This window comes from Streptomyces sp. NPDC001728, assembly GCF_040297565.1.
Taxonomy (GTDB): Bacteria; Actinomycetota; Actinomycetes; order Streptomycetales; family Streptomycetaceae; genus Streptomyces.
Map to the genome: position 1 here is coordinate 473,471 of NZ_JBEOZK010000002.1, position 55,219 is coordinate 528,689.

Sequence of the window (55,219 nt, forward strand, 5' to 3'; positions counted from 1 at the left end):
CAGGGTCGCGTGCCCGGCGCACAGCGCGGCGAAGGCCGCCCGGCACCCGGCGTGGTCGTCGTAGCAGCCCCCCGACCGCGCGACGACCCTTCCGTTCTGGGCGACGAGTCGCCACCCGTACCGTCCGTCGGCCCCCATGTCGACCAGACAGCGCGTTCCGGACACACCGGTGCCCTTGGTCATCGCCCCACCCCCACAGTCTCGGCAAGCGCAATCTATGGAGACGGGGGTGACTGTTGGGTGCTAAACCATTGTGCGGTGGCACGCTTCACCGGGCCGTTGCCCCTAGGACACCGGCCCCCGGCGGACACCGTCGAGAACCGGTCAGCCTGTCGCGATCAGGATGATCAGGAGCAGCAGTCCGGCCACGGCGGGACCGACGATCTCGTACGCCCAGCGCATCCGCACCTCGCCCTGCGCCCCCGGGTTCCCGGCGTGCAGCTCGGCCAGCTCGCGCAGATCGGCGACGGTCTGGTCGGTGGGCGCCGTCCGGGAGGCGCTGTCCCGTACGTCGGCGGCGGTGGACGTACGGCCGTGCGGATCGTCATGGGCGGCGCGGGCGGCCCGGCGGGCCGCCTTCTTGCGCTGGCGCAGCGAGACGGGGACCGCCCACAGCTGGTACTTGGCGCCCTCCTGGGTGAAGACCTCGCTGGAGTAGCCGGCCCGGATGTCCGCGACGGTCGCCCAGGGCAGGGTGATCGACCGGAACGGGTTGCGGATCCGGAGCCGGTGGTCGTTGGCGTACACGGCCGGCCGGATCGTGAACGCCACGATCAGCGGTACGGCGAGGAGCAGACCCGCGAGCGCGATCCAGGGCGACCGGCCCTCGCCCCTGACCATCGCGTCACCGGCGAAGAGCGCCGCGAGGAGCAGCAGGAACACCCCGCTCGCGATCCCGAGGGGCGACCGGAAGACCCGGTCGGCGAACTCGGCGGACGGCTGCTCGGGGGTCGACTCGCGACCCGGCTCGTGGCTGGGCTCGGGGGTCGGCTCGGGGGTCGTCATGCCGCCGATTGTGCCTCAGGGGGGCGGCGGAGGCTCAGGCGGCCCGCGTGGCCACGAGGTCCGCGTACAGAATGATGTTGTCGGGGCGGTGGCCGTTCACCAGTTCGCCGCCGCAGGTGACGAGCCGCAGCTCGGGCCCCCGGGTGTCGCCGTACACCTTGGCGGTCGGGAAGGCGTCCTTGTCGACCTGCTCCAGTTCCCTGACGCGGAAGACCGCGGTGATGCCGTCGGCCCGGGTCACGGCGATCTCGTCGCCCACCGCGGCCTTGGAGACGTTCTTCAGTGCGGGGCCGCGGGCGGTGTCGAAGTGCCCGATGAGCACGGCGGGGCCGGTCTGCCCGGGCGTGACGCCCTTGTCGTACCAGCCGATCCGGTCGGCGTCCGCGACCGAGGGCACCTCGACGGTGCCGTCGGCGGTCAGCCCGAGCTCCAGGACGGGCCCGCCGGGGCCGGTGTCGACCCCGGCGGCGGGGACCCGGACCCGCACGGGCAGGGAGCGGGCGAGCGGCCGGACGGGAGCGGAACTCGCGGTCGGCGTGGGGGCGGCGGTGGCCGCGGATATCGTCGGCCTCCAGCGTGCCGACGCGCTGGCCCTCCTTGGTGATCTCGGCGCGGTAGTGACCCTCGCCGATCTTGACGATCCTGGCGATGTCGCCGTTCGGCAGGATCTGGTTCCGGACGAAGGTGCCGTCCTCCTCACCCTTCGCGCCGGCGCCCTTCACGCCGGCGCCCTTCACGCCGGTGCCCTTCGCGCCGGCGCCCTTCGCGCCGGCGGACTCGGCGCCCGTGGACGTCACGCCCGTCGGCTTCGCATCGGCCGCGGTGACGGCCACCGGGCCGTCGGCCGCGAAGGCGGCTCCGGCGGTGAGCGCCGGGGCGGTGATCGCGACGCCCGCGAGGAGGGCGACGGCGGTGGCGGTGCGAAGGGCGGTGCGCATGACGACTCCTGGAGTTCAGGCAGGTGGATGGGAGAGTCGCATGCCGCTTTTTCTCGGTCCGACGTGTGTCCGGTGACGTCTGGCCGGCTGCAGGAAGAAATCCATTGATCTTGCATTCAGGACTTGTCCGCTCCATGTCACGGGGCTGTGACGGAGGTCACCGCGCCGCCGGACGGGGCCCCGGCGCGGCTCACCGCGCCGACCCCCGCCTGTGACCTCGGGCTCTGTGGAGCCGTTCCCCTGTACAGGTCGCTACGCGCGTAGATATGCTCGACTGGTGACCATGCCCACCACTGCACCCGCAGCATCCGCATTCGCCGACGTGACCGCGTCCGACGGTGCGCTGCGCCGCTTCCTCCACGGGCTGCCCGGCGTCGACGCCGTCGGCCTGGAGGCGCGCGCCGCGTCCCTCGGCACCCGCTCGATCAAGACCACGTCCAAGGCGTACGCCATCGACCTGGCCATTTCCATGATCGACCTGACGACGCTCGAAGGCGCGGACACCCCGGGCAAGGTCCGGGCGCTCGCCGCCAAGGCCGTCCGTCCCGATCCGACCGACCGTACGACCCCGACGACCGCCGCCGTCTGCGTCTACCCCGACATGGTGGCCACCGCCAAGGCCGCCCTCGCGGGCTCCGGCGTCAAGGTCGCCTCCGTCGCCACCGCCTTCCCGGCCGGCCGCGCCGCCCTCCCGGTGAAGCTCGCCGACACGGCCGACGCCATCGCCGCCGGCGCAGACGAGATCGACATGGTCATCGACCGCGGCGCCTTCCTCGCCGGCCACTACCTCCAGGTCTTCGAGCAGATCGCCGCGATCAAGGCGGAGTGCGGTGACCGCGCCCGCCTCAAGGTGATCTTCGAGACCGGCGAGCTGTCCACGTACGACAACATCCGCCGTGCCTCCTGGCTCGGCATGATGGCCGGCGCGGACTTCATCAAGACCTCGACCGGCAAGGTCGCGGTCAACGCCACCCCGGCCAACACGCTCCTGATGCTGGAGGCCGTGCGCGACTTCCGCGCCCAGACCGGCGTCCAGATCGGCGTGAAGCCGGCCGGCGGCATCCGGAACACCAAGGAAGCCATCAAGTTCCTGGTTCTCGTCAACGAGACCGTGGGCGAGGACTGGCTGGACAACCACTGGTTCCGCTTCGGCGCTTCCAGCCTGCTCAACGACCTGCTGATGCAGCGCCAGAAGCTGGCGACCGGCCGTTACTCCGGCCCCGATTACGTGACGGTGGACTGATCAACATGGCATCTGCATTCGAGTACGCACCGGCGCCCGAGTCCCGGTCCGTCGTCGACATCGCGCCGAACTACGGCCTGTTCATCGACGGCGAGTTCGTCGAGGCCGCCGACGGCAAGGTCTTCAAGACCGTCTCCCCGGCCACCGAGGAGGTCCTGTCCGAGGTCGCCCAGGCGGGCACCGAGGACGTCGACCGCGCGGTCAAGGCGGCGCGGAAGGCCTTCGAGAAGTGGTCGGCGCTGCCCGGCTCCGAGCGCGCCAAGTACCTCTTCCGCATCGCCCGGATCATCCAGGAGCGCAGCCGTGAGCTGGCCGTCCTGGAGACCCTGGACAACGGCAAGCCGATCAGGGAGACGCGCGACGCGGACCTCCCGCTGGTCGCCGCGCACTTCTTCTACTACGCGGGCTGGGCCGACAAGCTCGACCACGCCGGCTACGGGGCGAACCCGAGGCCGCTGGGCGTGGCCGGCCAGGTCATCCCGTGGAACTTCCCGCTGCTGATGCTCGCGTGGAAGATCGCCCCGGCGCTCGCGACCGGTAACACGGTCGTCCTGAAGCCGGCCGAGACCACCCCGCTGACCGCCCTGTTCTTCGCGGACATCTGCCGCCAGGCCGGGCTGCCGAAGGGCGTCGTCAACATCCTCCCCGGGTACGGGGAGACGGGCGCCGCGCTGGTCGCGCACCCCGACGTGAACAAGGTCGCCTTCACCGGTTCGACCGCCGTCGGCAAGGCCATCGCGCGCTCGATCGCGGGCACCGACAAGAAGGTCACCCTGGAGCTGGGCGGCAAGGGCGCGAACATCGTCTTCGACGACGCCCCCATCGACCAGGCCGTCGAGGGCATCGTCAACGGCATCTTCTTCAACCAGGGCCAGGTCTGCTGCGCGGGCTCCCGCCTGCTGGTCCAGGAGTCGATCCAGGACGAGCTGCTCGACTCGCTCAAGCGCCGGCTGAGCACCCTGCGGCTCGGCGACCCGCTGGACAAGAACACCGACATCGGCGCCATCAACTCCTCGGAGCAGCTGGCCCGGATCACCTCCCTCGTGGAGCGGGGCGAGGCGGAGGGCGCCGAGCGCTGGACCGCCGCGTGCGAGATCCCGTCGGCCGGTTACTGGTTCGCCCCGACGCTCTTCACGAACGTCACGCAGGCGCACACGGTGGCCCGTGACGAGATCTTCGGCCCGGTCCTGTCGGTGCTGACCTTCCGTACGCCCGACGAGGCCGTCGCGAAGGCCAACAACAGCCAGTACGGCCTGTCGGCCGGCATCTGGTCCGAGAAGGGCTCCCGCATCCTCGCGGTGGCGGGCAAGCTCCGGGCCGGTGTCGTCTGGGCCAACACGTTCAACAAGTTCGACCCGACCTCGCCGTTCGGCGGATACAAGGAGTCGGGCTTCGGCCGCGAGGGCGGCCGTCACGGTCTGGAGGCCTACCTCGATGTCTGAGAAGTCCGAGCAGCGTCTGAGCGTCTTCAAGACCTACAAGCTGTACGTCGGGGGCAAGTTCCCCCGCTCCGAGAGCGGCCGGGTGTACGAGGTGAGCGACTCCAAGGGCAACTGGCTGGCGAACGCGCCGCTCTCCTCCCGCAAGGACGCCCGTGACGCGGTCGTCGCCGCCCGCAAGGCCTTCGGCGGCTGGTCGGGCGCGACCGCGTACAACCGCGGCCAGGTCCTCTACCGCGTCGCCGAGATGCTGGAGGGCCGCCGGGACCAGTTCGTCCGCGAGGTCGCGGAGGCCGAGGGCCTGTCGAAGTCGAAGGCGGCCGTCGTCGTCGACGCGGCGATCGACCGCTGGGTCTGGTACGCGGGCTGGACGGACAAGATCGCCCAGGTCGTGGGCGGCGCCAACCCGGTCGCGGGCCCGTACTTCAACCTGTCGACCCCCGAGCCGACCGGTGTCGTCACGGTCGTGGCCCCGCGGGACTCGTCCTTCCTGGGCCTGGTCTCGGTGATCGCCCCGGTGATCGCGACGGGCAACACCGCCGTGGTGATCGCGAGCGAGAAGTCCCCGCTCCCGGCGCTCTCGCTCGGCGAGGTCCTGGCCACCTCCGACCTCCCCGGCGGTGTGGTCAACATCCTGTCCGGCAAGGCCTCCGAGATGGCCCCGCACCTGGCGGCCCACCAGGACGTCAACGCGATCGACCTGACGGGCGCGACCGAGGGCGACCTCGCGCGCGACCTGGAGATCGCGGCGGCGGACAACCTCAAGCGCGTCCTGCGCCCGCGCACCGAGGACTTCGCGGAGCCCCCGGGCACGGACCGCATGACGGCGTTCCTGGAGACGAAGACGGTCTGGCACCCGACGGGCAGCCTGGGCGCGGGCGGCTCCTCGTACTAGCACCGTGAGAGACGGCCCCCGGGTGATCCCGGGGGCCGTCTCCCATGCCCGCCCGGGGCCGTCTCCCATGCCCGCCCGGGGCCGTTCCTCATGCCCGTCCGGGGGTGCCCCGCTCCACCAGCCCGGCGACGCCGTCGAGCACGCAGTCGAGCCCCGTCACGAACTGCCATTCCGCGTCGTCCTTGCGCGCCGCGCCCTGTGTGTAGCGCCGGTAGGTCGGGTAGCGCCCGGTCTCCATCAGGTACGCCATCTGCGGGGCGAGCCCCCGCCGCGACTCGTCGCCGCTCTGCCAGCCCTGTTCCGCCATGTACTGACGCAGCGCCGCCTCCGACTGCGTGGCGCCGTGCACATAGGCGTTGACCGCCCGGAACGCGGCCATCATCGTGTCGACGTCGAGGCCGAGGCCGTCGAGGGCGGCCAGCTGGCGTTCGGCCGCCGCCATCCGGTTCGGGGTGAGCGCGAAGAGCGGCGCCGGCATGTGGGACAGCCAGGGGTGGCGCAGCATCGTGTCGCGGGTGCGCAGCGCGTGGGCGCGGAGCGTCTCGCGCCAGCCGGACACCTCGTCCGCGGGCTCCAGCTCGCCGGAGACGCGGTCGATCATGAGCGCCCACAGCTCGTCCTTGCCGTCGACGTGCCGGTAGGCGGCCATGGGTGCGACGCCCAGTTCGGCGGCGACCTTCCGCATGGTCACGGCGGCGAAGCCCTCGCGGTCCGCGATGCCGATCGCGGCGTCGGCGATCCTGCCGGGGGTGAGGGACGCCCGCGGTGCCGCCGCGGGCCGCTCCAGGCGCTCCCACAGCGAGACGCCGACCGTCTCTTCCTTCTCTTCCCTCTTCGCCACTGCGGCCTCCCTCTCTCGCGTACAGCGTATGCCCTGTGGACGCTGTACACACTGACGTGTACGTTGTACACCACTCGGCATACGCCGTATACATCACTGTTTCCAGGGGGAACCATGCCCACACCGCTGCGCCTCGCCGTGATCCAGGGCTCGACCCGCGACGGCCGCCTCGGGCCCACCGTCGCGAACTGGCTGCTCACCCACGCCGCCACCCGGCCGGAGTTCACCACCGACCTGATCGACCTCGCCGAGACCCCGCTGCCGACCGTCTTCCCCCAGCTCGGCCAGGCCCCTGAGCGCGCCGAGGACCGCGCCCTGCTCGCCGCCGTGTCACCGCGCCTGGCCGCCGCCGACGCGTTCGTCGTGGTGACACCCGAGTACAACCACAGCTACCCGGCACCCCTGAAGAACGCGATCGACTGGCACAACCGCGAATGGCACGCCAAGCCCGTCGGCTTCGTCGCCTACGGCGGCTTCTCCGCCGGCCTGCGCGCCGTCGAGCACCTGCGCGGCGTCTTCGCCGAGGTGCACGCCGTCACCATCCGGGAGGCGGTCGGACTCCAGGGCGTCTGGGGGCAGTTCGACACGGAGGGCCGGGCCGTCGACCCGGCGGCCGACGCCGCCGCCAAGGCCATGCTCGACCGGCTCACCTGGTGGGCCGAGGCACTCCGCGGCGCCCGCGCCGACAAGCCCTACGCGGCCTGAGTCATGACGACACCTCAGGACACGCGCCTCCCCTACCTGGGCGTCACCGGCCTCATGCACGGCATCGTCCTCGCCACCCTCGACGGCACGTCGTCGGCACGGCCCTGCCCACCATCGCGGGTGAACTCGGCGGCCTCGACCGGCTCTCCCGGGCCGTCACCGCCTATCCGCTCACCGCACTGGCCTTCGCCGTGGCCCGGCTCGTACGGGAGGTGCCGCTGTGGACCGCGGCGGACGGGACCACGGAAGCGACCCCCGCACCGGCGGACCCCGTTACGGAAGCAGCCCCTGGGTCAGTGGCCCCGCCACCGGCAGGTCGGCCACTGCCCCGCCCTTCGTGAGGTGGTCGGTCACCAGGGCGGTGCCGACCGGCTTGAAGTCGGCGACCTGGGTGCCCAGACCGTTGTCCAGGGGGTCGACGCCCGTGTTGGCCAGCGGGTCGAGCTGGAGCCGGGTCAGCGGGCCGAGGCCCTGACCGACACCGGACAGCGCTCCCGCACCGGCCGCGCCGGCGTCCGTGCGGGTCAGCGAGTCGACGGGCAGCGGCACCGGAGCCGCGGCCTGGGCCGCCGCACCCGCGCCGAACATCGCCGCACCCGCCGCCGTGACGGTCAGCCCCGCCTTGAGCAGGGCACTGCGGCGGGAGGTACGGGGTTCTGCGTGACGCGCCATGATGATCCTTCCGAGGGGTGACCGGGCGGACACCGACAGTAGTTGAGGTGTGATGCTCGATACCAACGGCCTTCCTCGGGGGTCCCCTGCACGGGGGAATGGTTCACACTGGTGTCCCGTGAGTTCCCAACCGATCCCGACCCGTGTCGTCCTGCTCGCGGGCCCCTCCGGCTCCGGCAAGTCGTCCCTCGCCGCCGTCACCGGCCTTCCGGTGCTGCGCCTCGACGACTTCTACAAGGAGGCCGACGACCCGTCGCTGCCACTCGTCGACGGCAGCCCGGACATCGACTGGGACTCCCCACGGTCCTGGGACGCGGACGCCGCCGTCTCCGCCATCGTCGAACTGTGCCGTACGGGGCGGACCGACGTCCCGGTGTACGACATCTCCACCAGCTCCCGGGTGGGCCGCGAGCGGCTCGACATCGAGCGGACGCCGCTCTTCGTGGCCGAGGGCATCTTCGCCGCCGAGATCGTGACCCGCTGCCGTGAGCTCGACGTCCTCGCCGACGCGATCTGCCTGCGCGGCCGCCCCTCGACGACCTTCCGGCGCCGGCTCGCCCGCGACCTCAAGGAGGGCCGCAAGTCGGTGCCGTTCCTGCTGCGCCGCGGCTGGCGGCTGATGCGCACCGAGCGCGCGATCGTCGCCCGCCAGACGGAGCTGGGCGCCCACCCCTGCGCCAAGCCGGAGGCCCTGGGCCGCCTGGCGGCAGCGGCGGCGGGCCGCCACCGCACCCCGGCGGCCGGCTGACCGACCCGGCCGGCCCGCACGGAGCGGGCCACACGCCGGACCCCGGACACGAAAACGCGACGCGGGTCGTACAAGCCCCCCGGCTTGTGCGACCCGCGCCGTTCCCCCGTACCCCCGTACGGTTCCCCCGTGCTCCCCCGACGGCCTCGTTCCCCCGTGGCCCCCTGGGTCCTTCCCCCGTTCCCCCCGACCTTCAGGCCACCAGCTCGCCGAAGGACTCCTCCTCGTCACGGCCGAAGCTGAGCACCTCGTCCTCACGCAGCCGCCGCAGCGACCGCCAGATGCTCGACTTCACCGTGCCGACACTGATGTCCAGGATCTCCGCGATCTCCGGATCGGTCCGGCCCTCGTAGTAGCGCAGCACCAGCATGGTCCGCTGGAGCTCGGGCAGCCGGGCGAGGGCCTGCCACAGCACCGCGCGCAGCTCCGTGCCGCGCATCGCGTCCGTCTCGCCGACCGTCTCCGGCAGCTCCTCGGTCGGGTACTCGTTCAGCTTGCGCCGGCGCCAGGCGCTGATGTGCAGGTTCGTCATGGTACGGCGGAGGTATCCGCCGACCGCGGCCTTGTCACTGATCCGTTCCCAGGCGCGGTACGTCGAGAACAGCGCGCTCTGGAGCAGGTCCTCGGCCTCGAACCGGTCACCGGTGAGGTGGTAGGCGGTGGCGTACAGGGAGGCACGACGCTCCTGGACGTAGGCCGTGAACTCGGCCTCCGAACAGTTGACGCGTTCCCCCGTGACCTCCCCGTACGCCGCTCCCCCGTCAGCGACGGCCGCCATGTACGGCGCCTTGCGCTGACGCCCGACGCCGCGAACGCACCCCCGCCCTCCCCCAAGCTCTCGGCTTCGCTCGAGCAGGGAGGTGCCCCCGACACCGCCGGACTTCTCCGTGCTCCGTACGACGTCGTGGAGACGCGTGACTACTGCGCTTGAGGTGCTGCTGTGCAGTGCGTTCATCTCGCGCCCCCCGTCGGTTGGAGTGTGTTCGGTCCGTGTGCAATGAAGCTTGCCCAGCGGACTTCATGGCGTTGTCCGCCGACTGTCACAGGCGTGTCACAGGGCCCGGAACAGAAGCGCGCCTCCCCGCGGTCGAACTCGGACGGCCGCATGCGACAGAATGCGTCCGTGCCTTTTCTGTTGCTGATCGAGGACGACGACGCCATCCGCACGGCCCTCGAACTCTCCCTGTCACGGCAGGGCCACCGGGTGGCCGCTGCCGCGACCGGAGAGGACGGCCTCCAGCTGCTGCGCGAGCAGCGCCCCGACCTGGTCGTGCTCGACGTCATGCTGCCGGGCATCGACGGCTTCGAGGTCTGCCGGCGCATCCGCCGCACCGACCAGTTGCCGATCATCCTGCTGACCGCCCGCAGCGACGACATCGACGTGGTCGTGGGCCTGGAGTCCGGCGCCGACGACTACGTCGTGAAGCCGGTCCAGGGCCGGGTCCTCGACGCGCGCATCCGGGCCGTACTGCGGCGCGGCGAGCGGGAGTCGACCGATTCGGCGACGTACGGCTCGCTGGTGATCGACCGCTCCGCGATGACGGTCACCAAGAACGGCGAGGACCTCCAGCTCACCCCGACCGAGCTGCGCCTCCTCCTCGAACTGAGCCGCCGGCCCGGACAGGCGCTCTCCCGGCAGCAGTTGCTGCGGCTCGTGTGGGAGCACGACTACCTGGGCGACTCCCGGCTCGTCGACGCCTGTGTGCAGCGGCTGCGCGCCAAGGTGGAGGACGTGCCGTCCTCGCCGACGCTCATCCGGACCGTGCGCGGGGTCGGCTACCGGCTGGACGTTCCTGCGTGAGCAAGGGAATCATGACGTGGCTGCGGCTCTCCAGCCTGCGGCTGCGTCTCGTGGTCGTCTTCGCGCTCGTCGCCCTCACCGCCGCCGTCGCCGCCTCCGGCATCGCGTACTGGCTGAACCGGGAGGCGGTGCTCACCCGCACCCAGGACGGGGCGCTCAACGACTTCCGGCAGGAGATGCAGAACCGGGTGGCGACGCTGCCGCTCCGGCCCACCCAGGACGACCTGCGGCGGACCGCCGAGCAGATGGCGAGCGGCAGCGCCAACTACCAGGTGCTGCTGCTGGGCGAGCGGGACGCGGGCAAGCCGATCGTCGGGGCCTCGGACCCGGACGACTTCACGCTGGCCGACGTGCCGCGCACGCTGCGGGACGCGGTGGACACCGAGCGCCCCGTGACGGAGGCCAACCCGTACCCGTACCACCTGTTCTGGCAGCGTACGGAGCGGAACGGGACCCCGTACCTGGTCGGCGGCACCCGCATCGACGGCGGCGGACCCGCCGGATACATGTTCAAGTCGCTGGCCGCGGAGAAGGCCGACCTGAACTCGCTCGCCTGGTCCCTCGGGATCGCCACCGCGCTCGCGGTGGCCGGCTCCGTACTCCTCGCGCAGGTCGCGGCGACGACCGTGCTGCGCCCGGTGCACCGGCTCGGCGACGCGGCCCGGCAGCTCGGCGAGGGCAAGCTCGACACCCGGCTCCGGGTCACCGGCGCGGACGAACTGGCCGATCTCACCCGTACGTTCAACAGCGCGGCCGAGTCCCTGCAGAAGAAGGTCGCGGACATGAGCGCCCGGGAGGAGTCCTCCCGGCGCTTCGTCGCCGACATGTCGCACGAGCTGCGCACCCCGCTGACCGCCCTGACGGCCGTCACGGAGGTCCTGGAGGACGAGCAGGACTCCCTCGACCCGATGATCGCCCCCGCGGTGGCGCTCGTGGTGAGCGAGACCCGGCGCCTCAACGTCCTGGTGGAGAACCTGATGGAGGTGACCCGCTTCGACGCGGGCACCGCCCGGCTCGTCCTCGACGAGGTGGACATCGCCGACCAGATCACCGCGTGCATCGACGCGCGCGCCTGGCTGGACGCGGTCGACCTGGACGCCGAGCGCGGGATCGTGGCACCGCTCGACCCACGCCGACTCGACGTGATCCTGGCGAACCTCATCGGGAACGCGCTGAAGCACGGCGGTTCGCCGGTGCGGGTGTCGGTGCGCACCGAGGACGACGAGCTGGTCATCGCGGTGCGCGACCACGGCCCCGGCATCCCCGAGGAGGTGCTGCCGCACGTCTTCGACCGCTTCTACAAGGCGAGCGCCTCCCGGCCGAAGTCGGACGGCAGCGGGCTCGGTCTGTCGATCGCCATGGAGAACGCGCTGATCCACGGCGGTTCGATCACCGCGTCCAACTCGGTGGGCGAGGACGGGACGGTGGACGGCGCGGTGTTCGTGCTGCGGCTGCCGCTGGACGCCTCGGGGATCACGCGCGAGGTGCAGACCCGCAGCAGTCAGGGCGAGGTGGAGGAAGAGTGAGACGCCGCACCTACGGGCGGACGGCCCTGGCGGCCGGGCTCCTCGCGCTGGGCGCGCTGGTGACCGGCTGCGGGATCAGGACCACCTCGGTCCCGGTCGACGCGGGCGCCGCCCCGTCCCGGGTCCCCTGCCGGACGACCGACGAGGCCACGACGGGGGCACCGCTCCAGGGCGTGCCGGTCCGGGTGTACCTGCTCTGCGGCTCCCAGCTGGAGGCGGTGGACCGGCGGTCGCCGCTGCCGGAGGAGAAGGCGGGCGGCGACCCGGTGCGCACGGCGCGGGGCCTGCTGGCGCAGCTGCTCGCCGAGCCCTCGGACACCGAGCGGCAGGCCGGGTTCACGACGGCGGTGCGCGGTCCGCTGACGGTGGGCGGCGGTCACCGGGGCGACCCGGCGGGCACGCTGCGGCTGAGCCGTCAGCCGGAGGACCTGGCGCCCATGGCGTTCTCGCAGCTCGTCTGCTCCTTCGCGGAGAGTTCGGCGGGCGCGGGCGGCCACTCGGTGCTGCTCGGCGGCCCGGGGGCGTACCCGCCGAAGCGCCACCGCTGTACGGCGGAGCTGCGCGAGCGCCCGGAGTCGGCCCCGCCGACGGCGGCCGTGACCGCCCCGGCGGCGACCGCGACGGGCTGATCGACGGGCGGTCCGGCGGCGGCCGTCACGGGCTGCGCCACGGCCGGTCCGGGGCGACCCCCACGGGCTGGGCCACGGCCGCTCCGGGCGCGAGCGTCACCGGCTGAGCGGCGGCCGGTCCGGGGGCGAGCGTCACCGGCTGAGCGGCGGCCGGTCCGGGGGCGGTGGAACCGATTCCGCCCCGGCGGGCGTCTTGGGGGGCGTGCAGCGTCAAGGTTCGGGCGGCAGTGCCGCCGTGGTCGTCCGCGTCGCGGGGTTCGCCCTGGTCGTCGCGCATCTGCTGCTCGTCGCCTGGCTCAGCCTGCGGCCACGGGACGTGGCCTGGGTGACCCCGCCGAACACGATCCCGCTGGCGGGCCTCCGGGCCGATCTGGCGCTCGGCGTCCCCGAGGCGGCCCGGCTGATCGCCGAGGGACTGCTGCTGCTGGCCCCGCTGGGCGTCCTGCTCCCCATGGCCGACGGACGGCTCCGTGTCTCCGGGTGGGCCTCCCTGGTCCGTACGACGGCGGCGGGCGCGCTGGTGTCGCTGGCCGTGGAGCTGCTGCAGACCGCCGTGCCGGGGCAGGTCGTGGACGTGGACTCGGTCCTCCTGAACACCACGGGCGTGGCGCTCGCGCATCTGCTGCTCGTGCCGGTCGGGCGGAGCTGGCTGCGCCGCAGGTCGGAGGCGGGCCAGCCGGTCTCCTCCCCCGGTACCGGGCCGGGTCGGGGTTCGGCCCTGCTGCGGGACGAGGGTTCTCAGGGTGCGACCCCGAAGATTTCCAGGGTCCCGGTCGCCCGGTAGACCGACGCCGCCGGACCCCGTCCGGCGGCACCATGGAGTCATCGGGAGCCCGGAAGAGCGGCTCCCGGACAACGACTCCGAAGGAGCCCACCATGGCCGCACTTGCCCGCCCCCGTGACGGACGCATGATCGGCGGAGTGTGCGCGGCGCTGGCCCGGCGCTTCGGCATCTCGGCGAACACGATGCGCCTGATCTTCCTGGTCTCGTGCCTGCTGCCCGGTCCGCAGTTCCTGATCTACCTGGGCCTGTGGATCTTTCTGCCGGCCGAGAAGGACGCGTCGTCGGCCTGGTAGCCGTCGGCGTCGTACATCGCACGTACGCCGAAGGGGCGCGTGCCCGGGAGACCGGGTGCGCGCCCCTTCGGCGTACGTGCGGTGCCGTGCGGCGGGGTCAGCCGATCGGCAGGCCGCCCAGCGGGAGAGCACCCAGCGGCAGGCCGCCGAGGAGGCCGCCGAGCGGGGTGGCGCCGAGGCCACCGGCGGCGGCGTCGAGCGGAAGGTTCTGGGTGGCCTGGCCGGCGGCGGCCGGGAGGGTCTTCACACCCTGGTCGAGGCCCTGGCCGAGGGCACCCTGGCCGGCACCGAGGGACTCGGAGGCGCCGTCGGGGAGCGCGGTGAGGCCGTCACCCACCGGGACGGCCTGGGACACCGTGCCCAGCGCGTCGGCGTCGAGCGGCAGGGACGGCGCGGCGGAGGCCGTGCCGGCGGCGGCAGCGGCGAAAGCGGCACCGAGAGCGGCGACACCGAGCTTCTTGGCGGCAGACTGCTTCATCTGAAAATCTTCCTTGTGGAATCCGGGGGCTTCGGACAGAGAAGCCGGGAGGGGAAATCCTGTGGAATGCAGAGGGCTCTGCAACCTAACCAGTGAACGACTCCTCCGCAAACACCGGAAAGCGGCCGGGTGTCGCCTCCACCCGGCCGCTCGAATACCCGTTTCGGGGCGATTTTCAGCCAGCAGAGCGGGAAGACTCGCTGGTCGCGGCGGTCTGCTGGAACAGCCATTCGGACTTCAGCTCGGCATATCCGGGCTTGATGACCTCGTTGATCATGGCGAGGCGTTCATCGAAAGGAATGAACGCTGATTTCATCGCATTGACCGTGAACCACAGCATGTCGTCGAGCGTGTAATCGAATGCCTCGGTCAGAAGCTCGAATTCACGGCTCATGCTCGTGCCGCTCATGAGCCGGTTGTCGGTGTTGACCGTGGCCCGGAAGTGGAGCTTGCGGAGCAGACCGATGGGGTGCTCGGCGAACGACGCGGCGGCGCCGGTCTGGAGGTTGGAGGACGGGCACAGCTCCAGCGGGATGCGCTTGTCCCTGACGTACGCGGCGAGCCGCCCGAGGCTCACCGAGCCGTCCTCGGCGACCTCGATGTCGTCGATGATCCGGACGCCGTGCCCGAGGCGGTCGGCGCCGCACCACTGGAGCGCCTGCCAGATCGAGGGCAGCCCGAAGGCCTCGCCCGCGTGGATCGTGAAGTGGTTGTTCTCCCTCTTGAGGTACTCGAAGGCGTCGAGGTGGCGGGTGGGCGGGTAGCCGGCCTCGGCGCCCGCGATGTCGAAGCCGACGACGCCGGAGTCGCGGTAGCGGTTGGCGAGCTCCGCGATCTCCAGGGAGCGGGCCGCGTGCCGCATGGCGGTCAGCAGGGCGCCGACCCTGATGCGGTGCCCGTTCGCCCTGGCCTGCCGCTCGCCCTCGCGGAAGCCCTCGTTGACGGCCTCCACGACCTCTTCGAGGGTGAGGCCGGACTCCAGGTGCTGTTCGGGGGCGTAGCGCACCTCCGCGTAGACGACGCCGTCCTCGGCGAGGTCGACGGCGCACTCGGCGGCGACGCGGAAGAGCGCGTCGCGGGTCTGCATGACGGCGCAGGTGTGCGCGAAGGTCTCCAGGTACCGCTCCAGGGAGCCGGAGTCGGCGGCTTCGCGGAACCAGATGCCGAGCTTGTCGGGCTCCGTCTCGGGGAGCTGCCGATAGCCCTGCTCCCGGGCGAGTTCGATGATCGTGCCGGGGCGCAGTCCGCCGTCGAGGTGGTCGTGGAGGAGCACCTTCGGGGCGCGGCGGATCTGGTCCGCGGTGGGGACGGTGGGGGTCTGGCTCGTCATTTCCGCACTGTAGCGCCTACGCGCGTAGAGCGCGCCTCGTGGCACCAGGTCCGTCCCGCCTTTATCCGTCGCCCCGCCCGGACCCGAACACCTAGCCTGCGCCCATGACTTCCAGTGTTCCCGGCACCGAACTGCGCCGCATCCACGGCTTCCTGTCCGCCTTCCACCGCCGCCAGGCGGTCCGTACCGTCGACTTCCCCGGCGGGTTCGCCGTGTTCGACGAGGAGTACGCGCTGTCGCGGGGGAACAACCACCTCCTGGTCGACGGCGAGACCGACCCCGGGGCGCTGCCCGCACGGGCCGAGGAGCTGATGACCCATCTCCCTTACCGCTTCGCCTATGTGCTCGACGAGCGGACCGCGCTGGCCTGCGCGGGGCCGATGGTCCGCGCCGGGTACCGGCACTCGCAGTCGCTGATCATGCGGTACGACGGCCCCGTACCCGCCCACGGCGGGGCCCGGGAAGTGGACCTGGAGGCACTGCGCGGGCCGGCCGTCGCGTCCTGGCGCCGTTTCGCCCCGGACGCCGGGGAGGAGCTGGTCCGCGCCCTGGTGGAGCGGCGGGCGGCCCGGCGGCGGGGCGCCGAGGCCGTCAGGTTCCTCGCCTCGTACGGCGCCGGGGGCGAGGTCGCCGGCTGGGCCGACCTCTATCTGGACCCGGCGACCGGGGTCGCGCAGATCGAGGACCTGGTCACGGACGAGAACCATCTCGGGCAGGGGCACGCCGGCGTCGTCCTGGACACGGCGCTGCACCTGGCCGCCGACGCGGGCTGCACCACCGTCTTCCTGACCGCCCGCCCGGACGACTGGCCGCACCGCTGGTACGCGCGGAAGGGCTTCGCGGCGGTGGGCAGCGTGTCCCGTTTCGAACGGGCTTAGGAGTTAAGGGCGTTCGCTGAGCGGACGATACGTAACAGAGACCGCGCGTACGACTGGCGTACACCTCCGCTTCTGAGACTGTTCTGTCATGGCCCACTTCGCACTCGTGGGGCCGTCCGAAGCGCGGAGACCCCGGCTCGGACGGCCTGTTGGAGGTTCCCGGACGTCGGCGGTGGGGGGCGTGGTGCTGCTCCTGCCGGACGGCGAGCCGGTGTCGGGGCGTCGCGCCTCCGCGCGGGCCCACGCCGCGATGCTGCCGCTGGCGCGCGGCCTCGTCCGCGCGGGCCGGGCCGAGGGCCTCGTCGCGCACGTGGTGCGCTACCGGGGGCGCGGCTGGAACGGGACGGACGCCGGCCTCGCGGCGGACGCCTCCTGGGCCGTGGCCGAGACGGTACGGCGCTACGGCGACGTCCCCGTCTGCCTCGTCGGCCACGGGCTGGGGGCGCGGGCGGCGCTGCGGACCGCCGGGCACGACGCGGTCGGCTCGGTGCTCGCGCTGGCCCCCTGGCTGCCGGAGGACGACATGGCGGCGGAGCCGGAGCCGGTACGCCAGCTGGTCGGGCGCCGGGTGCTGCTCGTGCACGGCACCAACGACGTCAGGACCGACCCGGAGCTGTCGTTCCGCTTCGCCGAGCGGGCGAAGAAGACGAACCGGGAGACCTGCCGGTTCGAGGTGCACTCCGACGGCCACGCGCTGCGCCAGTACGCGGCGGAGGTCCGGGCCCTCGCCGCCGACTTCGTCCTCGGCGCCCTCTTCGCCCGCCCGGTCGCCCGCCCGGTGACCGACGCGATGGCCGCTCCCCCGCCGCTGGGCCTGCGGATGCCGCTCGCGGCGGGCTTCGGCGGCACGCTGCGACGGTGAGCGGGCCCCGGTTCGCTCACCGAGTGGGGCCTCCCCCCGGCCGCGCACCCGCCCCCGCTCACTGCGGCTGTGCGGGCTCCTTCGGCAGCAGGTGGCCCCTGCGGCTCAGCAGGAACTTCTTGAAGGCGGCCACCGGTGCCGTGTCCGGGTGGCCGTCGAGCCAGGCGACCCCGATCTCGCGGACCGCGCGCGGGGCGGTGACGGTGAGTTCGACGACGCCGGGGCGCGGAACGGCCGGCGGGGGCAGCAGCGCCACGCCGAGACCGGCGGCGACAAGCCCGCGCAGTGTCTCCGCCTCCTCGCCCTCGAAGGCGATCCGGGGCTTGAAACCGGCCTCAGCGCAGAGGTCGTCGGTGATGCGGCGGAGCCCGTACCCCGGTTCCAGGGTCACGAAGGTCTCGTCGGCGGCCTCGGCGAGACGGACCCGCTTGCGGCCCGCGAGCCGGTGGTCGTCGGGGACGACGAGCCGGAGCCGCTGTTCGTCGAGGCGCCGGGCGACCAGGTCGGGGGCGTCCGGCACCGGGGAGGTCAGACAGAGGTCGAGGTCGCCGGCCCGGAGCCGTTCGATCATGGCCTCGCCGTAGTTCTGCACCAGGGTGAAGCGGATCCGCGGGTGGTCGACGCGGAAGGCGCGGATGAGCCCGGGGACGGTCTCGGAGCCCATGGTGTGGAGGAAGCCGAAGGCGACCCGGCCGGCGGTGGCGTCGGCGTCGGCCCGTACGGTGTCGGCGGCCCGCTCCACCTCGGCGAGCGCCCGCTCGGCGGCGGTCAGGAAGCGGCGGCCCGCGGGGGTGAGCGAGACCGTCCGGCCGCGACGGGCGAAGAGGGTGACGCCGAGGTCCTGTTCGAGCCGGACCATCGCCCGGGAGAGCGTGGACTGCGGGACTCCCATCTCGGCGGCGGCCCGGGTCACGTGCTCGTGCCGGGCGACGGCGGCGAAGTACGCGAGCCGGGGCGCGAGCACCGGTCCCATGTCTTCTTCGTTACTGTTCGGTGACAGGCGAGGCTGTGACCTGTACTCATGCACCATGGGAACGATTACAGCAGTTCCGCGCATTGGACGCATGAAACGGTCCGTCCTACGTTCGTGACATGCCTTCCGCCAGTACCGAGGCGGCCGCCGTCACCGCGTCCGCCGAAACCCGCCCCGCCCCCGCCGACACCCGCCTCGCGCCCGGCACCCCCGCCTTCCGCCGGACGAGCCTGGCGCTCTTCGCCGCGGGCCTCGCGACCTTCGCGCTCCTCTACTCCACGCAGGCCCTCCTCCCGGCCATCTCCGCCGAGTTCGGCGCCACCGCCTCCGCCGCCTCCTGGACGGTCTCGGCCGCGACCGGCGCCCTCGCCCTCTGCGTCCTGCCGCTCAGCGCCCTCTCGGAGCGCCACGGCCGGCGCGCGATGATGACCGCCTCCCTGACGGTCGCGGTCGCCCTCGCGCTCCTGGTGCCGCTCGCCCCGAACCTGGAGTCCCTGATCGCGCTGCGCGCCCTCCAGGGCGCCGCGCTCGCCGGGCTCCCCGCCTCCGCGATGGCCTTCCTCGCCGAGGAGGTGCGGCCCCGGGCGCTGATCGCCGCGATCGGCCTGTTCGTGGCGGGCAACTCGATCGGCGGGATGAGCGGCCGCCTGGTGACGGGCTGGGTGGCGCAGATGTGGGGCTGGCGCGCGGGTCTGGCCGCCGTCGGCCTGACCTCGCTGCTCTGCGCGGTGGCCTTCCGGGCGCTGCTGCCGAAGGCACGGCACTTCACGCCCGGCACGCTCAGCCCGAAGGCGCTGGCCCGGACCGTGCGGACGCATCTCGCGGACCCGCTGCTGATGCGGCTCTATGTGATCGGCGCCCTGTTCATGACGGTGTTCGGCGCGGTGTACACCGTGATCGGCTACCGCCTGGTGGAGGCCCCGTTCTCGCTGCCGCAGGGCGTGATCGGCTCCATCTTCCTGGTCTACCTGGTCGGCACGGTCTCCTCGGCGGCCTCCGGCCGGCTCGTCGGACGGCTCGGCCGGCGCGGCGCGCTCTACCTGGCGGTCTCCACCACCGCCGCGGGCCTGCTGCTCTCGCTCGCCGACTCGCTGCCCGCGGTCCTGGCGGGCCTGGTCCTGATCACGGCCGGATTCTTCGCGGGCCACGCCGTCGCCTCCTCCTCGGTGAGCCGTACGGCGAAGACGGGCCGCGCGCAGGCCTCGGCGCTCTACCAGTCCGCGTACTACCTGGGCAGCAGCGCGGGCGGCACGCTCGGCGCCGTCGCCTTCCACTCCGGCGGGTGGGCGGGCACGGTCGTCATCGGTCTCGTCGCGGTCCTCGGCGTCGTGACGGTCACCCTCTACGGAAGCCTCAGCGCCCGCACCGAGGCGCGCCGGATCCAGCTCGCCGCGTCCTGCTGATTCCGGCCGCTTCCGCTGCAACTGTCCGGCTCCCCCGGACGTCCTGATTCACAGGACTCTAGGGGGAGTTGACAGACATGAAGAGAATCGCGGGTCACATACGGAAGAGGGCCGGCATCGCGGTCGGCCTCACCTCGCTGGTGGTGCCGATGACGATCGCGCTCGGTACGGCTCCGGCGCAGGCGGCGTCCTGCAACGTGACGACGGGCCCGTACCAGAAGCAGGTGGAGAAGTTCCTCGGCCGGCCGGTCGACGGGCGCCAGTCGCTCGCCGACTGCAAGGCCATCCAGACGTTCCAGGGGAAGCACGGCATCACCCCGACCGTCGGCTACGCGGGCACGATCACCTGGCGCACCATGAACACGATGCTCCAGCAGAAGGCGGCGGGCACCAACCCCAACCGGGCGGGCTCCTGTCCGACCAACCGGGGCCGGATCGCCTGCGTCGACCTGACCCGGCAGCTCAGCTGGATCCAGGACGGCGCACGCCTCAAGTACGGTCCCGTGCCGGTTCGTACGGGCAAGGACGGCACCGAGACGCGGACCGGATCGAAGAACGTCTACTGGCGGAACATCAACCACTGGTCGACGATCTACCACGTCTCCATGCCGTACTCGCAGTTCTTCGACGGCGGCCAGGCCTTCCACTCGACCACCAAGTCCATGTGGAACCCGCCGGGTTCGGGCGGCTGTGTCAACATGCGGCCGGCCGACGCGAAGGCGTACTGGAACCTGCTCAGGAACGGCGACGACGTCTTCGTCTACGGGCGCAAGCCGGGAACCTGACCCCGGCTGTCAGTCCCCTGCGGTAGCTTCCCTCTCACCGGCACCGAACGGGTGCCGGTGAGGGGTGAGTGGGGTGTGGACCCGATGAGTGACGCCGCGACCGCGACGACCGACGAACTCGACAAGTACCGCAGGGAGCTGACCGGTTACTGCTACCGGATGCTCGGATCCTCCTTCGAGGCGGAGGACGCGGTGCAGGACACCATGGTGCGGGCCTGGAAGGCCATCGAATCCTTCGAGGGCCGCTCCTCGCTGCGGTCCTGGCTCTACCGCATCGCCACCAACGTCTGCCTGGACGCGCTGAACGCCGGCAACCGGAGGGCGCGGCCGATGGACCTGACCTCACCGACCCCGGTCGCGCAGGCGCGGCTCGTCAAGCAGCCGGAGATCACCTGGCTGGAGCCGATCCCCGACGGGCGCGTGCTGCCCTCGGTCGCGGACCCGGCGGAGACGGCCGTCTCCCGGGAGACCGTGCGGCTCGCCTTCGTGGCCGCGCTCCAGCACCTGCCGCCCAAGCAGCGGGCCGTCCTCATCCTGCGCGAGGTGCTCGCCTGGAAGGCGAGCGAGGTCGCGGAGCTCCTCGACACCACCGTCGCCTCGGTCAACAGCGCCCTCCAGCGGGCCCGCGCGACCCTCGCCGAGCAGGCGCCCACCGCCTGCGACACGACGAACCCGCTGGACGAGGAGCAGAAGGCACTCCTGGAGCGTTACGTCGCGGCCTTCGAGGGCTACGACATGAAGGCGCTGACCGCGCTCCTCCACGAGGACGCGACCATGTCCATGCCGCCGTACGACCTCTGGCTCCAGGGGCACGACGACATCGTGGGCTGGATGCTGGGCGTCGGCGACGTGTGCCGGGGCTCGAAGCTGGTCGCCACCGTGGCCAACGGCTCGCCGGCCTTCGCGCACTACCACCCGACCCCGGACGGCGGTTTCAGCCCCTGGGCACTCATCGTCCTGGAACTCCGCGAGGGCAAGGTCGCCGGGATGGACTTCTTCCTGGACACCGAGCGCTGGTTCCCGCTCTTCGACCTGCCGGCACGGCTGGAGGCCTAGGCCTGTCGTCACGACAGGCCTCAGAGCTCCAGGGTGCCGTCGAGTCCGGCGAGCAGGAGCAGGGCCCGCAGCTCGGGGCCCGCTCCGTGGAAGCGGATGCGGTGGCCCCGGCGGGTCGCGGCGAGTTTCAGCCGGGCCAGGGCGTCGACGGCGGCGAGATCGGCGCACACGAGTGCGCCGATCTCGCAGATGACGTCGCCGGGCGGGACCGCGCCCAGCTCGGCGCAGAGAAGGGCCACCTCGTCGCGGCCGGGACGGGCGGGCAGGGTCAGGACGAACGGTCGGCTGGGGTCCACATCCGGTACGACCGTCCGGGCCCCCGGAACTCATCGTTAGGCTCGCGATCATGACTCACGAGCCTGTCGAACTGGTGATCTTCGACTGTGACGGCGTCCTGGTGGACAGCGAGCGGATCTACTGCCGAGTGGACCGGGAGGTGTTCGCTTCCCTCGGGGCGGAGTTCACCGAGACGGAGATGGCCGACTACTTCATCGGCTCCTCGCACGAGATGCTCACGGCGATCGTGGCGGAGCGCCGGGGCCGCCCTCTCGAATCCGGCTGGCAGGCCCCGTTCGAGCAGCGGTACGAGGACGCGCTGGACGCCGAACTGGCGGCTGTGGAGGGCGTCGTGGGGGTCCTGGACACCCTGGCCGTCCCGTACTGCCTCGCCTCCAACGGCGGCCACGCCGACATCCGCAGGAACCTGGGCCGCACCGGACTGCTCGAACGCTTCGAGGGCCGGATGTTCAGCGCCCGCGACGTCGGGCGCGGCAAGCCCGCCCCGGACCTCTTCCTGCACGCGGCGGCCACGATGGGCGTCCCGCCCGAGCGCTGCGCGGTCGTCGAGGACAGCCCGTACGGCGTCCAAGCCGCCCGCTCGGCGGGAATGCGGGCGTACGGCTACTGCGGGGGCCTCACCCGCGCGGACCGCCTGACGGGCGAGCGGACGGTCGTCTTCGACGACATGCGGGAGCTGCCGGGGCTGCTGGGCGCGACGCTCAAGAGCGCCGCGCCAGGCGTTGTGAGGCGGGCGGGAGTGTGACGACAGGCCCCGGCCGAACGGGACCGGTGGGGCTCCACCGGTCCCGTTCGGCCGAAGGTGTCAGCGGTGCACGGCCCCGCTCAGGCGATGCGGTCCAGGACGATCGGGTTCGGGGTGAAGGTCGTGCCCTCCGCCGCGATGTCCCAGGCCGAGCCCAGCGACTTCAGGGCGTAGTCGAACTTCTCCGGGGTGTCCGTGTGCAGGGTCAGCAGCGGCTGGCCCGCCGTCACCGTGTCACCGGGCTTCGCGTGGAGCTCGACGCCCGCGCCCGCCTGCACCGGGTCCTCCTTGCGGGCACGGCCCGCGCCGAGGCGCCAGGCGGCGATGCCGATGTCGTAGGCGTCGAGGCGGGTGAGGACACCGGTCGACGGGGCCGTGACGACGTGCTGCTCGCGGGCGACCGGGAGGGCCGCGTCCGGGTCGCCGCCCTGGGCCGCGATCATCCGGCGCCAGTGGTCCATCGCCGAGCCGTCGGCGAGCGCCTTCGCCGGGTCCGCGTCCTTGATGCCGGCCGCCGCGAGCATCTCGCGGGCGAGCGCGATCGTCAGCTCGACGACGTCCGCCGGGCCGCCGCCCGCCAGGACCTCGACCGACTCGCGGACCTCGAGGGCGTTGCCCGCGGTGAGGCCGAGCGGGGTCGACATGTCGGTGAGCAGGGCGACCGTCTTCACGCCGCTGTCGGTGCCGAGGCCGACCATGGTGGAGGCCAGCTCACGGGCGTCCTCGATGTTCTTCATGAAGGCGCCGGTGCCGACCTTGACGTCGAGGACCAGGGAGCCGGTGCCCTCGGCGATCTTCTTCGACATGATCGAGGAGGCGATCAGCGGGATGGCCTCGACGGTGCCGGTGACGTCGCGGAGCGCGTACAGCTTCTTGTCGGCGGGGGCGAGCCCGTCGCCCGCCGCGCAGATGACCGCGCCGGTGGTGTCGAGGACGTGCAGCATCTCGTCGTTGGAGAGCAGCGCCCGCCAGCCGGGGATGGACTCCAGCTTGTCGAGGGTGCCGCCGGTGTGGCCGAGGCCGCGGCCGGAGAGCTGCGGCACGGCCGCGCCGCAGGCGGCGACGAGCGGGGCGAGCGGCAGGGTGATCTTGTCGCCGACGCCGCCGGTGGAGTGCTTGTCGGCGGTCGGGCGGGAGAGCGAGTCGAAGTTCATGCGCTCACCGCTGGCGATCATCGCGGCGGTCCAGCGGGCGATCTCCGTGCGGTTCATGCCGTTCAGCAGGATGGCCATGGCCAGGGCGGACATCTGCTCGTCGGCGACCGCACCGCGGGTGTACGCGTCGATGACCCAGTCGATCTGCTCGGGGCTCAGCTCGCCCTTGTCCCGCTTGGTGCGGATGACGGAGATGACGTCCATGGTGGTGCCTCTTTCTACGCGCATAGAAGGGGAAAGGGGGAGCGACCCTTCCCATCGTGCCGGAAGGGCCGCTCCGAGGATTACTTCGACAGGTGCTCCGGGCCGAAGGCCTGCGGGAGCATCTCGGCCAGGGTCAGGAACCCCGCCGGGGTCTCCAGGACGAGGCCGGGGCCGCCGAACTCGTACAGGAGCTGCCGGCACCGGCCGCACGGCACCAGGGACTCGCCCCGGCCGTCCACGCAGACGAAGTGCGTCAGCCGGCCGCCGCCGCCCGCCTGGAGCGCCGAGACCAGCCCGCACTCGGCGCACAGGCCGAGGCCGAACGAGGCGTTCTCCACGTTGCAGCCGGAGACCGTCCGCCCGTCGTCGACGCGGGCCGCCGCACCGACCGGGAAGCCCGAGTAGGGGGCGTAGGCGCGGGACATGGCCTCGCGGGCCGTGACCCGCAGGGCCTCCCAGTCGGCCTCGGCCAGGCCGCCCGTCACTTGCCCTGGCCCTTGCGGTACGGCAGGCCGTCCGCCTTCGGCATCCGCAGGCGCTGCGCCGAGAGGGCGAGCACCAGCAGGGTGGTGATGTACGGGGCGGCGTCGACGAACTGGCTCGGGACCTCGTCGGTCAGGAAGTACCAGAGGAAGAAGGCGGCGGAGAAGGCGGCCGAGATGACCGCGACCACGTACTTCTTCTTGTACAGCTGCCACAGCGCGGCGATCACCAGGAGCAGCGCGACGAGCAGCAGCAGCGCGTGGACGTTCTCGGCGCCGCCGCGCAGCTTGAGGCTGTCGGTGAAGCCGAACAGGCCGGCGCCGAGCGCCATGCCGCCGGGCATCCAGTTGCCGAAGATCATCGCGGCGAGACCGATGTATCCTCGGCCGCCGGTCTGGCCCTCCTGGTAGATGCCGGTGGCGACGATCGCGAGGAACGCGCCGCCGAGGCCCGCGAGGGCGCCGGAGGTGGTGACGGCGATGTACTTGTACTTGTACACGTTCACGCCGAGGGACTCGGCCGCGACCGGGTTCTCACCGCAGGAGCGGAGCCGCAGGCCGAAGGACGTGCGCCAGAGCACCCACCAGGTGGCCGGGATGAGCAGGGCGGCCACGATCGTCAGCAGCGACAGGTTGGTGACCAGGCCGCCGAGGAGGCCGGCGATGTCCGAGATCAGGAACCAGTGTTTCTGCTGGAGATCCATCAGCCAGTCGGAGAGCCCTGGGATGGTGATGTCGGTGATCGGATCGATGCGCGGGGACTGCTTGGAGGAGCCGCCCTCGGCCTCGGCGAAGGTGAAGTTCGACAGGTACTGGGTGAAGCCCACCGCGAGGATGTTGATCGCCACACCGGAGACGATGTGGTTCACGTTGAACGTGACGGTGATGATCGCGTGCAGGAGGCCGCCGATGGCGCCGCCGAGCAGACCGAAGAGGACGCCCACCCAGGGGCCCCACTGGTAGCCGGCCCAGGCGCCGAACCAGGTGCCGAGCACCATCATGCCTTCGAGGCCGATGTTGACGACGCCCGCGCGCTCGGCCCACAGACCGCCGAGACCGGCCATGGCGATCGGGACGGCGAGCTGGAGTGCGCCGGAGACCTGGCCCACGGAGGTGAGGTCGTCGGCCCCGGAGACGACCCGGACCAGCGAGAAGAGTACGAGGCCGGCCGCGACGATCAGCATGATCCAGGGCCAGGTGAGCTTGCGGCGTCCGCCCTTGGGCGCGGCGCTCGGCTTGGCAACGGTGGTGGTGCTCATGCCGCCACCTCCTTGTCGGTCTTGATGGCGCCGCCGGCGGCGAGTTCCTCGCCGACCTTCTGCTGCTGGCGGCGGATGCCGTAACGACGGACGAGCTCGTACGAGACCACGACGGCGATCACGATGATGCCCTGCATGATCTGCGTGATCTCCTTCGGGTATCCCGCGACGTCGAGTGTCGAGGACGCCTTCTCCAGGAACGCGAAGAGGAGCGCGGCGAAGAGGATGCCGACCGGGTGGTTGCGGCCGAGCAGGGCGACGGTGATGGCGGTGAAGCCGACGCCGACCGGGAAGTCGAGGCTGTACGTGTGGGTCTCGCCGAGCAGGGTCGGCATGCCTGCCAGACCGGCGAGGGCGCCCGAGAGCAGCATCGAGGTGAGGATCATCCGCTTGGCGTCGACGCCGCTGGCCTGCGCGGCGGACTCGCTGGCGCCGGTGGCGCGCAGGTCGAAGCCGAAGCGGGTGCGGTTGAGGACGAACCAGTAGACGACGCCGAGGGCGAGCGCGACGAAGGTGAAGCCGTAGATGACTCCGTTGCCCTCGCCCATGTCGATGCCGGGGAACCACCCGGACTCCGCGATCTTGCCGGTGGTGAGGTTGTTGGAGCCGGGCGGCTGGACGCCGAAGTTCTTCGGCAGGATCAGCCAGGCCACCAGCGAGGTCGCGATGGCGTTCAGCATGATCGTCGAGACGACCTCGGAGACGCCGCGGGTGGTCTTCAGGATGCCCGCGATACCGGCCCAGAAGGCGCCGGTCAGCATCGCGACGAGCACGATCACCAGGATGTGCAGCGGGCCGGGCAGCTCGATCGAGGCGCCGACCAGGGCCGAGACCATCGCGGCGAGCCGGTACTGGCCGTCGACACCGATGTTGAACAGGTTCATCCGGAATCCGATGGCGACGGCCAAGCCCGCCAGGTAGAGGATTCCGGTGTAGTTGACGATCAGGACCTGGGTGTCCGAGTACCCGGCGTTCTCGATCATCAGCCGGATCGGCTCGATCGGGTCGAGGCCCGTCGCGAGCAGCACCAGCACGGTGAGCACGAACGAGGTGACCAGGGCGAGCACCGGGCCCGCAGCCCCGATGATCAGCTTGTCCTTGTCGAATTTCATCATCGGGCGTCACCGTCTTCGGACTGCTCTTCGGTGCCCTCGAGTCGGCCGGTGGCCGCGCCGGTCATGGCGGAGCCCAGCTCCTCGGGCGTGATGGTGGCGGGGTCGGCGTCCGCGACGAGCTTGCCGCGGTACATCACCCGGAGGGTGTCGGAGAGGCCGATCAGCTCGTCGAGGTCGGCGGAGATCAGCAGCACCGCGAGACCCTCGCGGCGGGCGTCGCGGATCGCGTCCCAGATCTGCGCCTGAGCGCCGACGTCCACACCGCGGGTGGGGTGGGCGGCGATCAGGAACTTGGGTCCGTGGCTCATCTCGCGGCCGACGATCAGCTTCTGCTGGTTGCCGCCGGAGAGGGAGGACGCGGTCACGTCGATGCCGGGGGTGCGGACGTCGTACTCGCGCACGATCCGCTCGGTGTCCTTGCGGGCCGCCTTCGGGTCGAGGATGCCCCGCTTGGAGTTGGGCGCCTCGCTGACGTGGCCGAGGATGCGGTTCTCCCACAGGGGGGCCTCAAGGAGCAGGCCGTGGCGGTGGCGGTCCTCGGGGATGTAACCGATGCCGCCCTCGCGGCGCTTGCGCACCGAGACCTTGGAGATGTCCCTGCCGTCGAGCGTGATGACGCCCGCGTCGGGGGTGGCCATGCCCATGAGGGCCTCGATGAGCTCGGTCTGGCCGTTGCCCTCGACGCCCGCGATGCCGAGGATCTCGCCCTTGTGGATCGTGAGGGAGATGTCGTCGAGGAGCTTGCGCCCGGTGGCGACCTCCTCGTGCACCGTGACCGCGGCGGCCGGATCGGCCGGGGCGGCCGTGGTGAGCGGGGCGCCGGTGGCGCCGCTCTCGACCAGCGTCAGGTTCTCGACCTGGAGCATGGGTACGTCGGTGACCGTGGACTCGCGGGTCTCCGGCGAGGGCAGCTCGCTGCCGACCATCAGCTCGGCGAGCTGCTTGGTGGTGGCGGTCTTCGGGTCGGCGGTGCCGACCGTGGTGCCCCGGCGGATGACGGTGATGTCGTCGGCGACCTTCAGGACCTCGCCCAGCTTGTGCGAGATGAAGATGACGGTCAGGCCCTCGGACTTGAGCTCGCGCAGGTTGTCGAAGAGCGCGTCGACCTCCTGCGGGACGAGCACGGCGGTCGGCTCGTCGAGGATGAGGATCTTGGCGCCGCGGTAGAGGACCTTGAGGATCTCCACGCGCTGGCGGTCGGCGACGCCGAGGTCCTCGACGAGGACGTCGGGGCGGACCCCGAGGCCGTACGCGTCGGAGATCTCCTGGATCTTCTTCCGCGCCTTGGCGCCGATGCCGTAGAGCTTCTCGCCGCCGAGGACGACGTTCTCCAGGACGGTGAGGTTGTCCGCGAGCATGAAGTGCTGGTGCACCATGCCGATGCCGCGCGCGATGGCGTCACCGGGACTGGAGAAGGTGACCTGCTCGCCGTCGACGGCGATGGTGCCCTCGTCCGGCTTCTGCATGCCGTAGAGGATCTTCATGAGGGTCGACTTGCCGGCACCGTTCTCGCCGATGAGGGCGTGCACGGTGCCCTTGCGGACCGTGATGGCGATGTCCCTGTTGGCGACGACGCCGGGGAATCGCTTGGTGATGCCGTGCAGTTCTACGGCAGGGGGGCTGGACGCGTTGATGACGCACTCTCCTTGGCCGGAAGGAGTGGGAGCGGGAGGGCAGGGCGGGGCGAAGTTATCGTGCCAGGGAGACATCTACACGCGTAGCGCTGCCGAAAATTGAAAACCCGTACGGGAATGGGGCCCGGCCCCGGTGGGGGTCCCACCGGTGCCGGGCCTTGGGTCAGTGACCTGTGCGTCCTTACGGAGCGGTCTTGACCGTGATCTTGCCGTCGACGATGTCCTTCTTCGCCTTCGCCACGGCGGCGGTGACCTCGGTCATCGCCTTGTACGCCGGGTTGGAGTCGGCCAGGCCGACGCCGTCCGTGGCGAGGCCGTAGCGGATCTCACCGGTCTGCGGCTTGCCGTCCTTGACCGACTTGATCAGGTTGAAGACGGAGTCGGAGACGTCCTTGGTGACCGAGGTCAGGATCTGGGCCTTGTACTTGGCCAGACCCGCCTGGTTGTACTGGTCGGAGTCGACGCCGATGGCCCACTTGCCCGCGGTCGAGGCGGCCTCGATCGAGCCGGAACCGGCGAGACCGGCGGCGGCGTAGATCACGTCGGCGCCCTTGTCGAGCTGGCCCTGCGCGGCGGCCTTGCCCAGGTCGGGCTTGGAGAAGCCGTCGAAGTTCGGCGGCTGGGTCAGGTACTGGACGAGCACCTTCGCCTTGGGGTTGGTGTCCTTGACGCCCTGCGTGTAGCCCGCCTCGAACTTCTTGATCAGCGGCACCTCGACGCCACCGATGAAGCCGACCGTGCCGGTCTTCGAGGTCTTGGCGGCGGCGACGCCGGCCAGGTAGGAGCCCTGCTCCTCGTTGAAGACGAGGTTGGCGATGTTCGGGCCGGTCACCGACGTGTCGTCGATGATGCCGAAGGTGGTCTTCGGGTAGGCCTTGGAGACCTTCTCGATCGCCGGGGCGTAGGCGAAGCCGACACCGATGACCGGGTTGTTCCCGGCGCGGGCCAGCGCGGTGAGGCGCGCGACCTTGTCGGCGTCACCCTCACCGGCGGAGGGCTCGGCCTCGGCGCCCTTGACGCCGAGCTCGTCCTCGGCCTTCTTCAGGCCCGCGTAGGCGGCGTCGTTGAAGGACTGGTCGCCCCGGCCGCCGATGTCGTAGGCGATGGCGGCCTTGGTCGCCTTGGAGCTCGAGCTCGGGCTGGAGCCGGACTCGTTCGAGGACTTGCCACACGCGGTGGCGGAAAGGGCGAGCGCGGCGGAGGCGATGCCCACGGTCGCGATCCTGGTGATCCGGCGCAAGAGGAGGGTCCCTTCGAGACTGACCGAAAGCGCCTCTTCCGGCGCTGGTTTCGCGGCGATCGTAACGCGCGTAGATGTCAGTTAAAGACCCGTTCATGAGTCGTTATCGGATCGTCGCGAACCGGCCAGTCGAGGCGACCGGTGGCGTTCGGCCCGGCACAGCCGGTTATACCCCCTGGACGAACCGCTCCACAGGGCATTCGAGGGGACACGCCGGGCGCGCGAGCCGGACGGCCGAGACACCGCCCGGCCCCCCGTTCGTACGCCCCCGCGCTCAGGCCTTCCGTGCCGCGTCGAGCAGGGCGGCGGCCGTGAACAGCTCCACCCCCGCCTCGATGCACCGCTCGTCCACGTCGAAGTCTCCGGCGTGCAGATCGCGGACGCGGGTGTCGCCGGGGGTGCGGACCCCGAGGCGGGCCATGGCGCCGGGCACGTGCTCCAGGTACCAGGAGAAGTCCTCGCCGCCGAGGCTCTGCTCGGTGTCCTCGATCGCAAACGGTCCGCGCCGGGCCGTCATGGCGTCGCGGAGGAGTTCGGTGACGACCGCGTCGTTGACGACCGGGGGGACGCCCCGGACGTAGGTGACGGTCGACTTGGCCCGGTGCAGGGTCGCGATCTCGTCGATGGCCGCGTGGACCTGGTCGGGGGCGTCCCGCCAGGTGGGCAGGTCGAGGCAGCGGACGGTGCCGGACAGCTCGGCGTGCTGCGGGATGACGTTGCAGGCGTGACCGGACTCGATACGGCCCCAGGTGACGGAGAGTCCCGAGCGGGCGTCGACGCGGCGGGCCAGTACGGCGGGCACGTCGGTGGCGACCCGGGCGGCGGCGGTCACCAGGTCGGTGGTGAGGTGCGGGCGGGCGGTGTGACCGCCGGGCCCGTCCAGGGTGACTTCGAGCCGGTCGCAGGCGGAGGTGATGGGGCCGGACCGCAGGCCGATCGTCCCGGCGTCGACCCTGGGGTCGCAGTGCACGGCGATGATCCGGCCGACGCCGTCCAGGACGCCGTGCTCGACGAGGTCGGCGGCGCCGCCGGGGAGGACCTCCTCGGCGGGCTGGAAGATCAGCCGCACGGCGGCGGGGAGGAGGCCCTGCCGGTCGAGTTCGGCGAGGACGAGTCCGGCGCCGAGGACCGTGGTGGTGTGGACGTCGTGTCCGCAGGCGTGGGCGCGGTTGGCCACGGTGGAGCGGTAGGGGACCGTCTTGGCGTCGGGGATGGGGAGCGCGTCGATGTCGGCGCGGATCGCGAGCATGGGCCGGTCCCGGTCCGGGGTGCCGATGTCACAGATGAGCCCGGTGCCCGCCGGAAGGACCTCCGGCGTGAGGCCGGCCGCCTCCAGGCGGGCCTTGAGCGCGGCGGTCGTACGGAACTCCTGGTTCCCCAGCTCCGGATGCATGTGCAAGTCCCTGCGGAAGGCGATCAGTTCGACGCGCAGGGGTTCGGACAGCGTTCCGGGCAGGGTGGCGGAGCCTGGCTCACGGGACTTCAACTGGTTCACCCTTTGAAGGGTAGGCCTCCCGGGAGGTCAACTGCCCGTTGATCACGAAAACTTCAGCCCGTTAGGGGAAAGAATCTCGGTTTCCCAGGTATGAAGGCCGTTCCATATGGGTACGCTCAGCCGAATTCGAGCCTGTCCGTGCCGGTCACCGCACGCGTGGTGAGCCGGTCGACCTCGTGGGCCGCCGTGCCCGCCACCCCGGACAGGAAGCCCTGGGCCCGCGGCGAGGCGCTCTCCCGCAGCCACTCGGGCGCGATCTCGCAGACCGCGACCCGCACCCCGGTACCCGCCAGGGCCAGCGGCAGGGTGTGCACGACCGTGGACGGGAAGCTGACGACCGTACGGCCGATGGGGCCCCGCCGGGCGATCAGCTCCAGCGGAAGATCGGGCCGGACCACCTGGAGCCCCGTCTCGACCGCGATCCGGTGCAGCTTCTCCGCGTTCTCCCTGCGGTGCGCGAAGTAGCGGGTGGCTCCGTGGGCGCGGGCCAGCTCGGCCACCACCCGGTCGTAGTGCTCGGCGTCGACCACGCCCGTCTCCACCAGCGAGGTCCCCACCAGGTCCGCGCCGCCGGTGAGCAGCGGCGGCCCGAAGCGGGACCGGGTCCAGGCGAAGGAGTTCTCGGTGACCGTGACGCCCTCGGGCGCCTCGACGGGCAGCGAGGTGAAGATCTCGACCGTACGGCCCCGGCTGGGGGCGAGCCGCCGCCGGGCCAGCGAGGTCACCGGGGCGAGGACCAGCTCGCGCGGGCCCAGGCTGCCCCTGCGGTGCCAGCGGACCAGGCGCTCGCCCCGGCTGAGCTGGGCGGCGAACTCCATGGTGGCGGTGCCGTCGTCGACCACCGTGAGGTGCCGGGGGCCGAACAGGGTCAGAAGCAGCTGGACGTACCGGGAGAACGGGTCCCCGATGATGACCCGCTCCGCCGAGCGCAGCGGTGGGGCGAGCTGCCGCAGAGTGCGGACGAGCGCGCCCCGGCCGCCGCGGGCCTCCTGCCAGCGGACGGTGAGGCCCTCGTCGCGGGCCAGCTGGGCCATCCGGCGCAGCTGGCCACGCGACATGGGGTCGGTCGGCGAGAGGACGACGACCGTGAGATCGGGTGCGGCCTGCGCCGCCCCGGGGGCGGTGGCGTCCGTCGGCCGGAGCGCCCGGGCGGCGGACCCGCCGGCGGTCGCGGGGCCGGACGCCGTGGTGGGCGCGGCGTCCGCGCGGCCGGGCGCCCCGGTGGGCGCGCCGGCCTGCGCGGCGGAGGGCGTGCCCGTGGCCGCGGCCCGGGTGTGCGCCCATTCCAGGACGTTGAGGAGCTGGACCGGGCTCTCGACGAACGCCAGCTGCCCGGTCATGCGGCGACGAGCCCCTGGACCCGGCGGAGCTTCTTCATCGGGCCGAGCTCCGACTCGTAGACCTTCTTGACGCCGTCACCGAGGGCGGTCTCGATGGTGCGGATGTCGCGGACGAGGCGCTGGAGGCCCTGCGGCTCGACGGAGGCGGCCTGGTCGGAGCCCCACATGGCGCGGTCGAGGGTGATGTGGCGCTCGACGAAGGTGGCACCGAGGGCGACGGCGGCCAGGGTGGTCTGGAGGCCGGTCTCGTGGCCGGAGTAGCCGATCGGGACGTTCGGGAACTCGTCCTGGAGCGTCTGGATGACGCGCAGGTTGAGCTCCTCGGCCTTGGCCGGGTAGGTCGAGGTGGCGTGGCAGAGCAGGATGTTGTCCGAGCCCAGGACCTCGACCGCGTGGCGGATCTGCTTCGGCGTCGACATGCCGGTGGAGAGGATGACCGTACGGCCGGTACCGCGCAGCGCGCGCAGCAGCTCGTCGTCGGTGAGGGAGGCGGAGGCGACCTTGTGGGCGGGGAGGTCGAACTTCTCCAGGAAGGCGACGGCCTCGGTGTCCCACGGGGAGGCGAACCAGTCGATGCCGCGCTTCTCGCAGTGCTCGTCGATGGCGCGGTACTCGTCCTCGCCGAACTCCACGCGGTGGCGGTAGTCGATGTACGTCATCCGGCCCCAGGGGGTGTCGCGCTCGATGTCCCACTGGTCGCGCGGGGTGCAGATCTCGGGGGTGCGCTTCTGGAACTTGACGGCGTCGCAGCCGGCCTCGGCGGCGATGTCGATGAGGGCGAAGGCGTTGTCGAGCTCGCCGTTGTGGTTGATGCCGATCTCGCCGGTGATGTAGACCGGCCGGCCCGGACCGGCGGTCTTGGAGCCGAAGGTGCGGAGTCGGGTGTTGCTCATGGTGCTGTTCCTTAGGAGTTGGGGGTGTTGAGCTCGGGTCCGAGGAGCCAGGCGGCGATCTCGCGGATCGCGCCGGAGCCGCCCGGGGTGACGGTGACCGCGCGGGCCGCGGCCCGTACGGAGTCGTGGGCGCTGCTCACCGCGACGGGCCAGCCGACGAGGTGGAAGCAGGGGAGGTCGTTGACGTCGTTTCCGGCGTAGAGCACGCGCCGCGGGTCGATGCCCTCCGCGTCGCACCACTCCTTGAGGGCCCGGTCCTTGCGGTCGATGCCGTGCAGGACGGGGATCTTGAGCTTGCGGGCGCGGGCGGCGACGACGGCGTTCTGCTCGGTGGAGAGGATGAGGACGGGCAGTCCGGCGCGGCGCAGGGCGGCGATGCCGAGGCCGTCGCCGCGGTGCGCGGAGACGAACTCGCGGCCCTCGGCGTCGAGGTGGACCCGGTCGTCGGTCTGGGTGCCGTCGAAGTCGAGGACGACGGCGTCGACGTCGGCGAAGCCGGGGGTGGCCGGGGTGTCGAGCAGCGGCGCGAGGACACGGGCGCGGGCCAGGTCGTGCGGGTCGTCGATCTCCAGGACCCGGGCGGGGTCGGTGACGACGAGCGCGGTGCGGCCGAAGAAGCGGTGCTCGTGGGTACGGAAGCCGGCCGCGTCCATCGCGTAGACGGCGCCGGTCTCCAGGTACTCCGGCTCCCGGTCCTGGCGGCGGGGGCGGTGGGCCTTGTCGTGGTTGACGCCGGTGGCGCCGTCCTGGACGGTCTCGCGCCAGAGGAAGCCGTGGGTGGGAGCCGCGGTGAAGGCGGTGTCGGCGGCGCCGGAGGTGATGCGCTCGACGGTCTCGGCGACCTCGGCGGAGCTGAGGAAGGGGCTGGTGCACTGGACGAGGAGGACCACGTCGGCGGGGCGGCCGTGGGCGGCCTCGAAGGCGTCCATCGCGTGCAGGACGGCGGCCTCGCTGGTGGCGGTGTCCCCGGCGATCTCGGCCGGCCGCTGGACGGCCTCGGCCCCGGCGCTACGGGCGGCAGCCGCGATGCCGGCGTCGTCGGTGGAGACCACGACGTGGGTGACGGGGCGGGCGCCGAGGCAGGCGTGGACGGCGCGGGCCACCAGGGGGACTCCGGCCACCGGGGCGAGGTTCTTGGCGGGGACACCCTTGGAGCCGCCGCGCGCGGGGATCACGGCGAGCACGGTGGGTGCGGTGGCGGGGGCCGCGGCCGGGGCGGTGGTGCCCCGCTCGGCGGGCGTGTCGGTGGCGCTCATCAGAGTTCTCCCAGGCGGCGGATGACGGGGGCGACGCGTTGCACGCCGTGGCGGTACGCGCCCCGCGCGGCCTCCCGGACGACCCGGCGCAGTCCGCTCTCGCGGGCTTCCGGCGCGGTGACGTCCAGGCGGTGGCGGGCGAGGATCCCGGGCAGGTAGCCGGGGGCCGTCTCCGCCGTGTAGTAGGGGGTGATCGGGGGCAGCGCGGGGAGCGCCAGGAGGGCGGCGACCCGGTCGCGGGCGGCGTCGAAGGCCGACTCGTACGGGCTGTCGGAGGCGACGCCCTGCCGGCCGAGCCAGGTCTCGTCGGGCGTCGGCGCGAGCCCCTTGTCGAGCCGGTCGAAGGAGGCGAGCAGCCCGGAGCCGACGAAGTGGTGGTTGCCGAGTGCCTCGCGGACCCCGAGGTCGGTGAGGATCGCGGTGGGGATGCGCCGGTGGAGGGCTTCGAGCGCGGCCGTGGAGGAGACCGTGACCAGGAGGTCGGTGCGGTCGAGGACCTCGCCCATGTGTCCGTACACGAGCTGGAAGTTGGGCGGCGGGTCGAGTTCGCGGACCAGCTTCTGGAAGGGGAACTCCTCCAGGTGCGTGGTGTGTTCGCCCGGCTTGGAGCGGAGCTTGAGGAGGACCTCGCGGCCGGGGTGGAGGCGGGCGTGCTCGATGAGGCGGCGGAGCACGTAGGCCCGTTCGGCCCGGGTGGCGGGCACGGAGGGCTGGGCGGCGAAGACCAGGGTGTCGCGGCCTGCCTCGGGAGTGTGCGGGGCGCCGCCGAGGAAGGGCAGCGCGGCTTCGACGACCGAGTCGGCGCCCGCGCCCACTCCCTCGTACACGGCGCGGAAACGCTCGGCGTCGTGGCGGGAGTTGGCGAGGACGACATCGGCGCCGTGGCGCAGCAGGAGTCCGTCGGTGAGCTTCTCGTAGACGACGCCGACATAGCCGGTGACGATCACGGGGCGGCGTTCGAGCTCCAGGTCCGCGAGGCCCTGGAGGACGGCCCGCACGGTGCCTCCGACCAGGGCGAGCACCACGAGGTCGTACGCCTCGCCGCGCGCTTCCGCGTCCCGTATCGCGCGCAGGAACTCCGCGCCCGTCACCTCGCTCGGGGTGGTCGTGGACACTCCGGTCTCGGCGAGCTGCCGGGCGGTGGGGGTGGCCCGTCCGCGCAGGACGAATCCGGTGGGTTCGGCGGTCGCCGTGGTGATGCGGCGCGCCGTGAGGGCGCCCCATTTCCACCGGGTGTCGGAGTCGGCGAGTACGGCGACCCGTATCGCTTCTCTGGTACTTGCTGGCACGCCGAGGACGCTAGAAGGGCATTCCGCTTTTCGGCCCAACTGAGCCACAACAAACGGTGAACAGCGCCTCTCCGCCTGCTGAAGTGGGTCGGCATTCGGACGCGGGGCGGCTGATTCCCCTTGGGGGGAAAGGCGGTTAAGCGGCCCGCCGCCTGGTGTTCACCGAACAGCTGCCCACCGGTCGGTGGGAATGCCGGGTCGGCGCCTAGCGTCGGCCGGGTGGTCAAGCTCTCCGTCGTCGTGCCGTTCTTCAACGTGCAGACATACGCCCCCGACACCCTCACGAGCCTGCGGTCCAACGCCCGCGAGGACTTCGAGTTCCTGCTCGTCGACGACTGCTCGTCGGACGGGACCCCGCAGCTCCTCGAACGTGCCGCGCGCGAGATCCCGGGTGCCGTACTGATCAGGCACGAACAGAACGAGGGTCTCGCCACGGCGCGGAACACCGGGCTCGACGCGGCCCGGGGCGAGTACATCGCCTTCCTCGACGGGGACGACTGGCTCGCCCCCGGGTACTACGCCCGGCTGGTCGCCGCCGCCGAGGAGCTGGGCTGCGACTTCCTGCGGACCGACCATGTCTCCGTCACCGGCCGGAACCGCTCGGTGCGCAGGGCGCCGGTCGCCCGGCGCGGGGAGGTCCTGAACCCCCGGGACGCGATCCTGCCGGCGCACCGGACGACCTCGGTCGACTACCCGTACGCCTGGGCGGGGATCTACCACCGGCGGCTCGTGGACCGGGGGCTGCTGCACTTCACGCACGGGCTGCGGACCGCCGAGGACCGGCCGTGGATCTGGAAGCTGCACCGCGAGGCGGAATCCTTCGCGGCGATCGGTGAACTCGGTGTGTTCTACCGGCGCGGGGTGGCGACCTCGCTCACCCAGATCGGTGATGTGCGGCAATTGGATTTCATTCGCGCTTTCGACCAGGTGATCGAGGAAACGGCGAAGGACGCGGACGCGGATCTCCTTCTCCCGAAGGCCGTCCGCACGTATTGCGCGGTGATTTCCCATCACATCGGATCGATCGAACGATTCGAGCCCGAGGTGGCCCGGCAGCTGAGGGCGATGAGCGCGGGCGCGCTGCGGCGGATGCCGCAGGACGTGCTCGACGAGGCGCTCGCGGCGATGGGCGGGGACCGCGCGACGATGCTGCGCAGGCTGCGCCGCCGCCGCCCGGCACCACCGCCGGCACCGGGTCCGGGGGCAGGTCCGGCCACCGGCTCGGGCCCGGCGACGAGTCCGGCCTCCGCCACGACGTCCGCCTCCGCCTCCGCCTCGGCCTCCCCGGAGGTGGCCGCATGAGCGCCCGCCGCACCACCCAGATCTTCTGCGCCTCCACCCTCTACGGCGCGGTGACGCTCGCCGCCGCCCTCGACAGCGGCTGTTTCCGGCCCGCCGGCCGGCGCATCCTCCTGGTCACCAACAACGCCGCCGTCCCCGAGACCACCCCGCCCCTCGACGAGGCCGAGGGCTTCGCACGGCTGCGTGGCCGCTTCGACTCCGTCCTCTCCTGGAACGAGACGATCTCCCCGCTCCACCCGGCCGGCTGGACCCCCCGGCCGAGCGACCTCCCGATGCTCCAGCGGCATCTGCGCACGCTCTGGGACCTCGGTGACGACCACGTCGAACTCGCGCTGGAATCGCTCCAGGTGACGCCCGCGCTCGCCATCGCCCAGCTGCTGCCCGACGCTCCGGTGACCGTGTACGCGGACGGCCTGATGAGCTACGGGCCGACCCGCAACAAGATCGACCCGCTGATCGGCGGGCGGGTCGGACGGCTGCTCCACCTGGACCTCGTCCCCGGGCTCGCGCCGCTGCTGCTCGCCGAGTTCGGGGCGGAGCCGGAGCCCGTACCGACCGAGGCGTTCACCACGTGCGTCGACGAGCTGACCGGGCCCGCCGCCGGACCCGAGGACGGGCCCGCGCTGCTCCTCGGCCAGTACCTCGCGGCGATCCAGCTGATGACCGCCGCCGAGGAGGAGGAACTGCACCTGCGGATGGTCCGGGGCGCGGTCGCCCGGGGTCACCGCCGGCTCGTCTTCAAGCCGCACCCGACGGCCCCCGACGCCTGGTCGAAGGCGCTGGTGCGCGAGGCGGAGGCGCTCGGCGCCGAGCTGACGGTCGAGGACCGGCCCGTACTCGCCGAGGTCCTCTACCGGGAGCTGCGGCCCGCGCTCGTCGTCGGCTGCTTCTCCACGGCGCTGCTCACCGCGAAGACCTTCTACGGGCTGCCGGTCGCCCGGGTCGGGACGCGCGCCCTGCTGGAGCGGCTCACCCCCTTCCAGAACAGCAACCGCGTCCCGCTCACCGTCGTCGACGCGGTCGTCCCGCCCCTGGAGGACGGCGGGGAGGACGGGGGCACGGTCGGTACGGCGGAGCTGAACGACCTGGTCGCGGCGGTCGGCTTCGCCATGCAGCCGAAGATCCGCCCCGACCTGCGCGAGCCCGCGGTGCGGCACCTCTCGGGCCCGCTCGCCGAGCGCACCCGGCACCACTTCACCCGCCGCCGCCTCACCGTCCTGAACCTGCCGGGCGGCATCCCGCTCCCCCGTCACCCCGGGGTCCGCCGCCTGGCGCGGCGGGCGCTGCGGCTGCGGAAGGCGCTGAAGAGGTAGCGGACCGGCCGGAAGACGGCGGGCCCGGGAACCCGTGCGGGGGTCCCGGGCCCGCAGGCGCGAGGGGGCTCAGTCGCGGACGATCGGCTCCTGGATCTCGGCGACCCAGCCGGCCGGGTCCTCCGGGCACTCCAGGTACAGCTCACGGGCGTAGCCGGCCGAGCGGTAGCCGTTGGTGTCGATCCATGCGGCCAGGGTCTGCACGGTCGGCAGGATCCCGTCCATCGAACCCCGGTGGACGATGGTGGCCGCCTCCTCGATGCCGGGCAGGACGTGCACCTCGACACCTTCCGCGGCCGTGCCGTCCGGCACGGTCGTGGCGGCGTGCACCCGGACCGAGCCGTCCCCCTTGCCCGCGTCCTCGTAGTACGCGACGGCCGGGCCGAAGCCGGTGACACCGGCGGACTCCAGCCGGCCGCACAGCTCCTCGTACAGCGGTCCGATGACCGGGGTGATGTCCTCCGGGCCGAAGCTCGCGGCGACCGCGCTCAGCTCGGCGACCCGGACGGCGGGGACCTTCTTCACGACGACGTCCTGTGTGGACATGCGTCCCTCACTCTCGATGGCTCGGAGCCGCGCGCCGACCTGGGCGAGCCGTGCCCGCGCCGCTTCCAGGGCCGCTTCCAGCTCGGCCCTGCGCAGACGCAGCATGCCCCGCAGCTCGTCCGCGTCGATCTTCTCGTCGAGGATGGCCCCCACCTGTTCGAGGGTGAAGCCGAGGTCCTTGAGAGCGATGACGCGGTTGAGCCCGGCGAGCTGGTCCGCGGTGTAGAAGCGGTAGCCCGTGTGCGGGTCGACCCGGGCCGGGCGCAGCAGTCCGACGGCGTCGTAGTGACGCAGCATCCGGACCGACACCCGCCCGTGCCGGGCGAAGTCTCCGATGGTGAACATGACGACTCCTACGGAACGGCCTCACACGGTGTGAGGGTCAAGCGGACCGGTCGGAGAGGCCGTCAGGCGCTGCTGAGGGAGAGCTTCGCGGCGAAGCCGAGGAAGAGGGCGCCGGCCGCGGAGGTCGCTCCGGCGGAGAGGCGCCTGCGGCGGCGGAACGCGGAGGCGAGGCGGGTCCCGCCGAATATCAGCATCGTCAGGTAGAGGAAGCTGCCGATCTCCAGCAGGGTGCCGAGGACCAGGAAGGAGAGGGCCGGGTAGGCGTACGACGGGTCCACGAACTGCACGAAGAAGGAGATCAGGAAGAGGATCGCCTTCGGGTTGAAGAGGCTGATGACGAGGGCCCTGCGGTACGGGTTCTCGCCCGGCGCCGCCAGTACCGGCTCCGGTTCGTCGGTCACCGTCTCCGCGCGCGAGCGCCACATCGCCCAGGCGGACCGCAGCATCCCGTAGGCCATCCAGGCCAGATAGCCGGCGCCCGCGTACTTCACGATCATGAAGAGCAGCGGCGTGGTCTGGAGCAGCGAGGCCGCGCCGAGCGCGGCCAGCGTCATGAGGACCGCGTCGCCGGTGAACACCCCGGCGGCGGCCTTGTATCCGGTCCGGGTGCCCTTGCGGGCGGCCACGGACAGGACGTACAGCGAGTTCGGCCCCGGCAGCAGGATGATGAGGACGAGGCCCGCGAGATAGGTCGGAAGATCGGTGACACCCAGCATGGGCGGAGTGTCGCACACGGGTGCGACACTCCGCTGTGACCTGCGTCTACGGCCCTGGAAGAACGCTGGCGACGAAGGCCTAGAACGCGTCGGTCGGGACGTAGGTGCCCCAGACCTCCCGCAGTGCGTCGCAGACCTCGCCGACCGTCGCGCGCGCCTTGAGGGCCGTCCGCATCGGGTACAGGACGTTATCCGTCCCCTCGGCCGCCTTCTTCAGCTCGACGAGCGCCGCGTCCACGGCCGACCGGTCGCGTTCCCGCCGGAGCTTCGCCAGGCGTTCGGCCTGCTGGGCCTCGATCGCCGGGTCGACGCGGAGCGGCTCGTAGGGCTCCTCGACGTCGATCGTGTAGCGGTTGACGCCGACGACGACCCGCTCGCCGCTGTCGGTCTCCTGCGCGATCCGGTAGGCGGAGCGCTCGATCTCGCCCTTCTGGAAGCCGCGCTCGATCGCGCTGACCGCGCCGCCCATCTCCTCGACCCGGCCCATCAGATCCAGGGCCGCGGCCTCGACGTCGTCCGTCATCTTCTCGACGACATAGCTGCCGGCGAAGGGGTCGACGGTCGCGGTGACGTCGGTCTCGTACGCCAGGACCTGCTGGGTGCGCAGGGCGAGGCGGGCGGACTTGTCCGTCGGCAGGGCGATGGCCTCGTCGAAGGAGTTGGTGTGCAGCGACTGGGTGCCGCCGAGGACGGCCGCGAGGCCCTGCACGGCGACCCGCACCAGGTTGACCTCGGGCTGCTGGGCGGTGAGCTGCACGCCGGCCGTCTGGGTGTGGAAGCGGAGCATCAGCGACTTGGGGTTCTTCGCGCCGAACTCCTCCTTCATGACCCGCGCCCAGATCCGGCGGGCCGCCCGGAACTTGGCGACCTCCTCCAGGATCGTCGTACGGGCCACGAAGAAGAAGGAGAGGCGGGGCGCGAAGTCGTCCACGTCCATGCCGGCGGCGACGGCGGTCCGCACGTACTCGATGCCGTCGGCGAGGGTGAACGCGATCTCCTGCGCGGGCGAGGCACCGGCCTCGGCCATGTGGTAGCCGGAGATCGAGATGGTGTTCCACTTGGGGATCTCGGTCCGGCAGTACTTGAAGATGTCCGCGATCAGCCGCAGCGAGGGCTTCGGCGGGAAGATGTACGTCCCCCGGGCGATGTACTCCTTCAGCACGTCGTTCTGGATGGTGCCGGTCAGCTTGTCGGCCGGGACGCCCTGCTCCTCGCCGACGAGCTGGTAGAGCAGCAGCAGGAGGGCGCCGGGGGCGTTGATGGTCATCGACGTGGAGACCTTGTCCAGCGGGATGCCGTCGAACAGGACGCGCATGTCGTCGATCGAGTCGATCGCGACGCCGACCTTGCCGACCTCGCCGGAGGCGATCGGCGCGTCCGAGTCGTGGCCCATCTGCGTCGGCAGGTCGAAGGCGACGGAGAGCCCCATCGTGCCGTTGGCGATGAGCTGCTTGTAGCGGGCGTTGGACTCGACGGCGGTGCCGAAGCCCGCGTACTGCCGCATCGTCCACGGCCGGCCCGTGTACATCGACGGGTACACGCCGCGCGTGAAGGGGTACGCGCCCGGCTCACCCAGCTTCTCGGCGGGGTCCCATCCGTCCAGGGCGTCCGGTCCGTAGACCGGCTCGACGGGCAGCCCCGACTCCGACTCGCGCGCCATGCGTTGTGCCTCCCGATAGCTGTTGACTCAGCGGTAGCGACCCTCGCGACGGACTGTAGCCGCGGGTGTCCGGGCGATGGAGGGCAGCACGCTGGGACCTTCCTCACAGCTTGCGCGGTCCGCTTCCCGGGAGCGCAACCGCACACGCGCGGGAAGCATCCCTAGCTACACACGACTCGACCCGGGGGCAACGATGAAGCGGTCTTCTTCCGTCATACGCAGAGCGGTACTGGCAGCGGTCTCGGTGGCCCTCGCGGCGGGCTGTACGGCCCAGGCGGCGGGTGGCGGAGGCGGCTCGGCGGGTCCGGCGAAGGCACCGGCGCGGACATCGGCCGCCGCCTCGCCGACCGCGACCGGCACCCCGGACGGGGACGGCAAGGCCCCGTCCCCGACGGCCACGACCGCCCCGCCCACCGGGTCCCCGACAGCCACCGCGCCGGCCACCGGGACGCCCGGGTCCCGGATCCTGATGGACGACGCCGACGAGAGCGCGCAGGTCCGTGAGCTCCAGGCCCGGCTGCGGCAACTCGACCACTTCGACCGGGCACCCACCGGGTTCTACGGCACGATGACGGCGAACGCGGTCAGGGCCTTCCAGAAGCGGCGGGGGCTGCCCGCGACCGGCACCGTCGACGAGACGACCTGGCGGCGGCTCCTCGACGTGAGCCAGCAGCCCACCGCCGACGAGCTGAGGCCCGCGACCACCAACAAGCTCGACACCCCCGATCCCCGGTGCATGACCGGCCGGGTGCTCTGTGTCAGCAAGGAGAGCCGGACCCTGGCCTGGATGATCGACGGCAGGGTCGTCTCGTCGATGGACGTCCGCTTCGGTTCGGAGAACACCCCGACGCGCGAGGGCACCTTCACCGTCGAGCGCAAGGTCCGCCAGGACTGGTCCCGGCTCTACCACACGCCGATGCCGCTCTCGATGTACTTCAGCCGCGGCCAGGCCGTGCACTACTCGGCGGACTTCGCGGCCCGGGGCTACAACGGGGCCTCGCACGGCTGCGTCAACGTCCGGGACCGGGCCAAGCTCACGGCCCTCTTCGACCAGGTGAAGATCGGCGACAAGGTCGTCGTCCACTGGTGATCCGGGGGGGGGAGGAGGAGAGGGCGCGGGTGGGACCGGGGGAACGTGTCCCACCCGCGCCGGGTGCGCGGAGCCGAAGGTACGGGGGGAACCCCGGCTCTCTGCGCGGCCGATGACCAGTCGGCATTCCGTACTGCGTCACCGGGCCCGGAAGTGTTACACCGAGGGCGCCGGGTGCGCGGTGACGGCGATGTCGAGGGGGATCACGGCGGTGAGACCGGCGGCCGTTCCGGCGGCGCGGCCACTGTTGCCGCTGCTGTTGCTGTTGCCGCTGTTGCCCTTCCCGTCGTTCTTGTCGCCGTTGCCACTGTTGCCGCCGCCGGACGCGTGCTCGTCCGTGTCCCTGCCTGTGCCCTTGTCGCCGTTGTCGCCCTGAGAGTCGTCCTTGGGGTCGTCCTTGGACCCGTCCTGGCCGCTCCCCGCGGCCGTTCCGCTGCCGCCGCCGAGGATCCGGTCGCAGTAGCGGCGCAGGGTCTCGCCCTTGCGCAGGCTGCCCGTGAGCTGGGTCCGGCCGGTGGCGTCGAGCTTCCCCGAGCGGTACGCCCGGCAGGCCTTGACGGCCTTGTCCCGGGCGAGCGTGGTGCCGGGGTCCGTGCCCTTGTCCTTGCCCGTACCGCCGGAGTCCTCGCCGGTGCCCCCGGATTCCTCGCCGGTGCCCGCCGTGGTCCCGCCGGCCGCCCGGGTTCCGCCGGTGCCCCGACCGTCCGGGCCTCCGGTCGGCGGCGCCGTGGTGCTCGTACCCGTACCGGCCGAGGGGGACGCGCCGGACGAGCCGTCGCCTCCGCCCGGTCGCACCGGGGGCGCCCCGGGGTCATCGGGTATCGAGGGGTGCGAGGACACGAGCGGGTCGGCGCTCTCCCCCGCCGTGACGGAGCTGGCGGGCGCGGGGCCCACCAGCGGCAGCATGCCGGTGCCCGCGGCGACGGCGACCCCGCCGACCGTGACGGCGGCGACCGCGGCGGCGAGCCCGTACCGCACGGAGCGTCCCCAGCGACGGGCCGGGGCCGTGACGGGCGAGAGCCGTACGTGTCCCAGATCGGCGTGGCCGGCGCGGTTCACCCGGTCGGTCCTGGCGGTCGTGGCTCCGGCCTTCGCCGCGGCGGACCGCGCGGCGGCGGTCTTCCGGAAGGCGGCGAGCGCGGCGGCCTCGCCGGGGAGTCCGGTGCGCACGGCCGGCGGGAGGTCCGGGGTGCGGGCCGTGTCGAGGGCCTTGGCCAGGCGTTCGGCCTGGCGCCGCGCGAGGTCGTCGACCGTGTCGACCGGCTCGCCGCGGAGCAGCCGCTCCGCGGCCTCCTGGTCGAGCCACTGGTACCGCTCGTCGGCCATCACATGTCCTTCTGCGTACGCGGACGAGATTGCGTCACACCGCCGGGGGCCACGGCGCCGAGGCCGCGGCCACGTTGCGGAGGCACACCTTCCAGCGATACGGCGGGCTCGTCGGTGCCGTCCGGGCCCGCCGCACCGTCGTCGACGCCGAGGAGTTCGGCGAGCTTCTTGAGGCCGCGGTGGGCGGCGGTGCGTACGGCGCCGGGGCGTTTCCCCAGGGCGTCGGCGGCGCTCTTGGCGTCCAGGCCGACGACGACCCGGAGGACGACGGCCTCGGCCTGGTCCTGCGGCAGCTGGGCGATCAGATCCATGGTGCGGCCGGTGGCCAGCGCCTCCAGGGCTTCTCCCGCGGTGTCGGACGCGGCGGGCTTGTCGGTCAGCTCGGTCTCGTCGCCGCCGACGGCAGGCCGCCTGCCGCGCATCCGGATGTGGTCGAGGGCGCGGTTGCGGGCGATCCGGGCCGCCCAGCCGCGGAAGCGGTCGGCGTCGCCGTCGAAGCGGTCGAGGTCGCGGGTTATCTGGAGCCAGGATTCCGAGGCGACGTCCTCCGCGTCGGCGTCGCCGACCAGTGTGCGTATGTAGCCGAGCAACCGTGGATGCACGGCGCGATACACAGCACGGAAGGCGTTCTCGTCCCCGTCCTGCGCAGCGAGCACCGCGGCCGTCAGCTCCGCGTCGTCCCCCAGCACTCCCCAAACCCTGTTCGTCGGTCGCGTCGTCGCTTCATCGCGGCTGGTCACCACCGCCACGCCGCCTCGCGCATCTGCACGCTACGTCGTGTCCCGGCGCCACGTCCACGCGATCCGTGCCCTTCGTGCAACTTGCAGCCTTCGGGCGGGGTGCGCGGTGTGACAGAAATCGTGGCCCCGGCGCTGAAAGGAGTACGGAGCCGTGCTGCGGCTCCGTGGATGACGACCGGGGCCTCTCCTGTGGGGGGTGGCGGCCCCGGTCGTCTCCCATTTCCCCCTCTTTCTCACGCGTCTCTCCTGCCCAGGGCGTACTGCACCTCCCTACCGTCAACTGACGGTTGACAGTAGGGAGGTGTCAACCTAGGGTTGCACTCATGACGAATCCAGTCGGTCTGCAGGTGCCCGTCCGTCTCGACGAGCTCATCGAAGCGATCAAGAAGGTCCACCCCGACGCCCTGGAGCAGCTCTCCGGCGCCGTCATCGCGGCGGACCACCTCGGCGATGTCGCCGACCACCTCATCGGCCACTTCGTGGACCAGGCCCGGCGCTCCGGCGCCTCCTGGACCGATATCGGCCGCAGCATGGGCGTCACCCGCCAGGCGGCCCAGAAGCGTTTCGTGCCCAAGGAGCCGGACGCGGAGAAGATGGACCCGAACGCGGGGTTCAGCCGCTTCACCCCCCGGGCGCGGAACGTGGTCATGGCCTCTCAGAACGAGGCCACCGCCGCCGGGAACGACGAGATCCTCCCCGCCCACCTGGCGCTCGGCCTGCTGGCCGAGCCCGAAGGGCTCGCGGCGCTCTGGATCGCCTCCCGGGGCGTGAGCCCGGAGCAGGTCCGGGAGGCCTTCACGGCGACCCTGCCGCCGGCCGCCGCCGAGGCGCCCGCGCTCGTCCCGTACGACGCCGCGGCGAAGAAGGTCCTGGAGCTGACGTTCCGCGAGGCCCTGCGCCTCGACCACAACTACGTCGGCACCGAGCACATCCTGCTCGCCCTCCTGGAGCACGAGGACGGCGAGGGCGTCCTCACCGGCCTCGGCCTCGACAAGGCGACGGCGGAGCGGGAGATCGCCGAGACGATCGCCTCGGCGACGATCGCGGCGCCGGAGGACGGTTCCTGAGGGTTCAGGCGGTACGGGCCCGGCGCGAGACGACCGCGCGCAGCACCCTGCCACCCTCGACGGACAGCTCACGGGCCCGGCGCAGTCCGGTCGGGCCGTGGGCGACCGATTCGAGGACGGCCCGCTGACGGCGGAGCTCCCCGGCGAGCAGCGGGCCCGCACCCTCGGCATCCCCGGCCCGACAGCGCTCGACGAGGCCGTCGGAGGCTCCGGCGGCGTCGTACCGCGCGTGCAGGGCGAGGGCGGTGACGGAGCATCCGCCGGCCCAGGCGCGCAGGGCGTCGGCCGTCCAGGCCGCGGGGGCGTCCGCGAGCATTCCGCGTACGGCTCCGGCGTCCGCCGAACCGTCGGCGTCGAGCTCCAGGCGGACCTCGGCGACGGCCTCGCCCCAGGCGCCCCCGTCACCGCGGGCGACGGCCGCCCAGACGGGGCGCAGGGTGTCGGACCGGTCGGCGGCGAGCAGGGGCAGACAGCGGTCGAGGCAGGCGAGCCCGGCCGCGGCCAGGCCTCGCTCGTCGGCCCCGTCGATCAGTTCCAGCAGGCTCCGGCCCGTTGCCGAACTCACGGACGTCATCGACGCCTCCTCGCCACCCGATACGGACGCAGTACTTCCACTACTGCGCCGAGGGGCGCTTTTACGTCACTGCGCGGCCGGAATCATGCCAGTGGCCTTGGCGTGCTGCATAGAGGTCAGACGCCGGACGAAGAGGACGGCGAGGACGGCGGCGGCGATGTCGAGCGCGTAGCCGGCCAGGGACCACTGGCTGGCGGTGGTGTAGTCGCCGGTGGTCTCCGCCGTCTCGTACATCTGGCCGGAGACCCAGTTCGTCACGGTGCTGACGGTCCAGCACACCCACCAGCCGTTGAGCAGCGCCAGCTCTCCCCTGCCGTCGGCGGCGTACGGCTCCCGGCGGCTGGCCCGCCAGATCTCGGCGGCGATCGCCCGCGGGATCCAGAAGTTGGCGATCGGGATGAACCAGCCACCGATGGCATAGCCCGGCGTCCGGGTCTGCAGGTCGGCGGCCCAGACCTCGGCGTTCTTCCGCAGCCGGTGGAACCAGACGATGAAGACGATCCCGGTCGCCAGGTACACCATCAGCGAAACGCTGTAGAGCACGCCCAGGTCGAGCGTCCCGAGCCTGTCCGGGTCATAGGAGTCCGCGTCGTCGGCCGTCAGATAGCGGACCTCTTCGAGGCCGAGCAGGACGTCGAAGACGATGTTTCCGGCGAGCAGGGCCACGACGGCATGCGAAAGACCGTTCGGATTTCTGAGTGTGAGCACGCGGTTCCCCCCAAGGAACGAGCGGCGGCCGGGTGGCCGCCGCCGGGGGAACGTACGCGATCCTGGCCGGTCGCGTCCACGACAAGAGTCAGCGCACCTTCGCCGCCAGCGCCCTGAACTGCTCCCAGGTCAGCGTCGGTTTCGCCGGGTCCCAGACCTTCTGCGCGAGCGCCGTCAGCGGCATCCGGATGCCGTCCGCCACCTGCGCCTGCGTCTGGGCGCGCGACAGGTCGCACCAGACGGCGAAGCGGGCGCCGAGGATCTGGGAGTCGTACCGCGCGGGGACGGGACTCGTGCCGCGCACGACGAGCGGTGTCCACTGCTCGTAGATGCGGCGGCCGGTGGGGTACGTGAAGTCGTTGGGCTGGCCGAGGACGTAGTAGAGGTACTCGTCGTTGAGGTTGACCATCTTCCGGCCCGCGCTCAGATACGGGACGGGCGGCCGGGCGCCGATCTCCTTGCCCGTCCAGTACTCGACCTCGATGTCACCGGCCGCGCTCACCACCCCGCCGGGGAAGAAGCCGTCGTTCCAGGCCTTGAGGGTCTTGCCGGTGGGGCGGACGACGGCGGCGCGGTCGTTGAGCCAGCCGGTGGCCAGGTCCTGGACACGCGCGTCCGCCCCGTACTTCGCGCGGGCGGCGCGGGCGAGCTGCGGGTAGGTGGCCTCGGGGTCCTTGGCCATCAGGGCGACGTACTCGTCGGCGCCGAGGTGCCAGTACGCCCCGGGGAAGAGCTGGGTGTACTCGCGCAGCAGGTCGTCGACGATCTTCGCCGAGGCCGGGTTCGCGATGTCGACGGCCCCGCGCGGGGTCCGGCCGCCCGCGCTGCGCAGCTGGAGGTCCGGGTGGGCGGCGATGACGGCACCGAGGTGTCCGGGGGAGTCGATCTCGGGGACGACGGTGACGTGCCGGCTCGCGGCCAGGGCCAGGATGCGGCGGACCTCGGCCTTGGTGAGGTGCTGGGCGGAGACGATCTCGGGGTGGCTGTCGGAGGCGATGCGAAAGCCCTGGTCGTCGGAGAAGTGCAGTCCGAGCTGGTTGAGCTTGAGGTCGCCCATCTCGCGGATGCGGTCCTCGATCCAGCCGGCCGTGAAGTACTTGCGTGCGATGTCGACGTTGAGTCCGCGCTGCGGCTTCGCCGGCCGGTCGGTGACGGTTCCCTCGGGCATCGCGCCGGTGGCCTTCACGGACTGCTTGAGGGTGCGGGTGCCGTAGAAGACGCCCGCCTCGTCGGGGCCGCTGATCCGGACCCGGTCGTCGCGGACGGTCAGGACGTACGACTCGGGGGCGCCCTTCCCGCCCAGGGCCAGTTCGACGTCGCCGGGCCCGGCGGCGGCGGCGCCCCGGTAAGGGACGCCGAGCTCCCCGGCGAGCAGCTTCGCCTCGTCGGCGAGGCCCTCGCTGTTCGGGGCGAGGACGACCCCGGCCGTGGGGGCGGGCTTCCAGCCGGGGCCGCGGGCGGCCTCGTGGGAGCGGACCGCGGGCACCGTGCGGGGCACCGTGGAAAGGGGGTAGGTCCGGGTCGGCGTGGGCTTCGGGCTGGGCGGCGCGCTGGTGGGCGCGGCGCTCGTGGCCGTGCTCCCGGTGGTGGAAGGGGACGGCGCGCCGGAGGGGGAGCCGTTCGAACAGGCCGCCACGGTGACCAGTGTCACCGCGGTCGCCAGGAGTGCGGGGCCCTTGTGGGGCCCTCGTATGGAGTACCGCATCATTCGGAATCCTCCCGTACGGCGGGCGGTCCGGCCAATCGGGGGACGGGCCGGGACGGTGCGGAGCGACGACCGGAACCCTTTCGTCCATCATGTGTTCCGAAACTCTCCCTTCCGGGTGAAATTCGCGCATCCGTCGGACACTTCCCTCGTCCCGTCGATAACGTTGCGTCACACCCACCCCATCGCGCCCGTCCCGCGCGCGATCCCGTCCCACCCGTCCCGGAGTACCGGAGCCCACGCTGACCAGCGACACCCACGTCCCCTGCCGGAAGCCGGGCTCCACGGACACGTCTGCCACCCCCGCGATACCCGCCCAGGTCAAGGGCGCCTTCCCGCACGGGCTGACCCGTTTCAACGCCGCCTCCCCCGCCGAGGCCGAGGCCCTGCTCCTCTCCTGCTGCCACAGCCACCGCTGGGCCGAACGGGTGGCGGCGCACCGCCCGTACCCGACGGTGGACGCCCTGCTCGCCGCCGCCGACGAGGCCGGGTACGACCTGTCCCGCGCCGACCTCGACGACGCCCTGGCCGCCGAGTCCTCGGCCCTGCCGCACCCCGACGCGCCGCCGGCGGCGCGCACCGCGCTGCGGGCCGCCCATGCCGCGTACGAGAGCAGCTTCGGACACGCGTTCGTGATCAGCCTCGACGGAGTGCGCCCCGGCGAGCGTCTCGACCAGGTATTGGCAGGCATCCGGTCACGTCTCGGCAACGAACCGGAGGAGGAAAGAGTGATCGCGGCCGAGGAACTGCGGCGGCTCGCCCGCGCCCGCCTGGCCTTCCGGCTGGTCGAAGGACGCACACCGCGACACTCCGCACCGTGATTTCGTCCGAAATACGGTGTTTCCGGCCTGTGCGATAGCCCGTCCGTGCCTGTTTGATCACACCGATGGACCCCGCGCGAGCGAACCGACAAGTCGTCGCTACGATGACCGGGGCCGGTGGACCGTACCCGGCCGGGTCGAACCGACAGAGAAGCCGGCCGACCCTGATCCCCGCTCCCGGAGGGTTTTTCCGTGCCGGCTGGAACGCTGTACCGCGGCCGGGAAGGAATGTGGAGCTGGGTGGCTCATCGAGTCACCGGCGTCCTCATCTTCTTCTTCCTGTTCGTACACGTGCTGGACACCGCTCTCGTCCGCGTCTCCCCCGAGGCGTACGACGAGGTCGTCGCGACCTACAAGACGCCGATCGTCGCTCTTCTGGAGTACGGCCTCGTCGCCGCCATCCTCTTCCACGCGCTGAACGGTCTCCGTGTCATCGCCGTGGACTTCTGGTCCAAGGGCCCGCGCTACCAGAAGCAGATGCTCTGGACCGTCGTGGGCATCTGGGTCGTCCTGATGGCGGGCTCGCTGTACCCCGTCCTCGGCCACGCCGCACGTGAACTGTTCGGGAGCTGACGCCACTCATGTCTGCTGACACGACCTCCGCCGCGATCGGCCCCGTCGAGGGCGGCGCCCACTACGACGTGGACAACCCCGCGCCGTACATCGAGGCCCCGCGCAAGCGCACCGGCAAGACCCCGCGCGCGACCCGCGGCAACTTCGAGATGGCCGCGTGGCTCTTCATGCGCCTCTCGGGCATCGTGCTCGTCGTCCTGGTCCTCGGCCACCTGCTGATCCAGCTCTTCCTGGACGGCGGCGTCTCCAAGATCGGCTTCGCCTTCGTGGCCGGCCGCTGGGCGTCCCCGTTCTGGCAGGTCTGGGACCTGCTGATGCTCTGGCTCGCCATGCTGCACGGCGCCAACGGCCTCCGTACCGTCATCAACGACTACGCGGAGCGGGCCAACACGCGCCTGTGGCTCAAGGGCCTGCTGTACACCGCCACGGTGTTCACCATCCTTCTGGGCACGCTGGTGATCTTCACCTTCGACCCGAACATCCGCTAGGCACGGGGCTGAGGTAATCCACTCATGAAGATCCACAAGTACGACACCGTCATCGTCGGCGCCGGTGGCGCCGGCATGCGCGCGGCCATCGAGTCGACGAAGCGCAGCCGCACCGCCGTGCTGACGAAGCTCTACCCCACCCGCTCCCACACGGGCGCCGCGCAGGGCGGCATGGCCGCCGCGCTGGCGAACGTGGAGGAGGACAACTGGGAGTGGCACACCTTCGACACGGTCAAGGGCGGTGACTACCTGGTCGACCAGGACGCCGCCGAGATCCTGGCGAAGGAGGCCATCGACGCCGTCCTCGACCTGGAGAAGATGGGCCTGCCGTTCAACCGCACCCCGAACGGCACCATCGACCAGCGCCGCTTCGGCGGCCACTCCCGCAACCACGGCGAGGCCCCGGTCCGCCGGTCCTGCTACGCCGCGGACCGCACCGGCCACATGATCCTCCAGACGCTGTACCAGAACTGCGTCAAGGAGGGCGTGGAGTTCTTCAACGAGTTCTACGTCCTGGACCAGCTCATCGTCGAGGTCGACGGTGTGAAGCACTCCGCGGGCGTCGTCGCCTACGAGCTGGCCACCGGCGAGATCCACATCTTCCAGGCCAAGGCCGTCATCTACGCCTCCGGCGGCACCGGCAAGTTCTTCAAGGTGACCTCCAACGCCCACACCCTGACCGGTGACGGCCAGGCCGCCTGCTACCGCCGCGGCCTGCCCCTGGAGGACATGGAGTTCTTCCAGTTCCACCCGACGGGCATCTGGCGCATGGGCATCCTGCTGACGGAGGGCGCCCGCGGTGAGGGCGGCATCCTCCGCAACAAGGACGGCGAGCGCTTCATGGAGAAGTACGCGCCGGTCATGAAGGACCTCGCGTCCCGTGACGTCGTCTCCCGCTCCATCTACACGGAGATCCGCGAGGGCCGCGGCTGCGGTCCCGAGGGCGACCACGTCTACCTGGACCTGACGCACCTCCCGCCGGAGCAGCTGGACGCCAAGCTCCCGGACATCACCGAGTTCGCCCGTACGTACCTCGGCATCGAGCCGTACACGGACCCGATCCCGATCCAGCCCACCGCGCACTACGCCATGGGCGGCATCCCGACCAACGTCGAGGGCGAGGTCCTCAGCGACAACACCACCGTCGTCCCGGGCCTGTACGCGGCCGGCGAGGTCGCCTGTGTCTCCGTGCACGGCGCCAACCGTCTGGGCACGAACTCGCTGCTCGACATCAACGTCTTCGGCAAGCGCTCCGGCATCGCCGCGGCCGAGTACTCCGCCAAGCACGACTACGTCGAGCTGCCGGAGAACCCGGAGTCCCTCGTCGTCGCGACGATCGAGAAGCTGCGCAACTCCACGGGTCACGAGCGGGTCGCCGACATCCGCCGTGAGCTCCAGGAGACGATGGACGCCAACGTGATGGTGTTCCGTACGGAGCAGACCATCAAGACGGCCGTCGAGAAGATCGCCGAGCTGCGCGAGCGCTACGAGAACGTGTCCATCCAGGACAAGGGCAAGCGCTTCAACACGGACCTCCTGGAGGCCATCGAGCTGGGCAACCTGCTCGAACTGGCCGAGGTCATGGCCGTCTCGGCCCTGGCGCGCAAGGAGTCCCGCGGCGGTCACTACCGCGAGGACTACCCCAACCGCGACGACGTCAACTTCATGCGCCACACCATGGCGTACCGCGAGGTCGGCGAGGACGGCTCCGAGACCGTCCGTCTCGACTACAAGCCGGTCGTCCAGACCCGCTACCAGCCGATGGAGCGTAAGTACTGATGGCTACCCCCGTACTGGACAAGGTCGAGGCGGAGTCCGCCGCCTCCCCGTACATCACGGTCACGATGCGGATCCGCCGCTTCAACCCCGAGGTGTCGGACGCGTCGGTCTGGGAGGACTTCCAGATCGACATCGACCCGAAGGAGCGTGTGCTCGACGCCCTCCACAAGATCAAGTGGGACGTCGACGGCACGCTGACCTTCCGTCGCTCGTGCGCGCACGGCATCTGCGGCTCGGACGCGATGCGGATCAACGGCAAGAACAGGCTCGCCTGCAAGACGCTGATCAAGGACATCAACCCCGAGAAGCCGATCACGGTCGAGGCCATCAAGGGCCTGACGGTCCTCAAGGACCTGGTCGTGGACATGGAGCCGTTCTTCCAGGCATACCGGGACGTCATGCCGTTCCTGGTCACCAAGGGGAACGAGCCGACGCGCGAGCGCCTGCAGTCCGCCGAGGACCGCGAGCGCTTCGACGACACCACCAAGTGCATCCTGTGCGCCGCGTGCACGTCGTCCTGCCCGGTCTTCTGGAACGACGGCCAGTACTTCGGTCCGGCCGCGATCGTCAACGCGCACCGCTTCATCTTCGACTCGCGTGACGAGGCGGGCGAGCAGCGCCTGGAGATCCTGAACGACAAGGACGGCGTGTGGCGCTGCCGCACGACGTTCAACTGCACGGACGCGTGCCCGCGTGGCATCGAGGTCACGAAGGCGATCCAGGAAGTCAAGCGGGCGCTGATCACGCGTCGCTTCTGACCTCCGGGTTCGGTGCTTCGGCCCGCTTCTGTACGCTGCGGCGTGCAGGAGCGGGCTTTTTCGTTGTGAAGGACGGGGATATGAGCGATCCGAACCCTTACAAGTCGGAGGACTACGAGTGGGGGCCGGGCCAGCAGGCGGGGACGCCGGGCTACGGCTACCCGCAGACTCCGCCGTACCAGCCGACCGTGCCCGAGGGCGTGCCCGTCCCCCCGCAGCACCTGCCGGTGCCGCAGCCGGGCATGGCGGGCGCGGGGGCGCCGCTGCTGAGCCTGGGTGACATCACCGTGGTCGGCGACCAGATCATCACGCCTGCCGGGGCGATGCCCCTGAAGGGCGCGGTGTGGAACGCGATGGACATGTCGCGGACCGAGGAGAAGATGCCCACGGTCGCGATCGTGCTGGCCGTCATCTTCTTCCTCTTCTGTCTGCTGGGACTGCTGTTCCTGCTGATGAAGGAGAAGACGACGACGGGCTTCATCCAGGTCACGGTGACCAGCGGCGGTCGCCACCACGCGACGATGATCCCGGCGCGGGGCCCGGACACCATCCACTGGGTGATGGGTCAGCTCAACTACGCGCGGTCGCTCAGCATGTGAGTGAGGGTCGGAACCAGGGTTCGCCCGAAAGACCCTAGGGGAGGAGCCCGGGTCGGGCCGGGGTCGTCCCCGATGGTGCGGGGGCGGGCCGCGCTGGAGGCTTGATCCATGACGAACTCATGGATGCGCACAGCTTGCCGGTCGGCCACGACGACGGTCGCGGCGCTGGTGGTGGCGGGTGCGGCGGTGGTGCCGGCCTCGGCCTCCGCGCCTTCGGCGGGTGCGGCGGTACGCGCTTCGGCGGCTGTGACGGCGCCTGCCGCCGCGGGCGACGCGGGCGGCCTCCGGAGCGGGCATGTCGATCCGGCCGCCCTGCGGGACGCGCTGGCCGGGCTGCCCGACGCGTCCATACGGGGTGCGATGGCGCGGGTCACCGGGCGCGAGGGGCGCTGGAGAGGGACCGCCGGGGAGTGGACGGCACCGGTCGACGAGGAGTTCGCCGTCGGCAGCGTCACCAAGCTCTTCACCGCCGCGATAGCGCTCCAGCTCGTCGGCGAGGGCAGGCTCTCCCTGGACGACACCGTCCAGGAGCTGCTGCCCGGCCTGTTGCCCGACACCTACGAGCCGATCACCGTCGGGCAGCTGCTCAGCCACACCAGCGGCCTCCAGAAGCCGCGTTGCGTACGGCCGGGCACTCCCGCCGAGGTGGTGACCTCCGCGGTCTCCTGCGGCACCCCTACGACCCCGGGGGCCGCCGTCCAGTACAACGGCATCAACTACTTCCTGGCCGGCATGGTGATCGAGAAGGTGACCGGCCGGTCGTACGCGGAGGAGCTCGACGCCCGGATCGTGCGCCCGCTCGGGCTGCGCCACACCTCACTGCCGGCCGAGGACTGGGCGTGGGCGGAGGGCGGGATCGTCTCCCGCGCCTCGGACCTGGAGCGCTTCTTCACCGAGCTGACCGGGGGGCGGCTGCTGCGGCCGGCCGAGCGGGGGCTGTTGTTCGTGACGCCGGAGATACCCGGTGCCGCGTTCAGCTACGGCGGGCTGAACCGGTTCCGGCTGCCCGGCGACGGGCCGACGGTCTGGGGCAAGACGGGCTCGAACCACGGGTACGCGAGCGGGGTGTTCGCGACGCCGGACCTGGGACGGGTGCTCGTGTACTCCATGCTGCCGACCGGCACGGACCCGGAGGGAGAGACGGCCCGCGCCGTGCGGATCGTGGGCGCCGCGTTCGGGGGTGTCGTCGTAGGGGGCGGCGCGGGGGCCGCCGGGAGGGCGGTCTGGGCCTGAACGGCCCGGGCGCGGGCGTCGGTCCGGGCCGGGGCGTCAGCCGTGCCAGGAGTGGGGTGGTTCGGTGGACTCCGCCTCGATCATGACCCGGCGGAGCATGTCGTTGAGGAGGTTCCGTTCCTCGGGGGTGAGGACGCCGAGCAGGCGGTACTCCTCGCCCCCCAGGACGTCCATCGCGCCGAGCCAGGT

At 71.8% G+C, this 55,219-nt stretch carries 57 protein-coding genes and 1 pseudogene (2 of these 58 cut by a window edge); 28 read left to right on the forward strand and 30 right to left on the reverse strand.

Going from position 1 to position 55,219, the window contains the following annotated elements; translation table 11 throughout:
- The 3 genes and pseudogenes from ABT154_RS05065 to ABT154_RS05075 form a co-directional block, all read right to left on the reverse strand.
- A protein-coding gene (locus ABT154_RS05065; protein ID WP_351852928.1) for a DUF1508 domain-containing protein crosses the window boundary here: on the reverse strand, positions 1-183 show its beginning. The gene continues 189 nt to the left of window position 1, outside the view; only the first 183 of its 372 coding nucleotides appear in the window; it begins with the start codon at positions 181-183; the stop codon falls past the left edge of the window.
- A gap of 141 nt (positions 184-324) precedes the next feature.
- Complete coding sequence (locus tag ABT154_RS05070; protein WP_351852930.1) at positions 325-1,005, reverse strand: PH domain-containing protein; 681 nt, start codon at positions 1,003-1,005, stop codon at positions 325-327.
- 34 nt (positions 1,006-1,039) lie between these two features.
- A pseudogene (locus ABT154_RS05075) lies at positions 1,040-1,549 on the reverse strand (class F sortase); the annotation flags it as partial.
- Positions 1,550-1,553: 4 nt separating this feature from the next.
- Here ABT154_RS05075 and ABT154_RS05080 point away from each other — a divergent pair.
- The 4 genes from ABT154_RS05080 to ABT154_RS05095 all read left to right on the forward strand — a co-directional run bounded on the left by ABT154_RS05080 (position 1,554) and on the right by ABT154_RS05095 (position 5,520).
- Positions 1,554-2,051 (forward strand): hypothetical protein, encoded by a 498-nt coding sequence (locus ABT154_RS05080; RefSeq protein ID WP_351853193.1) that lies wholly within the window; start codon positions 1,554-1,556, stop codon positions 2,049-2,051.
- 175 nt (positions 2,052-2,226) lie between these two features.
- On the forward strand, positions 2,227-3,186 hold the full coding sequence (gene deoC / locus ABT154_RS05085; protein WP_351852933.1) for a deoxyribose-phosphate aldolase: 960 nt from the start codon (positions 2,227-2,229) through the stop codon (positions 3,184-3,186).
- A gap of 5 nt (positions 3,187-3,191) precedes the next feature.
- Positions 3,192-4,628, forward strand: coding sequence for an aldehyde dehydrogenase family protein (locus ABT154_RS05090; protein ID WP_351852936.1), 1,437 nt, complete (start codon positions 3,192-3,194; stop codon positions 4,626-4,628).
- On the forward strand, positions 4,621-5,520 hold the full coding sequence (locus ABT154_RS05095) for an aldehyde dehydrogenase family protein (protein ID WP_351852939.1): 900 nt from the start codon (positions 4,621-4,623) through the stop codon (positions 5,518-5,520). The genes ABT154_RS05090 and ABT154_RS05095 overlap by 8 nt, the downstream gene beginning before the upstream one ends.
- An 88-nt stretch (positions 5,521-5,608) precedes the next feature.
- Here ABT154_RS05095 and ABT154_RS05100 read toward each other — a convergent pair whose 3' ends face one another.
- A complete protein-coding gene (locus ABT154_RS05100; protein ID WP_351852942.1) occupies positions 5,609-6,361 on the reverse strand; it encodes a TetR/AcrR family transcriptional regulator in 753 nt (250 codons plus the stop codon).
- A gap of 114 nt (positions 6,362-6,475) precedes the next feature.
- Between ABT154_RS05100 and ABT154_RS05105 the strand changes: the two genes are divergently transcribed.
- Complete coding sequence (locus ABT154_RS05105) at positions 6,476-7,066, forward strand: NADPH-dependent FMN reductase (protein WP_351852944.1); 591 nt, start codon at positions 6,476-6,478, stop codon at positions 7,064-7,066.
- A 273-nt stretch (positions 7,067-7,339) separates the two neighbouring features.
- Here ABT154_RS05105 and ABT154_RS05110 read toward each other — a convergent pair whose 3' ends face one another.
- On the reverse strand, positions 7,340-7,738 hold the full coding sequence (locus ABT154_RS05110; protein WP_351852947.1) for a hypothetical protein: 399 nt from the start codon (positions 7,736-7,738) through the stop codon (positions 7,340-7,342).
- A gap of 52 nt (positions 7,739-7,790) precedes the next feature.
- Here ABT154_RS05110 and ABT154_RS05115 point away from each other — a divergent pair, with 52 nt between their 5' ends.
- Positions 7,791-8,486, forward strand: a complete 696-nt coding sequence (locus tag ABT154_RS05115; RefSeq protein ID WP_332435924.1) for a uridine kinase family protein — start codon at positions 7,791-7,793, stop codon at positions 8,484-8,486.
- Positions 8,487-8,679: 193 nt separating this feature from the next.
- On the opposite strand, the gene ABT154_RS05120 is transcribed toward ABT154_RS05115, so the two are convergent.
- Positions 8,680-9,441 (reverse strand): SigE family RNA polymerase sigma factor, encoded by a 762-nt coding sequence (locus tag ABT154_RS05120; RefSeq protein WP_351852949.1) that lies wholly within the window; start codon positions 9,439-9,441, stop codon positions 8,680-8,682.
- Positions 9,442-9,609: 168 nt separating this feature from the next.
- Between ABT154_RS05120 and afsQ1 the strand changes: the two genes are divergently transcribed.
- From afsQ1 to ABT154_RS05145, 5 genes are all read left to right on the forward strand, one after another.
- Positions 9,610-10,287, forward strand: a complete 678-nt coding sequence (gene afsQ1 / locus ABT154_RS05125; protein ID WP_351852952.1) for a two-component system response regulator AfsQ1 — start codon at positions 9,610-9,612, stop codon at positions 10,285-10,287.
- Positions 10,288-10,298: 11 nt separating this feature from the next.
- Positions 10,299-11,813 carry an ATP-binding protein gene (locus ABT154_RS05130; protein WP_351853177.1) on the forward strand — a complete coding sequence of 505 codons (1,515 nt, stop codon included), beginning with the start codon at positions 10,299-10,301 and terminating at the stop codon, positions 11,811-11,813.
- A complete protein-coding gene (locus tag ABT154_RS05135; protein ID WP_351852954.1) occupies positions 11,810-12,442 on the forward strand; it encodes a hypothetical protein in 633 nt (210 codons plus the stop codon). The genes ABT154_RS05130 and ABT154_RS05135 overlap by 4 nt, the downstream gene beginning before the upstream one ends.
- 202 nt (positions 12,443-12,644) lie before the next feature.
- Positions 12,645-13,226, forward strand: a complete 582-nt coding sequence (locus ABT154_RS05140; protein ID WP_351852957.1) for a VanZ family protein — start codon at positions 12,645-12,647, stop codon at positions 13,224-13,226.
- Between the two features lie 92 nt (positions 13,227-13,318).
- Positions 13,319-13,519, forward strand: a complete 201-nt coding sequence (locus ABT154_RS05145; RefSeq protein WP_317878702.1) for a PspC domain-containing protein — start codon at positions 13,319-13,321, stop codon at positions 13,517-13,519.
- A 97-nt stretch (positions 13,520-13,616) separates the two neighbouring features.
- Here the strand turns inward: ABT154_RS05145 and ABT154_RS05150 are convergent, their stop codons facing one another.
- Both ABT154_RS05150 and ABT154_RS05155 read right to left on the reverse strand, forming a co-directional pair.
- Positions 13,617-13,997: a hypothetical protein gene (locus ABT154_RS05150; protein ID WP_351852960.1), complete on the reverse strand. Its 381-nt coding sequence runs from the start codon at positions 13,995-13,997 to the stop codon at positions 13,617-13,619.
- Between the two features lie 175 nt (positions 13,998-14,172).
- A complete protein-coding gene (locus ABT154_RS05155) occupies positions 14,173-15,327 on the reverse strand; it encodes an adenosine deaminase (RefSeq protein WP_351852963.1) in 1,155 nt (384 codons plus the stop codon).
- 104 nt (positions 15,328-15,431) lie between these two features.
- Here ABT154_RS05155 and ABT154_RS05160 point away from each other — a divergent pair, with 104 nt between their 5' ends.
- Both ABT154_RS05160 and ABT154_RS05165 read left to right on the forward strand, forming a co-directional pair.
- Positions 15,432-16,205 (forward strand): GNAT family N-acetyltransferase, encoded by a 774-nt coding sequence (locus ABT154_RS05160; protein ID WP_351852965.1) that lies wholly within the window; start codon positions 15,432-15,434, stop codon positions 16,203-16,205.
- Positions 16,206-16,293: 88 nt separating this feature from the next.
- Positions 16,294-17,067, forward strand: coding sequence for an alpha/beta fold hydrolase (locus ABT154_RS05165; protein ID WP_351852967.1), 774 nt, complete (start codon positions 16,294-16,296; stop codon positions 17,065-17,067).
- A gap of 58 nt (positions 17,068-17,125) precedes the next feature.
- On the opposite strand, the gene ABT154_RS05170 is transcribed toward ABT154_RS05165, so the two are convergent.
- The gene (locus ABT154_RS05170) at positions 17,126-18,097 is read right to left on the reverse strand and encodes a LysR family transcriptional regulator (protein ID WP_317875916.1); all 972 of its coding nucleotides are present in this window, start codon (positions 18,095-18,097) and stop codon (positions 17,126-17,128) included.
- Positions 18,098-18,159: 62 nt separating this feature from the next.
- Here ABT154_RS05170 and ABT154_RS05175 point away from each other — a divergent pair, with 62 nt between their 5' ends.
- From ABT154_RS05175 to ABT154_RS05185, 3 genes are all read left to right on the forward strand, one after another.
- Positions 18,160-19,443, forward strand: a complete 1,284-nt coding sequence (locus ABT154_RS05175) for an MFS transporter (protein WP_351852970.1) — start codon at positions 18,160-18,162, stop codon at positions 19,441-19,443.
- A gap of 77 nt (positions 19,444-19,520) precedes the next feature.
- Positions 19,521-20,228, forward strand: coding sequence for a L,D-transpeptidase (locus tag ABT154_RS05180; protein WP_351852973.1), 708 nt, complete (start codon positions 19,521-19,523; stop codon positions 20,226-20,228).
- Positions 20,229-20,312: 84 nt separating this feature from the next.
- Entirely contained in the window at positions 20,313-21,284 is a 972-nt protein-coding gene (locus ABT154_RS05185) for a sigma-70 family RNA polymerase sigma factor (RefSeq protein WP_351852976.1), read from the forward strand.
- 20 nt (positions 21,285-21,304) lie between these two features.
- On the opposite strand, the gene ABT154_RS05190 is transcribed toward ABT154_RS05185, so the two are convergent.
- Positions 21,305-21,580 carry an STAS domain-containing protein gene (locus tag ABT154_RS05190; RefSeq protein ID WP_351852979.1) on the reverse strand — a complete coding sequence of 92 codons (276 nt, stop codon included), beginning with the start codon at positions 21,578-21,580 and terminating at the stop codon, positions 21,305-21,307.
- Between the two features lie 50 nt (positions 21,581-21,630).
- Here ABT154_RS05190 and ABT154_RS05195 point away from each other — a divergent pair, with 50 nt between their 5' ends.
- Positions 21,631-22,326: an HAD family hydrolase gene (locus tag ABT154_RS05195; protein ID WP_351852982.1), complete on the forward strand. Its 696-nt coding sequence runs from the start codon at positions 21,631-21,633 to the stop codon at positions 22,324-22,326.
- 80 nt (positions 22,327-22,406) lie between these two features.
- On the opposite strand, the gene ABT154_RS05200 is transcribed toward ABT154_RS05195, so the two are convergent.
- The 11 genes from ABT154_RS05200 to ABT154_RS05250 all read right to left on the reverse strand — a co-directional run bounded on the left by ABT154_RS05200 (position 22,407) and on the right by ABT154_RS05250 (position 35,687).
- Positions 22,407-23,684, reverse strand: a complete 1,278-nt coding sequence (locus tag ABT154_RS05200) for a thymidine phosphorylase (RefSeq protein WP_351852985.1) — start codon at positions 23,682-23,684, stop codon at positions 22,407-22,409.
- 80 nt (positions 23,685-23,764) lie between these two features.
- Entirely contained in the window at positions 23,765-24,169 is a 405-nt protein-coding gene (locus ABT154_RS05205) for a cytidine deaminase (protein WP_351852987.1), read from the reverse strand.
- Positions 24,166-25,425, reverse strand: a complete 1,260-nt coding sequence (locus ABT154_RS05210) for an ABC transporter permease (protein ID WP_351852990.1) — start codon at positions 25,423-25,425, stop codon at positions 24,166-24,168. The genes ABT154_RS05205 and ABT154_RS05210 overlap by 4 nt, the downstream gene beginning before the upstream one ends.
- Entirely contained in the window at positions 25,422-26,540 is a 1,119-nt protein-coding gene (locus tag ABT154_RS05215; protein ID WP_351852993.1) for an ABC transporter permease, read from the reverse strand. The genes ABT154_RS05210 and ABT154_RS05215 overlap by 4 nt, the downstream gene beginning before the upstream one ends.
- Positions 26,537-28,249 carry an ABC transporter ATP-binding protein gene (locus tag ABT154_RS05220; protein WP_351852995.1) on the reverse strand — a complete coding sequence of 571 codons (1,713 nt, stop codon included), beginning with the start codon at positions 28,247-28,249 and terminating at the stop codon, positions 26,537-26,539. The genes ABT154_RS05215 and ABT154_RS05220 overlap by 4 nt, the downstream gene beginning before the upstream one ends.
- Before the next feature lie 106 nt (positions 28,250-28,355).
- Complete coding sequence (locus ABT154_RS05225; protein WP_351852998.1) at positions 28,356-29,414, reverse strand: BMP family lipoprotein; 1,059 nt, start codon at positions 29,412-29,414, stop codon at positions 28,356-28,358.
- 274 nt (positions 29,415-29,688) lie between these two features.
- Positions 29,689-30,909 (reverse strand): amidohydrolase, encoded by a 1,221-nt coding sequence (locus ABT154_RS05230; protein WP_351853001.1) that lies wholly within the window; start codon positions 30,907-30,909, stop codon positions 29,689-29,691.
- A 116-nt stretch (positions 30,910-31,025) separates the two neighbouring features.
- Positions 31,026-32,249, reverse strand: coding sequence for a hypothetical protein (locus tag ABT154_RS05235; protein ID WP_351853003.1), 1,224 nt, complete (start codon positions 32,247-32,249; stop codon positions 31,026-31,028).
- Entirely contained in the window at positions 32,246-33,142 is an 897-nt protein-coding gene (locus ABT154_RS05240; RefSeq protein ID WP_351853006.1) for an N-acetylneuraminate synthase family protein, read from the reverse strand. The genes ABT154_RS05235 and ABT154_RS05240 overlap by 4 nt, the downstream gene beginning before the upstream one ends.
- Positions 33,143-33,153: 11 nt before the next feature.
- Positions 33,154-34,398: a cytidylyltransferase domain-containing protein gene (locus ABT154_RS05245; RefSeq protein WP_351853009.1), complete on the reverse strand. Its 1,245-nt coding sequence runs from the start codon at positions 34,396-34,398 to the stop codon at positions 33,154-33,156.
- Positions 34,398-35,687: a DUF6716 putative glycosyltransferase gene (locus ABT154_RS05250; protein ID WP_351853011.1), complete on the reverse strand. Its 1,290-nt coding sequence runs from the start codon at positions 35,685-35,687 to the stop codon at positions 34,398-34,400. The genes ABT154_RS05245 and ABT154_RS05250 overlap by 1 nt, the downstream gene beginning before the upstream one ends.
- Before the next feature lie 219 nt (positions 35,688-35,906).
- Between ABT154_RS05250 and ABT154_RS05255 the strand changes: the two genes are divergently transcribed.
- Complete coding sequence (locus tag ABT154_RS05255) at positions 35,907-36,989, forward strand: glycosyltransferase family 2 protein (protein ID WP_351853014.1); 1,083 nt, start codon at positions 35,907-35,909, stop codon at positions 36,987-36,989.
- A complete protein-coding gene (locus tag ABT154_RS05260) occupies positions 36,986-38,302 on the forward strand; it encodes an alpha-2,8-polysialyltransferase family protein (RefSeq protein ID WP_351853017.1) in 1,317 nt (438 codons plus the stop codon). Before ABT154_RS05255 ends, ABT154_RS05260 begins: the two co-directional genes overlap by 4 nt.
- Positions 38,303-38,371: 69 nt before the next feature.
- On the opposite strand, the gene ABT154_RS05265 is transcribed toward ABT154_RS05260, so the two are convergent.
- The 3 genes from ABT154_RS05265 to ABT154_RS05275 form a co-directional block, all read right to left on the reverse strand.
- On the reverse strand, positions 38,372-39,193 hold the full coding sequence (locus ABT154_RS05265) for a MerR family transcriptional regulator (RefSeq protein WP_351853020.1): 822 nt from the start codon (positions 39,191-39,193) through the stop codon (positions 38,372-38,374).
- 62 nt (positions 39,194-39,255) lie between these two features.
- On the reverse strand, positions 39,256-39,909 hold the full coding sequence (gene leuE, locus ABT154_RS05270) for a leucine efflux protein LeuE (RefSeq protein WP_351853022.1): 654 nt from the start codon (positions 39,907-39,909) through the stop codon (positions 39,256-39,258).
- Between the two features lie 79 nt (positions 39,910-39,988).
- Complete coding sequence (locus ABT154_RS05275) at positions 39,989-41,569, reverse strand: acyl-CoA mutase large subunit family protein (RefSeq protein WP_351853024.1); 1,581 nt, start codon at positions 41,567-41,569, stop codon at positions 39,989-39,991.
- A 193-nt stretch (positions 41,570-41,762) separates the two neighbouring features.
- Between ABT154_RS05275 and ABT154_RS05280 the strand changes: the two genes are divergently transcribed.
- Positions 41,763-42,659 carry a L,D-transpeptidase family protein gene (locus ABT154_RS05280; RefSeq protein WP_351853027.1) on the forward strand — a complete coding sequence of 299 codons (897 nt, stop codon included), beginning with the start codon at positions 41,763-41,765 and terminating at the stop codon, positions 42,657-42,659.
- A gap of 156 nt (positions 42,660-42,815) precedes the next feature.
- Here the strand turns inward: ABT154_RS05280 and ABT154_RS05285 are convergent, their stop codons facing one another.
- Positions 42,816-43,985 carry a hypothetical protein gene (locus ABT154_RS05285; protein WP_351853029.1) on the reverse strand — a complete coding sequence of 390 codons (1,170 nt, stop codon included), beginning with the start codon at positions 43,983-43,985 and terminating at the stop codon, positions 42,816-42,818.
- Positions 43,985-44,674: an RNA polymerase sigma factor gene (locus tag ABT154_RS05290; RefSeq protein ID WP_351853032.1), complete on the reverse strand. Its 690-nt coding sequence runs from the start codon at positions 44,672-44,674 to the stop codon at positions 43,985-43,987. The genes ABT154_RS05285 and ABT154_RS05290 overlap by 1 nt, the downstream gene beginning before the upstream one ends.
- Before the next feature lie 374 nt (positions 44,675-45,048).
- Between ABT154_RS05290 and ABT154_RS05295 the strand changes: the two genes are divergently transcribed.
- Positions 45,049-45,792: a Clp protease N-terminal domain-containing protein gene (locus ABT154_RS05295; RefSeq protein WP_317878854.1), complete on the forward strand. Its 744-nt coding sequence runs from the start codon at positions 45,049-45,051 to the stop codon at positions 45,790-45,792.
- Between the two features lie 4 nt (positions 45,793-45,796).
- Here the strand turns inward: ABT154_RS05295 and ABT154_RS05300 are convergent, their stop codons facing one another.
- The 3 genes from ABT154_RS05300 to ABT154_RS05310 form a co-directional block, all read right to left on the reverse strand.
- On the reverse strand, positions 45,797-46,357 hold the full coding sequence (locus ABT154_RS05300; protein ID WP_351853180.1) for a hypothetical protein: 561 nt from the start codon (positions 46,355-46,357) through the stop codon (positions 45,797-45,799).
- Positions 46,358-46,432: 75 nt separating this feature from the next.
- Positions 46,433-47,032, reverse strand: a complete 600-nt coding sequence (locus ABT154_RS05305) for a DUF4328 domain-containing protein (RefSeq protein ID WP_351853036.1) — start codon at positions 47,030-47,032, stop codon at positions 46,433-46,435.
- Positions 47,033-47,162: 130 nt separating this feature from the next.
- Complete coding sequence (locus tag ABT154_RS05310) at positions 47,163-48,782, reverse strand: beta-N-acetylhexosaminidase (RefSeq protein WP_351853039.1); 1,620 nt, start codon at positions 48,780-48,782, stop codon at positions 47,163-47,165.
- 305 nt (positions 48,783-49,087) lie between these two features.
- Between ABT154_RS05310 and ABT154_RS05315 the strand changes: the two genes are divergently transcribed.
- The 7 genes from ABT154_RS05315 to ABT154_RS05345 all read left to right on the forward strand — a co-directional run bounded on the left by ABT154_RS05315 (position 49,088) and on the right by ABT154_RS05345 (position 55,030).
- A complete protein-coding gene (locus ABT154_RS05315) occupies positions 49,088-49,600 on the forward strand; it encodes a 2-oxo-4-hydroxy-4-carboxy-5-ureidoimidazoline decarboxylase (protein ID WP_502969448.1) in 513 nt (170 codons plus the stop codon).
- 192 nt (positions 49,601-49,792) lie between these two features.
- Entirely contained in the window at positions 49,793-50,173 is a 381-nt protein-coding gene (sdhC, locus tag ABT154_RS05320) for a succinate dehydrogenase, cytochrome b556 subunit (protein ID WP_015035721.1), read from the forward strand.
- A gap of 8 nt (positions 50,174-50,181) precedes the next feature.
- Positions 50,182-50,661 (forward strand): succinate dehydrogenase hydrophobic membrane anchor subunit, encoded by a 480-nt coding sequence (locus tag ABT154_RS05325; protein WP_148005861.1) that lies wholly within the window; start codon positions 50,182-50,184, stop codon positions 50,659-50,661.
- A gap of 24 nt (positions 50,662-50,685) precedes the next feature.
- Positions 50,686-52,440: a succinate dehydrogenase flavoprotein subunit gene (gene sdhA / locus ABT154_RS05330; RefSeq protein WP_125744985.1), complete on the forward strand. Its 1,755-nt coding sequence runs from the start codon at positions 50,686-50,688 to the stop codon at positions 52,438-52,440.
- Positions 52,440-53,198 carry a succinate dehydrogenase iron-sulfur subunit gene (locus ABT154_RS05335; protein WP_317874556.1) on the forward strand — a complete coding sequence of 253 codons (759 nt, stop codon included), beginning with the start codon at positions 52,440-52,442 and terminating at the stop codon, positions 53,196-53,198. The genes sdhA and ABT154_RS05335 overlap by 1 nt, the downstream gene beginning before the upstream one ends.
- Before the next feature lie 80 nt (positions 53,199-53,278).
- Entirely contained in the window at positions 53,279-53,797 is a 519-nt protein-coding gene (locus ABT154_RS05340; RefSeq protein WP_351853044.1) for a hypothetical protein, read from the forward strand.
- A gap of 123 nt (positions 53,798-53,920) precedes the next feature.
- Complete coding sequence (locus tag ABT154_RS05345; protein WP_351853046.1) at positions 53,921-55,030, forward strand: serine hydrolase domain-containing protein; 1,110 nt, start codon at positions 53,921-53,923, stop codon at positions 55,028-55,030.
- A 36-nt stretch (positions 55,031-55,066) separates the two neighbouring features.
- Here ABT154_RS05345 and ABT154_RS05350 read toward each other — a convergent pair whose 3' ends face one another.
- Positions 55,067-55,219, reverse strand: partial view of a MarR family winged helix-turn-helix transcriptional regulator gene (locus ABT154_RS05350; protein ID WP_351853048.1) — the 3' portion only. It continues 402 nt past the right edge of the window; 153 of the gene's 555 nt are visible here — the last part of the coding sequence; the start codon falls outside the window, past its right edge; the stop codon is at positions 55,067-55,069.

Coding starts and splice junctions, on each gene's coding strand:
- ABT154_RS05260 (WP_351853017.1), top strand. CDS start 36,986: ATGAGCGCCCGCCGCACCACCCAGATCTTCTGCGCCTCCACCCTCTAC.
- ABT154_RS05245 (WP_351853009.1), bottom strand. CDS start 34,398: ATGAGCGCCACCGACACGCCCGCCGAGCGGGGCACCACCGCCCCGGCC.
- ABT154_RS05275 (WP_351853024.1), bottom strand. CDS start 41,569: ATGGCGCGCGAGTCGGAGTCGGGGCTGCCCGTCGAGCCGGTCTACGGA.
- ABT154_RS05240 (WP_351853006.1), bottom strand. CDS start 33,142: ATGAGCAACACCCGACTCCGCACCTTCGGCTCCAAGACCGCCGGTCCG.
- ABT154_RS05335 (WP_317874556.1), top strand. CDS start 52,440: ATGGCTACCCCCGTACTGGACAAGGTCGAGGCGGAGTCCGCCGCCTCC.
- deoC (WP_351852933.1), top strand. CDS start 2,227: ATGCCCACCACTGCACCCGCAGCATCCGCATTCGCCGACGTGACCGCG.
- ABT154_RS05155 (WP_351852963.1), bottom strand. CDS start 15,327: ATGACGAGCCAGACCCCCACCGTCCCCACCGCGGACCAGATCCGCCGC.
- ABT154_RS05120 (WP_351852949.1), bottom strand. CDS start 9,441: ATGAACGCACTGCACAGCAGCACCTCAAGCGCAGTAGTCACGCGTCTC.
- ABT154_RS05090 (WP_351852936.1), top strand. CDS start 3,192: ATGGCATCTGCATTCGAGTACGCACCGGCGCCCGAGTCCCGGTCCGTC.
- ABT154_RS05220 (WP_351852995.1), bottom strand. CDS start 28,249: ATGTCTCCCTGGCACGATAACTTCGCCCCGCCCTGCCCTCCCGCTCCC.
- ABT154_RS05145 (WP_317878702.1), top strand. CDS start 13,319: ATGGCCGCACTTGCCCGCCCCCGTGACGGACGCATGATCGGCGGAGTG.
- ABT154_RS05295 (WP_317878854.1), top strand. CDS start 45,049: ATGACGAATCCAGTCGGTCTGCAGGTGCCCGTCCGTCTCGACGAGCTC.
- ABT154_RS05310 (WP_351853039.1), bottom strand. CDS start 48,782: ATGATGCGGTACTCCATACGAGGGCCCCACAAGGGCCCCGCACTCCTG.
- sdhA (WP_125744985.1), top strand. CDS start 50,686: ATGAAGATCCACAAGTACGACACCGTCATCGTCGGCGCCGGTGGCGCC.
- ABT154_RS05170 (WP_317875916.1), bottom strand. CDS start 18,097: ATGGTGCATGAGTACAGGTCACAGCCTCGCCTGTCACCGAACAGTAAC.
- ABT154_RS05150 (WP_351852960.1), bottom strand. CDS start 13,997: ATGAAGCAGTCTGCCGCCAAGAAGCTCGGTGTCGCCGCTCTCGGTGCC.
- ABT154_RS05325 (WP_148005861.1), top strand. CDS start 50,182: ATGTCTGCTGACACGACCTCCGCCGCGATCGGCCCCGTCGAGGGCGGC.
- ABT154_RS05235 (WP_351853003.1), bottom strand. CDS start 32,249: ATGACCGGGCAGCTGGCGTTCGTCGAGAGCCCGGTCCAGCTCCTCAAC.
- ABT154_RS05095 (WP_351852939.1), top strand. CDS start 4,621: ATGTCTGAGAAGTCCGAGCAGCGTCTGAGCGTCTTCAAGACCTACAAG.
- ABT154_RS05115 (WP_332435924.1), top strand. CDS start 7,791: ATGCTCGATACCAACGGCCTTCCTCGGGGGTCCCCTGCACGGGGGAAT.
- ABT154_RS05165 (WP_351852967.1), top strand. CDS start 16,294: ATGGCCCACTTCGCACTCGTGGGGCCGTCCGAAGCGCGGAGACCCCGG.
- ABT154_RS05345 (WP_351853046.1), top strand. CDS start 53,921: ATGCGCACAGCTTGCCGGTCGGCCACGACGACGGTCGCGGCGCTGGTG.
- ABT154_RS05195 (WP_351852982.1), top strand. CDS start 21,631: ATGACTCACGAGCCTGTCGAACTGGTGATCTTCGACTGTGACGGCGTC.
- ABT154_RS05265 (WP_351853020.1), bottom strand. CDS start 39,193: ATGTTCACCATCGGAGACTTCGCCCGGCACGGGCGGGTGTCGGTCCGG.
- ABT154_RS05200 (WP_351852985.1), bottom strand. CDS start 23,684: ATGGACGTCATCTCCGTCATCCGCACCAAGCGGGACAAGGGCGAGCTG.
- ABT154_RS05175 (WP_351852970.1), top strand. CDS start 18,160: ATGCCTTCCGCCAGTACCGAGGCGGCCGCCGTCACCGCGTCCGCCGAA.
- ABT154_RS05185 (WP_351852976.1), top strand. CDS start 20,313: ATGAGTGACGCCGCGACCGCGACGACCGACGAACTCGACAAGTACCGC.
- ABT154_RS05285 (WP_351853029.1), bottom strand. CDS start 43,985: ATGGCCGACGAGCGGTACCAGTGGCTCGACCAGGAGGCCGCGGAGCGG.
- ABT154_RS05130 (WP_351853177.1), top strand. CDS start 10,299: ATGACGTGGCTGCGGCTCTCCAGCCTGCGGCTGCGTCTCGTGGTCGTC.
- ABT154_RS05160 (WP_351852965.1), top strand. CDS start 15,432: ATGACTTCCAGTGTTCCCGGCACCGAACTGCGCCGCATCCACGGCTTC.
- ABT154_RS05110 (WP_351852947.1), bottom strand. CDS start 7,738: ATGGCGCGTCACGCAGAACCCCGTACCTCCCGCCGCAGTGCCCTGCTC.
- ABT154_RS05180 (WP_351852973.1), top strand. CDS start 19,521: ATGAAGAGAATCGCGGGTCACATACGGAAGAGGGCCGGCATCGCGGTC.
- ABT154_RS05105 (WP_351852944.1), top strand. CDS start 6,476: ATGCCCACACCGCTGCGCCTCGCCGTGATCCAGGGCTCGACCCGCGAC.
- ABT154_RS05340 (WP_351853044.1), top strand. CDS start 53,279: ATGAGCGATCCGAACCCTTACAAGTCGGAGGACTACGAGTGGGGGCCG.
- leuE (WP_351853022.1), bottom strand. CDS start 39,909: ATGCTGGGTGTCACCGATCTTCCGACCTATCTCGCGGGCCTCGTCCTC.
- ABT154_RS05215 (WP_351852993.1), bottom strand. CDS start 26,540: ATGATGAAATTCGACAAGGACAAGCTGATCATCGGGGCTGCGGGCCCG.
- ABT154_RS05280 (WP_351853027.1), top strand. CDS start 41,763: ATGAAGCGGTCTTCTTCCGTCATACGCAGAGCGGTACTGGCAGCGGTC.
- ABT154_RS05210 (WP_351852990.1), bottom strand. CDS start 25,425: ATGAGCACCACCACCGTTGCCAAGCCGAGCGCCGCGCCCAAGGGCGGA.
- ABT154_RS05070 (WP_351852930.1), bottom strand. CDS start 1,005: ATGACGACCCCCGAGCCGACCCCCGAGCCCAGCCACGAGCCGGGTCGC.